Below are 41675 nucleotides of genomic sequence, written 5' to 3'. Positions count from 1 at the left end.
ATGTTCTCGCCCAGCACCTGCGGCTGCTTGCCCTCGTGGATCACTTCCAGCAGCAGCCACAGGTCGTTCCATTCGCTGCGCGGGTGTTCGGCCAGGGTCAGGAAGTGGCCGCTGACCAGGCTCGGCTCGTCGCCTTTGCCTTCGGCCAACTGGTAGTCGCTGCGGTGGCGTTCCAGGGCGCGGGTCGCCAGTTGCTTGCCGCGGGCCTGCTGGGTGAACAGGCCGGGGTAGTCGTAGTCTTCCAGGTCCGGCATGGCCCCGGACTTGGCCGCGCCCTCGGGCAGCAGCCGTGGTTTCTCGAAGTCGTAATCGCGGCGGCTGACGCGGCTGGTGCGGGTTTCCAGGCGCAGGTTGAAGCGCTTGATCACCGGCTGTTCGGCGGCCATGCCCGAGTCCTGCTGGTAGTTCACCGCCGTCAGCTTGCGGAACACCGTCTGGTCGTCGCCGAACACCAGCTTGTGGCCGCCGGCACTGTGCTGGAAGTGGAAGTGAATGCCTTCTTCTTCACACAGGCGCTGGATGAAGTGCAGGTCGGACTCGTCGTACTGGGTGCAGTAGACCCGCTCCGGGTAGGTGGCGCCGAGCTGGAAACTGTAGGCGTCGGCCAGGATGCCGCGGGCCTCGAGGACCTGGGCGATGATCTTCGGCACGCTCAGATGCTGGTAGATCTTCTGGTTGAAGTTGTGGCGCAGGTAGTTGAGCTGCGGGGTCAGGCTGATGCTGTAGCGGGTCAGCTTGCGCCCGGAATCACCCTGGGCGATGCGGTACACCAGGCCATGGATCAGGCCTTTGCCTGTGCTGCCGAACGTCAGGCAGGCCGGCTTGTGCAGCAACTCCTCGAGCTTGAGGTCGGGACGCGCGCTGACCAGTTCGATATCGAAGCAGAAGGGTTGATTGAGGGCTTCGCGGCCAACGAAACTGAGGACCTGAAGGTCGACCGAGGCGCCTTCGATCGTCAGGGAAATATGGGTAGCGTTAGCATCCAGCATGCCGTGAAATCCATCCATTGAATAAGCAGGGGGCGGATGGTGCAGGAATAAGCCAGTCGATTCAAGCAGGGTCGGCCGCCGCCATCCGCCCCCCTGGAACATTCAGAAATGTCCGCGCCAACTATCCCTTAGGCCTGACAACCGATCCGGCTAACGCCCTACGGGGATCAGCGCAACTGGCTGTAGGCGATATGCCGATGGCCCCTCAGGGTTTCCCGTAGCAACCGGTCCAGGGACTGCCCCTCGGGCAGGTAATCGTCACCGAAATCGCCGTCGGCCAGCAGGGTCGGATGGACCACCACTTCCAGCGCACCGGCTGGCTGGAAGCCTTGCAGCAGGTCCCGCGGGGTGCAGACGAAGGCCACCGTGGCGCCGCTCAAACGGACGATCCGCCGGTTCAGGGCGTTCTTGAACAGACGCTTGGCCAGGCCGATATTGCCCCCGACATTACGCGCCAGGCGCACCGGCACGCCCTGTTGCGCGGCGAAGCGGGCGACGATCGGGGCGATCGGCCACAGGTTGTGCACATGCTGATGGGAGTCGATATGGCTCGGGCGCAGGGCCTGGTCGACGCAGCGTTGCCATTGCGCTTCGAGTTCCTCCCGGACCGCGGCCACAGTGCTGGCGGGCAGGTGCAGCACCGAGCGCGGCAGCCTGAGGTCGAACTCGCCGCTGCTGTTGCAGAACCGCCGCTGGCTGCGGATCGGCACGCTCAGCGGCTCGCCGTAGGTCAGGTTGAAATGCAGGCCGATGCGTCCTTGCAGACTGTTCTCGCGAGCCAGCCGGCAGGCGTCCTCGAAGGCCGGCATATTGGCCATCAGGGTCGCGGAGCTGATCACCCCACGCTCGAAGGCGCGCAGGGTCAGCTGGTTGTACTCGGGGTCGAGGCCGAAGTCGTCGGCATTGACGATCACCGCCGGCAGGTTCGCCGCGGTCGTTGTGCTGTTCAAACGGCTGTTCAAAGTAGCGCTCAAGGTCGGCTCTCTTGCTGGTGGCGGGCGGCACGGCGTTCGCGCCAGTTTTTGACATGGGGTTTGAGGGCTTGCCAGAGGCGATCGGCGAGGCCCAGCAGCAGGCCGCCGGGGCGGCGCGAATAGAAGCTCCAGCGCTGGTGCTCGACCTGGCCGCTCATGCGTTCGTGCAATTGATGGCTGGAACGGCTGAGGCTGACCCGCGAGGCATCGACCCACTGCCAGCCTTCGTCGAGGCCCCAGTGGATCCACTCGTCGAGCAGCAGCCGGCCGCTGCCCAGGCTGGCGTAGTCCGGCAGGAAGGCGATGTTGTAGTCGTACAGCCGCCCGCGCTCCAGCAGCCCCAGGCGATAGCTGATGCAGCGGCCCTGGTGTTCGAGCAGCACCACGCGCACGCAGCCGTCGGCGGCCAGCCCACGCAGGGCGCTGCGCATCCACTGCTGGCGCTGGGTGCCGGAGAAGATCCCCAGGCCATCCGCGCCTTTCCAGCTGGCCTGTTCCACGGCGCCGATAAAGTCCAGCAGCGCGTCGATGCCCTCGCCATCGGGGCTGACGCGGATCACCCGGGCGTCGATTTCGGCGCAGCGTTTTTTCGCCCGGCGCAGCTCGTAGCGCAGGTTCTTGTCCCGGGCTTCCTGGCGGTCGGCTTCGACGATCAGGTGTTCCGGCGCCCGGCAACTGATCGCGCAGGCGCTGTACCAGCTGTGCTCGCGCCAGCTCGCCAGGGTGGGTTCGGCCGCCAGCAGTTCGCTCAATTGCAGCAGGGCATGGGGCAACTCGCGGCGGATTTCCTCCAGTGCCCGGGGCATGGCCGGCAGCGCGTCCTCGGCCACCAGCAGCGCCAGGCGGTCGCTGAGGGGGAAGCCCAGGTGGCGCACCACCTGCAACGGCAGGCCGGCCTTGCGCTCGCGGCCATGCAGCAACGGCAGGCACAGCACCAGCCGTTCCCCGTGCCAGCCCAGCAGCACCCGCAGGCGTTGCCCGGCGTCCAGCGCTTGCTCGGCGCCGCGCAGCCAGGCCAGGCGATTGAAGGGCGTGGCCAGTTCGACCGCGTTGCGCAGTTGCTCGAAGGCGGCGGCGGGAAAGTCATCGTCCAGCAGGCTGGAGCGCCAGGCGAAGCGGATCGTCACAGCGGCTCCCTACCGGCGTCGGTCGAGGTGCCTGCTTGTGCTGTCGGCCGCGACTTGCGCAGGTGCAGCAGGCGGGGCTGGTGATAGGGCACGCGCCGATGGAAATGCAGGCAACGCAACAGGCAATAGACGTGGATCGATTCGCCGACCTCAGTGAAACCCATGCGCATGTGCATCTTCAGCGCCGCCTCGTTGCGCACGTTGACCACCGCCCGGGTGGCCTTGAAGCCGCGTTCGCGGTAGTGCTCCCAGATCAGTTTCTGCGCCAGCACCACCACCCCGGTACCGCGGTAAGGCAGGGCGCACTCGCCGGCGAACTGATAGATGCAGCCCGGCGGGATGCGGATCCAGCAGCGGTACAGCTGATCGTCGTAGTAGTCGCGCTCGTTGATCCAGATCATCAGCATCACGTTGCCGTCGGCGTCGAGGTGGGCGTAGCCGCGACAGCCCTTGTCCAGCAGGCCGCGGATCGCCGGCAACTGTGCGGAAAAGTATTTCTCGAAGGCCGGCAGCAGCGCGCGGTCGATTGGCACCTGGGGCCAGCGCCGCGTGGTGACCGGGCAGGGCACCGGCAGCGCCAGGGAGCGTTCGACGCTGAGCAGTTCCCAGTGGTAATAGAAGTAGCGCTCGCGCAGGACCCGCAGGCTGTCGCGCAGGCCCTTGCGGCGGATTTTTTCCAGCAATGCGCTCAATCGGCTCATAAGGCTTTCCAGGTCAGGGCAAACAGGGTTTCGCCGGGCAGCTCGAAGTGCACCCGGCCATCGCGGCATTCAACGGCCGCGTCGCGAGGCTGGTCGTCGGGGCCGAGCAGGCTCAGCTTGAGCGGCGCGGCCTGGCACAGGTCGCCGGGGCCGTCGAGGCTCACCGCCTGCACCCGCGACGCCTTGTTCACCCCCAGCAGGCTGTGGCGGCCGGCCTCGCTCATGGCCAGGGCATCGACCTCGAAGGCCGGGTTGTCCAGGGCTTGCACATGGGCCAGCCAGTGCCGGGCAATGAACTGCTGGGCCACGGCCACCGGCTTGAGGCTGAACTGGTTGGCGCTGCGTTGCGCGAGCATGCCCTTGGGGTAGTCCGGCTCGTCGGCGGCCTGGAACCAGTTGAGCATGTCCAGCAGGCCGTCCGCCGAGGCGTTGATCACCACCGAGGCCCACCACAGGCCGGCGTAATGGGTGTCCTGCTGATAGGGGCTCAGATCGCGGCCGCTGGAGATATTGGTCTGGCTCAGCAGCAGGGCCTTGCGCGGCCGGCCCGCGGCATCCAGGCCCACCAGCTCGGCGGCGGCGCGCACGCTGTCGCGGTAGCGGCGGGTGGCGAGCAGGTCGCGGACCATCCATTCGTGCCAGGCCAGGGCGTCGATGTCCTGACCGTGCCGCTCCAGCAGCTTGCGCGCCCAGTCGATGCCGCGGCGTTGCCCGGCGCCGACCCGGAACGGCCCGTCGAGCAGCCGCGAACTGGCCGGCATGGCGATCCGCACCCCGGCCGCGCGGGCCTCGGGGTTGGCCTTGGTCCGGGCCAGCATCTGCTCGAAGTACAGGGCGTAGCTGCTGTAGTCCGGGTAGTTGAGGTTGGGCTCGTCGGCGAAAGCCAGGTAATGCAGGCCGTTGCCGGCCAGGCGCACGCTGTCGGCCAGCCAGGCGTCGAGGCCGGCGAAACTCTGGGCGTCCGCCGCGAGCACGGCGCGGCGCCCGGTGCCGGCCAGCAGGGTGATGTCGCGGTCGATCCCGAAGCGCTCGCGGTACAGCCGGCGAAAGCCGATTTCCCGCTCGGGCTCCTGCTCGATCACATCGACGAAGCTGTAGAAGTTGGCCGCGCGGGCGCCAATCGCCTGCAACAGGCCGAAGGTGGACTGCGGCGGCTGGGCATAGGGCAGGGCGATGCCCAGGCGCGGCGTGGTCCCCAGGATCTGGGCTTTCAACTGCAGGTGGGCCTCGCCCCGGGGCTGGTCCAGCGGGTGCAGTTGCTGGACCTCCTGGGCAAACAGATTGGCCGTGCCGTCCAGCCAGAACGCCGCCTTGCCGGAGCCGCCCAGGGCCAGGCGCCAGACTTCGTCCTGTTCGGCCGGCGGCAGCGCCACCTGGTCGAATTGCCCGTAGGCCGGATGTTCTTTCAGTTCCAGGCGAACCTTGGCGCCATCGCTCAGGCGGCTGGCCTGCAAGACGCTGACGCCGCCGTAATATTTGCCGGCCAGTATCGCCTGCTCGCCGGCCGCCACCCGGAAGTACAGCTCGGCGCCGCTGTGCACTTCGGCGCTGAAATGCACCTTGGTCGGCTCGAATTGCGCCGCCGTGCTACCGCGGTGGCTGACGGTGAATCCGCGAAAGCTGTAGCCGGGAATCTGCAGGCGATAGTCGCCCGCGGCCGCTGGCAGCTCGATGTCCTGCTCGCCATAGGCCTGGTCGGCGCGGATCTCCAGTTGCTTGAACAGCTGGCCGCCGGGCTGCAGCAGGTACAGCTGCTCGCGATTGGCGTCGCTCTGCCAGGCCGGGCTCCAGCCGATCTTCAGCCGGTCCGGCTGGGCGGCGCGCAGGTACAGGCTGCCGTCGCGGATGCTCGACCACTGCATGGATTCGGCCTGGGCGCCCGGGGCCAGACTGAGCAGGGCCAGGAATGTGTAGAAAGCGGTCTTCAGCATGCCGCCTCCCGAGGGCGCAACAGCGCGCGCAGTTGCATCAGATCTTCGGGCAGCAGGAGCAGGGTGCGGTACCAGGCCACGCCGCTCAGGCGGCAGTACATCACCAGCATTGCCAGGCTCACCGCCAGATAGGCCAGGGACGAGGCCAGGCCGGCGCCGACTATGCCCAGGGTCGGGATCAGCACGGCGTTGAGCAGCAGGTTGAGCAGCGCGCCGCCGCCCAGCAGCCACGACAGCGCGCCGGGGCGCTGCTTGCCCAGCAGGTCCAGGCGCAGGATGCTCGCGTAGCACAGGCCGAACAGCCCCGGCAGCAACGCCAGCAGGGCCGGATAGGCCGGGCCGTAGGCCTCGCCGAACAGGCTGATGATCAGCCAGTGGCCGACCAGCGCCATGCCCAGGCAGGCGCCAAGCATCACCGTGGCAGTGATGCGCAGGGCCAGCGGGGTCAGGCGTTCGATGCCTTCGCCCTGTTGCAGCAGGCGCTTCATCAGCGGCGTGGTCACCGCCTCGGGAATGATCAGCAGCAGTTCCGCGGCGGCGCTGGCCATGGCGTACAGGCCCAGGGCGACCGGGTCGAGCAGGGCGCCGATAAACAGGTAGTCGCAGCGCAGCATCAATTGCTGCGAGAGCACGCCGGGGTGGCTCTGGGCGCTGTAGCGCAGCAGCTTGCCTTGCTCGCCCGGCTGCCAGCGCAGCCGCAACCGGTGATAACGCCCCAGCCAGTACCAGCCCGCCAGTACCACCAGCAGGGTGCCACCGAGCCAGCCGGCCAGCGCCGCCGACAGGGCCTGGTCGCGCCACAGCCACCAGAGCACGACAAACAGCAGCAAGGGCACCAGGGATTCCAGCAGACGCAGGCCATTGAACGCGCCGACCCGACCGTCAGCGTTGTGCAGGGTCAGCAGGCCGCTCTTGAGCACGGTCAGCGGCACCGCTAGCAGCAACAGCCAGGCGAAGGGGCCGAGCTGGGTGGTGATCGACCAGTCCTGGCCCAGGCTGTTCATCAGCAGCAGGCCGATCACGGTCAGGGTCCCGGCCAGCAGGCAGCCGTAGACCAGGATCTGCGTCAGCAGCAGGCCCATCGGTCGCTGGCGCGCCGCTTCATAACCCACCGCGGTGTTCAGGCCGCCGCTGGTGAGGGCGGCGATCAGGTCGGGCAGGGCGCTGAGCAGGGCGAACAGGCCGCGATCCGCCGGGCCCAGCAGGCGCGCCAGCAGCACGTTGCGCAGCAGGCGAATGGCGATCATCGCCAGCCGCGTGCCCATGCTCAGCAGCAGGTGCCAGACATAGCCGTTGCGCTTCATGCCCGCGCCCCTTTCAGCAGGCGCCAGGCCAGCAGCGACGGGCAGCGGGCGCTGGCCTGGCTGACGTCGATGCGCGGCAGGGCCAGGGGTTCGTTGCGCGAGGGTTCGATCAGCCCCGGGGCGGTGCCCAGGGCATAGCGGTAGCCGAGGTCGGCGACGGCCTGGCGCACGCTCGGGTCATGGTCGCCATTGGGGTAGCAATAGATCGGCAGCGGCGCGGCGCAATGGTGCTGCACGCAAGCATGGGAGCGTGCCAGGTCGTCCTTCAGGGCCGCGTTGTCGAATTGGGTGAGGATGCCGTGGCTGGCGCCATGGGGTCCGAAGCGCACCAGCCCGGAACGTTCCAGGCGCTTGACCTGGCTCCAGTCCAGGCTGTGGGGCGCGGTGTCTCGCGGGCAGCTGTCGGCCAGCAATTGCAGGCTGTCCGGGGCCAGGGTTTTCAGGCGTTGCAGCAACAGCCCGAGGTCACGGCTGCGGGCCTCGTCGGCGCCGGGTTGTCTGAGGCTGGCCGGCAGCACCACGCCCAGTACCCGCAGTTGCTCCTGCAATTGCCGGCCGGCGATGCTCTCGGGTTGGCGCCACAGGGTCTCGCCGATGGCTTCCCACCAGAACGCCTTGCCAGTGCCGATAAAGTCGGTGGAGAGAAAGATGCTCGCCGGTACTTCATGACGTTCCAGCAGTGGATAGGCCTGCTCGGCGTTGTCGCGCCAGCCGTCGTCGAAGGTCAGGGCCAGCCGTGGGCGATCGCCGCCGGGGTACAGCAGCAGGTGCTCCAGCGGCACGCAGTCGAAATGCCGGCGCAGCCAGCGCAGCAGGTGCTCGAAACTGTTGCGGCCGACACACAGCGGCCCGCGATGGGGCAGGTTCGCTGCGTGTTCGTCCGCCAGCACCCGGTGCAGCATCAGTACCACGCCGGCTTCGCTCAGGCGCGTGCGCCCGAAGCTATTGAGGTAGGCGCTGCCGGCCAGGCGCTTGAAGTGTTGTCTGAGTGTCATGTCAGCGGTTCTGCTGCGGGTTCCACAGGCTGTAGCGCTGCCCGCGGAGAAATTGCCAGAGGCCCATGCTCATGCCGGCCAGGGTCACCAGGACGAAACCGGCCAGGCGAAAGGGTTTGGGCAAGCGCCCGCGCTGATCGAGCAGGCCAAGCATACCGGCGCCATAACCGCACAGCTGGGCGATCAGGCACAGGCTGTAGAAGGCCCCGGCGTTCCACAGCCACAGGTTGCTGAGCAGCAGCGGGATCAACAGCACCGGCGCCAGGCGGCGGATCAGTTTGTGGCTGATCAGCGCGATCGCGTAGAAGCCGTGGCGCCAGGGATTCATCAGGCCACGGCGCTGGGCCAGGCTTTGCAGGCCGCCGACCGTGACCCGCAGGCGTCGGCGGTATTGCTTGCCGACTTCATCCACGCCCTGGTCCAGCACCTGGGCCTCCTCGACGTAGACGATGCGTTTGCCCGCGACTGGGGCGCAGGTGCTGATAAAGAAGTCGTCGTTGACCTCGGCCGGCACCCGCTCGAACAGTTCGCGGCGCAGGGCCAGCAGCGCGCCGTCCGCCGAGACCATGCAGCCGGTGCGGTTTTCCGCCTCGCGCAGCCAGGCTTCGTAGTGGCGGTAAAGGCTGTCACCCAGGCTCAGGGCGTGGCCGGGGGTGGGGATGATCATATGCCCGCCGCAGGCCCCGACTTCCGGATCGGCGAAGGGGGCGAGCAGCTTGCCGAGGGTGTCGCCGGACCATTGGTTGTCGGCGTCGGTGAACACCAGGATCTCGTTGCGCGCCAGTTCCACCGCGGCATTCAGCGCTCCGGCCTTGCCTACTCGCGGCAGGTCGAGCACCAGCACCCGCTGGTCGTGGATCGCCAGCGCGGTGGCCACGGTGGCGTCGGTCGAGCCGTCGCTGGCGAGGATGATCTGCAGGTCGGTGGTCGGGTAGTCCTGGGCCAGCAGGGTGCGCAGCTTGTGCTCGATGTGCCGGCTTTCGTTGTGCGCGGCGATGATCACGCTGACCGACAAGGGCGGCCCCGGCTCGACCCGGGGCTTGCGGATAAACAGGCTGATCAGCGCCAGGATCAGCGGGTAACCGATCCAGGCGTAGACCGGCAACAGCAGGCATAACCAGAAGAGTGTCTTAGCCACGATCGGGCCTCACGGCAGTACGGTTGAAAAGGCCCTGCAGCAGGGCAGCGGCGCCCAGGTGCAGGCGCAGCCAGTGCAGCAGCCAGAGTTGCAGGAAAAACAGTGGGTCGCGGTGCCGGTAGCTCTGGCGTAGGGCCAGGCCCAGGGGCGCCAGGGCGCTGCCGAGCAGGGCCAGCAGCGCCGCCGGCCATTGCCCGCCGAGCAGGCAGAGCACGGCCAGCAGGCTGAGCAGGGCGGTGGCCAGGCACAGCAGGGGGAAACGCAACAGCCGCGGGCTCAGCCCGCCATTGCGCAACAGCTGCACATGGCTGCTCTGGCGCCAGAACTCCTTGCCGCTCCATTCGCGCCAGCTGCCCTCGAAGCCCCAGTGCTGCACCACGGGTGTGGCCAGGCTCAGCTGGCGGGCGCCGGCACGGTTCAGGCGCAGGCCGAAATCCTTGTCCTCGCCGGTGCGCAGACCCTCGTCGAAACCGCCGATGCGGTTGAACCAGACCCGGGCCATGCACAGGTTGGGGGTGGGCAGCCATTGCAGCAGGCGTTCCTGCTGGTTGCCGGACAGGCTGCGGCGCTGCCAGGCGCGGGCGAACCAGGGCGCGCTGCGCGGTGCATCGCAGTCCAGGGCGAAGACATCGGCGCGCTGGCTGGCCTCGGCGGATTTCCACAGCAGCAGCCAGTTCAGCGGCACCTCGATGTCGGCATCGAGGAAGGCCAGCCAGTCGCCGGTCGCACAGGCCGCGCCGCGATTGCGCAGGGCGCCGATGGACAGCCCGGGGTAATGCAGCACCCGCGCGCCCTGGTCCATGGCCAGTCGCGGACCGTTGTCGCGCGAGCCGTTGTCGACCACGATCAGCTCGCATTCGAGCCCCGCCACCGCGGCGGCGCTGCTGACGCTGTCCAGGGTGCGCACGATATGCCGCGCCTCGTTGTACATCGGCACGATCACGCTGATCCGTTTCATGCTCGGCTTTCCTTGTTCCTGACCGGTAGCTGCTGCCGCAGCGCATGGCCTGTGTAGCCGCTGCCGAGCCCGCGAGGCTGCGATCGGCTGCGCAGCAATCGCAAAACCTGAGCCCTCGATTTGCCTGGAGAAACGCATCGGTCGCCCTTGCGGCTGCTGCGCAGCCGATCGCAGCCTTCGCCAGCGGCTGCAGGGTTTGCGGTGGCCGTGTAGCCGCTGCCGGGCCTGCGAGGCTGCGATCGGTTGCGCAGCGACCGCAAAGCCTGAGTCCGCGGTCTGCCTGGATAAACGCGTTGGCAGGCCTTACGGCTACTGCGTAGCCGATCGCAGCCTTCGGCAGCGGCTACAGGGTTCGCGGTGGCCGTGTAGCCGCTGCCGAGCCTGCGAGGCTGCGATCGAGTGCGCAGCAATCGCAAAACCTGAGCCCTCGATTTGCCTGGAGAAACGCATCGGTCGCCCTTGCGGCTGCTGCGCAGCCGATCGCAGCCTTCGGCAGCGGCTACAGGGTTCGCGGTGGCCGTGTAGCCGCTGCCGAGCCCGCGAGGCTGCGATCGGTTGCGCAGCGACCGCAAAGCCTGAGTCCGCGGTCTGCCTGGATAAACGCGTTGGCAGGCCTTACGGCTACTGCGTAGCCGATCGCAGCCTTCGGCAGCGGCTACAGGGTTTGCGGTGGCCGTGTAGCCGCTGCCGAGCCTGCGAGGCTGCGATCGATTGCGGAGCAATCGCAAAGCCTGAGCCCTCGATTTGCCTGGAGAAACGCATCGGCCGCCCTTGCGGCTGCTGCGCAGCCGATCGCAGCCTTCGGCAGCGGCTACAGGATTCGCGGTGGCCGTGTAGCCGCTGCCGAGCCTGCGAGGCTGCGATCGGTTGCAACGCAACCGCAAAACCTGAGTCCGCGAACTGCCTGGAAAAACGCATCGGCAGGCCTTGCGGCTGCTGCGCAGCCGATCGCAGCCTTCGGCAGCGGCTACAGGGTTCGCGGTGGCCGTGTAGCCGCTGCCGAGCTCGCGAGGCTGCGATCGATTGCGGAGCAAGCGCAAATCCTGAGTCCGCGACCTGCCTGGAGAAACGCATCGGCAGGCCTTGCGGCTGCTGCGCAGCCGATCGCAGCCTTCGGCAGCGGCCACAGGGTTCGCGGTGGCCGTGTAGCCGCTGCCGAGCCCGCGAGGCTGCGATCGGTTGCGCAGCGACCGCAAAGCCTGAGTCCGCGAACTGTCTGGAGAAACGCGTTGGCAGGCCTTGCGGCTGCTGCGCAGCCGATCGCAGGCTGCGCCAGCGGCTACAGGGGGTGAGTACATCGTCATGGGCGGCTCTCCGGGGCTTCGGCCTGGCGGCGCAGGACGCTGGACAGGGCCAGGAAGATCCACAGGTATTTGTGGTTCGGTGCGCTGAGGAACAGCAGGAACACCGCCAGGGCCAGCAGGCTTAGGCCCAGGTGGGTGGCGATGTCGGCCTGGTCCTGCCGGCCCTTGCTCAGCCATGCGACCCGCGCCCGCTCGAAGTTGCGCAGGCCCATCAGCAATAGGGCGACAAAGCTCAGGCCGCCGGGAATCCCCAGTTCGCTGAACAGTTCCAGGTAAGTGTTGTGGGCGCGCCGGTAGAGGTCCGGCTCGTTCATGTTCTCCGAGAAGCCGCTGGCAAAACCGGTCTGCGCGTAATGGATCGGGAAGGTGCCCAGGCCCGAGCCGAGCAGCGGGTTCTCGCGGATCATCTGCCCGCCGACCACCAGGTACGAGGTACGTCGGCCCAGGGAGGTGTCGGCGGAGTGGGCGCCGGACTTGAGCAGGCTCAGGGACTGGATCCGCGCCACGTAGTCCGCCGGCAGCGCGGCGATGCCCAGGGGCACGACGATTGCCACGGCGAACATGACGAACCCCAGGTGCTTGGGCCGCAGCCGTTGCAGCCGATGGCGGTAGTGCCAGGCGCCGATGGCGATGGTGAACAGCACGACCAGCAGCCCGGAGCGCGAGTCGGTCTTGGTCATGCCGGCCATCAGCGTCAGGGTCACCCCGGCCCAGAACAGCCGCAGTGGCCAGTGTGGGTCGCGCAGGGCCAGGAGGATCGCCGGCGGCACCGCCATGGCGATCAGCAGGGCGAAGTAGTTGGCGTCCTGCAGCAGGCCGATGGCCCGGCCGCCGACCTGGTACTTGGCCGAGAACAGGGCGATCACGCAGGTGGCGGCCACACTCAGCGCCAACAGGCGGCAGAGCATCAGCAGGTTGACCTCGCGGCCGATCAGCAGGGTCACGAAAAACAGCACCAGGCCCACCGCCAGTTCCCGCAGGCTGCCCAGGGATACGTCGAGGTTCTCGCTGTACATCAGGCTCAGCAGCAGGCACAGCAGGAACGGCAGCAGCGCCCGCCACAGGTTGCTGCGCAGCCGCGTCTCGCCGATCTGGCGCATCAGCAGCTTGAACAGCAGGATCAGGATCAGCGAGGCCCCCAGCAGCTTGGCCGCGGAAAAAGAGCTGTCCTTGAACAGGCCTTCGAACGGCACCAGCGCGCAGATGCCCAGCAGGCCCCAGCCGGTGCGGCGGTACAGCAGCGCCAGGCCGAACATCCCGACCACCACCAGCGGCGCCAGGTAGGGCCAGGGGCTGGCGAGCAGCAGCAGGCAGGCCAGCCCCAGCAGGGCGCCCAGGGAAAGGGAGGCGATCATCGGTTCCAGGCCTCGCTGGTCGCGCGGTACAGGGCCTGCCAGCGCAGGGCCAGGCGCGGCAGGTGATAGTCGCGGCGTTGCCGCTGGCGCGCCGCCAGGCTCAGGCGTTCACCCAGGTCGGGGTCGTCCAGCAATTCGGCGATATGCCCGGCCAGCTCAATGCTGTCCAGCGGCCGGGCGAGCAGGCCGCTGACGCTGTGTTCGATCACATCGGGAATGCCGCCGACAGCAAAGGCGGCGATCGGCGTGCCGGCCTGCATGGCTTCGAGCAGGATCATCGGCGTGCCTTCGGTGCGCGAGCTGAGCACCAGCACGCTGAGGCGGTGCATCCATTTGCTCATGTTGTTCTGGTAGCCCGGCATCAGGATCTGCAACGCCAGGCCGGCGTCCTGGATGCGCTGGCGCAGCATCTCGCTCAAGGGCCCGTCGCCGAGCAGCACCACCTTCAGCGCCGGGCGTTGCTGGCACAGCGGGATCAGCGCGTCGAGAAACAGGTCCGGGCCTTTTTCCTGGCTCAGGCGGCCGACGAAGCCCACCAGCGGCGCATTGCGGTCGCGCAGGTTCTGGTCGGGGATGCACTGCTCGGGCAGACCATTGGGGATCACCTGCAGTTTCTCCGCCTCGACCCCGGCCTGGCGATGCAAGCGGGCGATGCTCTGCGCCACGCAGGCCACCCGGCGCACCGTGCGCCGGCGGCACAGGCGCAGGCTGAGCCAGGTGTAGAACTTCTGTTTGGCGCTGCGCGGAGTGAACCCGTGCTGGGTCCATACCAGCGGCAGGCCCAGGCGCCAGGCGCACAGCAGGGCAAACAGCTGGGCCTTGAAGTTGTGGGCATTGAGCAGCACCGGCTGTTGGCCCAGGTGGCTGAGCATGGCCCGCAGTCCGCTGCAACTGTGGCACTCGACGCCGCCCGCGCGAAAACGCTCGAGCAGGGCCGGCGGCGCGTCGATGAACAGCACCCGATGCTGCCCGGGCATGCCCCGGCAATGATCCAGCAGCATGCGTTCGGCGCCATAGAAGCCGCCGCTGTGGATCACATGGACAATCGGCAGGTCGGCCATGAGCCTCTCGCGTTCCGTGCGGTTCACTGCTTGGCCCAGTGCCAGAGCCACTGCCAGGTCCAACGCGGGTAGGGATTGACCACCGGCGCCTGCACCGCGTCGAGCACCATCAGCACCGGCAGGTTCAGGTGGTCGCCGACCTGGGCCGGATGCTTGAAGCGGTGATCGAAGAACTCGTAGACGTAGCCCAGGGCAATCGCCAGCAGCAGGCCGGTAAGCAGGCCCAGGGGGATGATCAGCATCGGTTTGGGGAACGCTGCCTCGCTGGGTTCATAAGGCTGGCTGAGCACCCGGGCGTTGGACAGCTCGCCATTGATCAGGCGCTCGCCGCGGCTTTCTTCGTAGCGCTGGGTGTAGGTGAAGAAGGCCTTGTGCAGGGCGTCGATCTCGGTGTCGAGCTGGCGCAGCTTGCTCAGTACTTCCTGCAGGTCGCGCACGCGGGTCTTGTATTCGTTGATCCGCGCGGTCTTCTGGGCGATCACCGAGTTGGTGATCTGCAGGTCGCTGGTGCGCTCGCGCACGCGGTTTTCCACTACCTTGAGGAACTGCGCGCGGGCGCGGACGATCTGCTCGCGCTGTTGCTGCATCGGCACGCTGTCGGCGCGGTAGGTGTCGGAGGTGGTGCCGTATTGGCTCACCAGGTTGGTCAACTGCTCGCCCAGCTGTTTGATCTCGCGGTCCTCGTAGGCCACGTTGTCCACGGTGTTGGCGAAGGCGAAGGGGAAGGTGTAGTCGGTCAGGCTGCCCTTGCGCGCGGCCTTCAGGTTGTTTTGCAGGTAGTCCAGGCGGCGCTGGTTCTCCAGGGCCTGGTCGCGGTAGCCGTTGAGCGACTGCTCCTCGGTGTTGATCGCGTTCAGGCGGAAGGTGATCTCTTCCTTGGGATCGGAGGCATGGGCCGCCTCCAGCAGGGCCTGGCGCAAGCCTTCGAGGTCGTCCAGGCGCTCCTGGTACTGGACTTTCTTCTGCTCGAAGAAGGCCTGCGGCAGCTCGTTGGATTGCAGGTCCTGGCGGTTCTTCAGGTAGTTGGCCAGCAGGCGCTCGACGAAACGCGTGCCCTGGGTCGGGTCGGCGCTGGCGTAGACCACCGAGATCACGTTGGAGCCGGGCAGGGTGGCGATCTTCAGGTCCTTGACCGCCTGGTTGGTCATGGAGTCGAGGGCGGTGTCGCGCACCGGTTCGATCTTCAGGCCCAGGGCTGAGCGCAGCGGGGTGGTCACATGATCGCGCAGCGGATTGAAGAGCAGCCGGGCGAGCAGGCCCTCGCCGTCGCCGAACTCGCCGGCCTCGCGCAACTGGCCGATGGTTTCGCGGATCAGCGTCGGCGAGCGCAGGATATTGCTCTCGGTTTCCATGTCCGCCAGGGACGGCGGGATGAACTTGTCGCTGTCCGGGGTGAGCACGGTATTGGCGTCGCTCTGCGACAGCTTCTTCGACTGCACTATGACTTCGGCGGTGATCTCGTAGCTCTGGCGCAGCACCAGCGGCAACAGCAGGGCGATCACGGCGAAGCCGAGGAACACACGTTTGATCAGCCGGCGATTGACGAAGAACACGAGGAGGAACTCGTGCAGGTAGTTTTCGATTCTGTTCATCGCGGGAAGGCTCAATTGTTGTCCGATTCTTTGTTGTCGACGCGGTAGCCGAAGCTGAAGCCGACGCCCTGGAACATGATGATGTCCGCCAGTTGCTTGCTGAACGCGCCGGCCTTGGCCAGGCGGGTCTTGGGCACATAGAGCAGGTCGTCCGGCTGCAGGTAGGCGAACTGCGCGGCGTTGCGGTCCAGGGCGGCGGCGACGTCGTAGGTGCGGGCCTGCACCTGGTTGCCGGTGCGGCGCATGATCACCACCGAGTCCAGGCGCGCGGTGGGGCCGGCGCCCTTGGCCAGGGTCAGGGCCTCGAGCACCGACACCGGGCGGCGGATCGGGTAGGCACCGGGCTGGCCGACTTCACCGAGCACGAACACTTCGTTGGCCGCCGTCGACTTGAGCAGCACGTCGGCGCTGACCTGGCCGACTTCCTTGGCGTAGCGCTGGTTGATGGTCTTCTGCAGCTGGCTGAGGGTCATGCCCTGCAAGGACATGGCGCCGAGCAACGGGAAGCTGGCGCGCCCGTCCGAGCCGACGGTGATCTCGCGGCTCAGGCCCGTGGCCGGGTTGGTCAGGCTGGTGCGCAGGTTGTCCAGCTGAGCCATGGCGTGGGAAATCGAAAAGGTCACCTGGGGTTTCTTCAGCACCCGCGCATAGGCGCTTTCCAGGGTCCGGCGCGCCTCTTCGGCGGTCAGCCCGGCGACCTGCACGTTGCCGACGTAGGGCATCTCGATGCTGCCGTCGGGCAATACCAGCTTGTTGCCGCCCAGCTCGGCGGCGCTGAGGAACGAGACGTCGACCTGGTCGCCCGGCTGCACCCGATAGCGGGTCTGGCTGGTGCTGCCGATGTGGAAGATCACGTCGAGCACGTCCTGGGGACGCAGGACCTGCTCCACCGGCAACACTTCGGTCATCTGGCCCTGGCCGGCGTCGGCGCTGAGGACCTGCACCGGCATTTGCTCGACGTCGGGGCTGGAACAGCCGGCGAGGGCGGCCAGCAACAGGCAAAGGGGGAGCGCTTGAGGTTTCATGTGCAGACTTTCCTTGTGCCGGTCAGAGACGGTCGTAGACCCATTTGGGCATGTAGTACTTGCGCGCGTTGAACACGCTGCCGATCAGTTTCGCCTCGGCCTGGACCAGCCGTTGCGCCGCGGCCTGGGCCACTTCCCAGCGGGTTTCCTCGCTGCGCACCACCAGCACCACGCCATCGACCTGGGTACTCAGGGTGAGGAGGTCGCCGTTGCTGTACACCGGGTCGCCGTCGACGATCACGAAGCGGTACACCTCGTTGAGCGCGGCGAACAGTTCCCGCAGCGGCTGGCTGGTCAGGCGTTCGCCGTACTGCTGGCGACGCCCCAGGGGCAGGAAGTCGAAGCCCGGGGCGCCGGGATGCTCGATGCAGGACGCCAGGCTCGGCGGCTGTTCGGCCAGCACCAGGTCGAGGAAGCCCGGGTTCTGTTCCAGGCCCAGGCGCTGGGTCAGGCTGTCGTCGGCGAGGCTGGTGTCCAGCAGCAGCACCCGTCCGCGGCTGGTGCGCGCCAGCTCGTTGGCCAGGGCCAGGCTGCTGGTGGTCACGCCGCTGTTGCGATTCGGCGCGGTAAGCAGGATCACCCGCAGTTGCTGGTCGAGTACGGTCACGGCCAGGTTGCTTTCGGTGGGGGTCTGGATGTCCAGACTGGCAAAGGTTGCAGCCGCCATTTCAACTTGCTCCGTGGCCGTTGAGGACTTTGAGAGGGGTTTTGAGCAGGATCTTCAGGTCCAGCCAGGGGCTTTGCTGAAAGATGTAGGTCATGTCCAGGGTCACCCGGCCGTCGAAATCCACATCGCTGCGCCCGGACACCTGCCACAGGCCGGTGATGCCGGGGTAGATGCTCAGGCGGCCGAGGTGATGTTCCTTGTAGGTCTGGGCGTGGAACGAGGTCGGCCGCGGGCCGACGATGCGCATCTGGCCGAGCAGCACATTGATCAGGTTCGGCAGTTCGTCGAGGCTGGTGCGCCGCAGGAAGCCGCCGATTCCGGTGATCCGCGGGTCGCGGTCGATCTTGAAGTCCACCGAGTCCGGGCCGTGCTTGTTCAGGTGGCGCACCGAGTCCTTCAGGGATTCGGCGTTGACCACCATGGTGCGGAACTTGTACATGCCGAAACGCCGGCCACGAAAGCCGGTACGCAGCTGCACGAAAAACACCGGGCCGGGGCTGGTCAGCTTGATCAGCAGGGCGATCGCCAGCAGCAGCGGCGCGATCAGCAGCAGGATCAGCGCGGCCAGCAGGGTCGAGGTCAGGCGCTTGCTCAGGGACAGGGTCCAGGGGCAGCCGCCGCGGCGACCGGTCAGCCAGCCACGGCGTTGCAGCTCGACGGCGGCCTCGACCTTGCGCCGGAACGGGTCGTTGCGCCGGTCGATATGGACGGGGCCGGCAGCCGGCGTCGGCTTATCGGGAACAGAAGGCGCGGGCGATGAGAATGGTCTCTCCATGTCCATCGGGGTATTTCCATAGGCAGTGGGTAGAAGCGGCGAGCGGGTTCGCCGGTGCAGCTCGGTGTGATTCGTCAGTCCCGTGGCGGCCGGTAGTAGCTCTGGAACCAGTCGACGAAGCGTCCCAGGCCTTCGGCCAGGGGCACCTGCGGGCCGAAACCGGTGACGTTCTCCAGGGCGCTGGCATCGGCGCAGGTGTTCAGCACATCGCCGGGTTGCAGCGGCAGGTACTCGACCAGCGCCTTGCGCCCGAGCAGTTGCTCCAGGGTGGCGACGTAGTCCTTGAGTTCCACCGGGCGCTGCCCGCCGATATTGAACAGGCGCCAGGGCGCCATGCTGGTGGCCGGGTCGGGCTGGTCGCGGTTCCACAGCGGGTCGCGCACCGGCGGTTTGGCCAGCAGGCGCACCAGGGATTCGACTATGTCGTCGATGTAGGTGAAGTCGCGCTGGTGCATGCCGTAGTTGAACAGCTTCAGCGGCCGGCCTTCGCTGATGGCCTGGGCGAACAGGATCGGCGACATGTCCGGGCGGCCCCAGGGGCCGTACACGGTAAAGAAGCGCAGGCCGGTGGCCGGCACGTCGAACAGGTGGCTGTAGCTGTGGGCCATCAGCTCGTTGGCCTTCTTGCTCGCGGCGTACAGCGACAGCGGATGGTCGACGTTGTCGCTGACCTTGTACGGCGTGTGATGGTTGGCGCCGTACACCGAGCTGGACGAGGCGTAGATCAGGTGCTCGACCGGGTAGCGCCGGCACATTTCCAGCAGGTTGAGAAAGCCGCCGAGGTTGCTGTCCAGGTAGGCCTTGGGGTTTTCCAGGGAATAACGCACCCCGGCCTGGGCCGCCAGGTTGATCACCACCTGCGGGCGGACCTGGGCGAACAGCCGGTCGAGGGCGTCGGCATCGCTCAGGTCCAGGCAGTACAGCGGGAAGGCGCCCACCTGTTGCTCGACCCAGCGCACCCGGTCGCGCTTGAGTTGCGGGTCGTAGTAGTCGTTGAAATTATCCAGCCCGGTGACCTGATGCCCATCCTTGAGCAAACGCAGTGCGGTATGGGCGCCGATGAAACCGGCGGCCCCGGTGATCAGGATATTCATGCGTAGAGCGCCCCCGGTAGACGATAGGGTAGTCCGATGCTCAGGTAATGCAGGCCGGCATCCGCCGCCTGTTGCGGGTTGTAGAGGTTGCGCCCGTCGACGATCAGCCGTGCCTTGAGACGCTCGCGCAGCTGGTTGAAATCCACCACGCGAAAGGCCTTCCACTCGGTGCAGATCACCAGCGCATCGGCGCATTGCAGGGTGTCGTCGCGGGTCGCGCACAGCTGCAGGTCGGGGCGGTAGCCGTACAGGCGCCGGCATTCGGTCATGGCTTCCGGGTCGTAGGCATGCACCGTGGCGCCGGCCTCCCACAGCGCTTCCATCAGGTAGCGGCTGGTGGCTTCGCGCATGTCGTCGGTGTTGGGCTTGAAGGCCAGCCCCCAGAGGGCGATGACCTTGCCGCGCAGGTCGTCGCCCAGATGCGCCTTGAGCTTGCGGAACAGCACGTGGCGCTGCTGCTCATTGACGTCGCGCACGGTCTTGAGCATGTGCGGCTCCAGGCCATGGCTCTCGGCGGTGTGGATCAGCGCCTTGAGGTCCTTGGGGAAACACGAGCCGCCAAAGCCGGCGCCCGGGTAGATGAAGTGGTAGCCGATCCGCGGGTCGGCGCCGATGCCCTTGCGCACGGCGCTGATGTCGACGTCCAGGCGCTCGGCCAGGTTGGCCATTTCGTTCATGAAGCTGATGCGCGTGGCGAGCATCGCGTTGGCGGCGTACTTCACCAGCTCGGCGCTGCGGTTATCCATGAACATCAGGCGGTCGCGGTTGTGATTGAACGGCGCGTACAGCTCGCTCAACTGCTGGCGCGGCTTGTCATGGGCGCAGCCGACGATGATCCGGTCCGGACGCATGCAGTCGGCCACCGCGCTGCCTTCCTTGAGGAACTCGGGGTTGGACACCACATGCACCTTGAGCTCGGACTTGCCCAGGTCGGTGAGCTGCTCGATGACGGTTTCCAGCACCAGGTCGGCGGTGCCCACCGGCACCGTGGATTTGATCACCAGGGTCTTGTCGCTGTGCATCAGGCGGGCGATGTCGCGGGCGACGGCAATCACATGGTCGAGATCGGCGGAGCCGTCTTCGTTGGACGGGGTGCCGACCGCGATGAACATCAGCTCGCCATGGTTCACCGCGTCCTGGGCCTGGGTGGTGAAGGACAGGCGGCCGGCTTTCAGATTGTCTTCGATCAGCGTCGTCAGCCCCGGCTCGTGAATGGGCGCGATGGCGCGCTGCAATTGGGCGACTTTCTGGCCGTCGATGTCGACACAGACCACGTTGTGGCCGACGTCGGCCAGGGCGACTGCTTGTACCAGGCCGACGTAGCCGGTACCAAAAACGCTGACATCCAAGGGAGGAACCTCATCCGTGATGGGTAATGAGTGAGTTTTTTCTGCCCACTTCTTAAAGAACTGAATAGGTGCAAGTCCTTTTCGCGTTCTTTTTTTGACACTACCACAGCATGGAGACGGTTAATTGGCGTTTTGCCGTGTTGTATAAATGACGATGGCGTTTTGGATCCTTTTATAAATTAATTAATTGTTTTTAAAATCAAATAGATAGTTAGTCTGAAAGGGTGGTGAAAGCATTGTGTCAATTCCTTGATACAAAACTCGTAAGGGCAAATAAAGCCGACGAACGGTAGTTTTTTGAGTGAAAAAAACAGCGTTTTTATCGTCGGCGGACGCTTGCTTGGATCCAAAACTTCTGGAATCGCCCAATGAATGGCGCCTCGGTCAAGGGCCTCCACGACGGAAAAAAGTGTTGGAAATGATCGCTTTATCGCAGGCGGGGCAGTGCGCTGGAAGAGCGCGGGAAGTGCCAAAGGCTGTAGCAGCTTCAGACTAAAGTCGAGTGTAGCCCGTCAAAGCCATCTGCCATCATTGCGGGTCAACATTGATTTGATCAATTCACCTGGCCAGAAATGATTCGCCAGATGGATTGCTATTGCCTTTCTTTCATCCGCGTTACCGATGCACTGCTGGAGCTTTTCATGCGTCCCCCTTTCCCTTTGCTGCACTCATTCCGACCGCTGCGTTATCCAACGGTGGGCCTCGGCGCCCTTTGCCTGTGCGCGGGTTTTACCGCCCAGGCCGAGGCCGCGGGCTTCTTCGAAGACAGCAGCGCCAAGCTCGAGTCGCGCACCCTCTACTTCAACCGTGACTTCCGCGACGGTCATACCAGCAACGATCAGGGCGCTTCCAAGCGCGAAGAGGCGGCCCAGGGCTTCATTCTCAACCTGCAATCGGGCTACACCGAAGGCACCGTCGGTTTTGGTATCGACGCGCTGGGCATGCTCGGCTTCAAGCTCGATTCCAGCCCCGACCGCAGCAACAGCGGCCTGCTGCCGTCCAGCGGCCAGGACCCGCGGGGCTCCAAGGACCAGTACGCCAAGCTCGGCCTGACGGCCAAGGTGCGCGTGTCGCAGAGCGTGCTCAAGTACGGCGCGCTGCTGCCGGACCTGCCGCTGCTCAAGTACAACGACGGGCGCCTGCTGCCGACCATGTTCAATGGCGCCATGCTCACCTCCAAGGAGATCAAGGACCTGACGTTCATGGCCGCGCGCCTGGACCGCTACACCGCCCGGGATTCCACGGACGCCCAGGACATCCGCGTGCACTGCAAGAACAAGCGGTACGCCTGCAACGTCACCGCCGACCATTTCGACATGTACGGCATCGACTACAAGTTCAACGACCGTCTGACCGGCCAGTACCACTACGGGGAGCTTGCAGACATCTACCGCCAGCACTTCATCGGCCTGCTGGCCAACCAGCCGCTGGGCCCGGGCGTATTGAAGGCCGACCTGCGCCTGCTCAAGAGTGCCGACAGCGGCGCCGAGCGCGCCGGTTCCATCGACAACCGCGCCCTGAGCGGCATGCTCGGCTATGCCATCGACGGCCACACCTTCAGCGCCGGCTGGCAGCGCATGAACGGCGACAACTCGATGCCGTACCTCGATGGCAGCAACCCGTACCTGGTCAACTACGTGCAGGTCAACGACTTCGCCGCCGCCCAGGAGCGTTCCTGGCAGCTGCGCTATGACTACGACTTCAAGGCCATCGGCATCAACGGCCTGAGCTTCCTGACCCGCTATGTCAGCGGCGACCATATCAAGGTCCCGGGCAGCGACCAGGAAGGTCGCGAATGGGAACGCGACAGCGAACTCAAGTACGTGGTGCAGAGCGGCACCTTCAAGGACGTCAGCCTGCGCCTGCGTAACGCCACCTACCGCAGCAACTACGAGAAATACGCCCGGGACGTGGACGAGACGCGGCTGATCGTCAGCTACAACTTCTCGATCCTCTGACGGCGCTGCCGGAAGCTGAATCCGCGAGCTGCCTGGATAAACGCGTCGGCAGGCCTTGCGGCTGCTGCGCAGCCGATCGCAGCCTTCGGCAGCGGCTACAGGGGATCGCGGTGTCTTGTAGCCGCTGCCGAGCCTGCGAGGCTGCGATCGGCGGCGCAGCCGTCGCAAAACCGGTAACCGCGTTGCATCAGGTCCACCGCGTGCGCTGGTTGGGCGGCTGCTTCGCAGCCGATCGCAGCCTTCGGCAGCGGCTACAGGGTTTGTGGTGGCTGTGTAGCCGCTGCCGAGCCTGCGAGGCTGCGATCGGCGGCGCAGCCGTCGCAAACCCGGTAACCGCGTTGCATCAGGTACACCGCGTGCGCTGGTTGGGCGGCTGCGTTGCAGCCGGTCGCAGCCTTCGCCAGCGGCTACAGGGGATCGCGGTGTCTTGTAGCCGCTGCCGAGCCTGCGAGGCTGCGATCGGCGGCGCAGCCGTCGCAAACCCGGTAACCGCGTTGCATCAGGTACACCGTGTGCACTGGTTTAGCGGCTGCGTTGCAGCCGGTCGCAGCCTTCGGCAGCGGCTACAGGGGCCGTGGTGGCTGTGTAGCCGCTGCCGAGCCTGCGAGGCTGCGATCGGCGGCGCAGCCGTCGCAAACCCGGTAACCGCGTTGCATCAGGTGCAGCGCGTGCGATGGTTTAGCGGCTGCGTTGCAGCCGGTCGCAGGCTGCGCCAGCGGCTACAGGGGATCGCGGTGTCTTGTAGCCGCTGCCGAGCCTGCGAGGCTGCGATCGGCGGCGCAGCCGTCGCAAAACCGGTAACCGCGTTGCATCAGGTACACCGCGTGCACTGGTTTAGCGGCTGCGTTGCAGCCGGTCGCAGCCTCGCGGTGCTCGGCAGCGGCTACGGAGCGCGAAGGAGGCGGGGAGATCCGCGTCAGGCGCTTACAACCAATTCCAGAAGCGGCTCCAGAAGCCGCGGTTCAGCTCTTCCCGGCAACCGGCGTACTGCTGGCCGTACAGGCTGGAACGGCTTTGCACCTTCATCGCCACGGTCTGCAGCCAGGGCTTGGCCGCATAGGTCTGCCGGCGGTAGCCGCCCCAGCCTTCGTGGTAGTTCAGGTACTGGCGGTAGGCGTCCTGCTTGGTCACGCCGTTGACCCGCGTGGTCTGGTCCATGTACCAGCCGATAAAGTCGGTGGCGTCGGCGAAGTTGGTGCGGCTGGCCCAGTAGTTGTCGCCCTTGCGCTGGTAGTCGCCCCAGACTTCGTCCTTGGCCTGCGGGTAGCCGGCCGCCGAGGTCACCCGGCCCCAGGGAATCACCCACAACAGGTATTTGCGGGGCGGCAAGGCGTCCTGCTTGAAGCTCGATTCCTGGTAGATGATCGACAGCGGCACCTGGATCGGCACCCCCCATTTCTCTTCGGTGGCCTTGGCCGCCTTGTACCAGTCGCTTTTCTCGCGAAAGATCTCGCAGATGTCGTTGGGGTTGGCCGGCGGCGAGGTCGCGCAACCGGTCAGGATGAAGGGGAGGACTACGGCGGCATAGGCGAAGCGGGTCAAAGGCAAGGCTCTATTCGGGTCGATGGGAGCGCCGCGTGGCGCTCCTGCGATCAGTTCAGTTGGTGGCGATAGGGCAGGTCCGGTCCGGTCTTGCCACAGGTCAGCGCCGCGGCGCGGATGGCGAACCTGAGCATCTGGTCGATCTGGTCCCGGCTCAAGCCCGCCACACCCTCCAACGAATCCAGCTGTCGTTCGGTCAGCCAGGCAATCAGAGCGGCCTGGAAGGTGTCGCCGGCGCCCACGGTGTCGGCCATCTTAATCGGCATGGCCGGCGCCGACCAGCGGCCATGTGCCCGACTGAACACCGTCGCGCCCTCTGCGCCGCGGGTCAGGAACACCAGCTGGCAGTGATGCTGCAGCCAGCCTTCGATCACGTGCTGCGGGTCCTGGTCGGGGTAGAGCAGGTGCAAATCCTCGTCGCTGACCTTGATCAGGTCGGCCAGCCGGACCAGGGTGTCGATGCGCTGGCGCCACAGCTGGATGTCCGGGGCCGGGTTGAGGCGCACGTTGGGGTCGAGGCTGATCAGGCGCTGGCCACGCTCGCGGCGCACCAGTGCCAGCAGGGTGTCGGCGATCGGTTGCACCACCAGGGAAAACGAACCGATGTGCAGGCCGCGCACCCGACTGTCGAGCGGCGGCAAATCGGCCAGTTGCAACTGGCGGTCGGCGCAGCCTTCGCCACGGAAGCTGTATTGCGGCGAGCCATCGGCGCCCACCGCGACCATCGCCAGGGTGGTCGGTGCCTGGACGTGCAGCAAGTAGTCTTCGCCCACGCCTTCGTCGCGCAGCACCTGTAACAGGCGCCGGCCGAGGTAGTCGGTGGACAGCCCGGCGAACAGCGCCGCGTCCACCCCCAGGCGGCGCAAACCCACCGCGACATTGAAGGGCGAACCGCCGGCGATTGCCTGGAAGTTGACCCGCGATGCCCGACCGCTGGCATCGTCTTGGCTGAAAAAATCGAACAGTGCTTCACCACAGACCAGGTACATAGTCATTCGCTCTTCAAAAGGGTTGCCACATGCTGTTGGTAGCCTTCATAGGCTTGCTGGTAGGCCGCGACATTGGCCGCTATCGGCAAGGTTTCGCTGCTTGCATCGAGCCTCACGCAGCGCTGGCACAGCTGCGCCAGGCTCTGCGCCTGGCCACTGTGGTGCGACTGGCACCAGGCCGCCTGGATCGCCGCGCCCAGGGCCGCCGCTTCGCTCTGCTCGGTGCAGACCACCGGGGTGTGCATGATATCGGCGACCATCTGCCGCCACAGCGGGCTTTTCGAACCGCCGCCGATCAGGCGGATGCTCTGGCTTTGCAGGCCGTTGTGGCGCAGCAGGTCCAGGCCGTAGCGCAGGCCGAAGGTGGTGCCTTCGACCGCCGCGCGGCACAGGTTGGCCCGGGTCAGGTTGTTGGCGGTCAGGCCCAGCAGGCTGCCGCTGGCATGGGGCAGGGCGGGGACCCGCTCGCCGTTGAGGAACGGCAGCATGCACACGCCCTCGGCGCCGATCGGCGCCTGCGCCACCCGTTGGTTGAAGGCGTCGATATCCAGCTCGAACAACTCGCGCACCGCGCTTGTGGCATTGGTCAGGTTCATGGTGCAGATCAGCGGCAGCCAGCCGCCGCTGGAGGAACAGAAGGTCGCCACCGCGGCGTCCGCGCTGACCCGCGGTTGCTCGGCGTAGGCATACAGGGTGCCCGAGGACCCCAGGCTCATGGTGATCGCCCCGGGCTGGATATTGCCGGTGCCGATGGCCCCCAGCATGTTGTCGCCGCCACCGCTGGACACCAGCGCCCGCGGGTTGAGGCCCAGTTGCCGGGCGATCTCCGGCAGCAGGGTGCCCACTGGCTGGTGGGCTTCGAGCAGTTCCGGCAAGGCAGCTTCCAGGCGGCCGTCGGGGTCGATGTGCCGGAGCAGCGCCAGGTCCCATTGCCGGGTGCGCACATTGAAATAGCCGGTGCCCGAGGCATCGCCGTATTCGCTGCAGCAGCGACCGGTCAGCCAGAAGTTCAGGTAGTCGTGGGGCAGCAGCACATGGGCGATGCGCTGGAAGATCTGCGGGTGTTGCTCCCGGGTCCACAGCAGTTTCGACACCGTGTAGCCGGGGGCAATCGCCACGCCGAGGCGCTCCAGGGAGCCTTGTTCGCCGCCCAGGTAATCCAGCAGGCGCTGGTTCTGCAGGGTGGATTCAGTGTCGCACCAGAGCTTGGCCGGGCGCAGTACCTGGCCCTGTTGGTCGAGCAGGACCAGGCCGTGCTGCTGGCCGGACACGCCGATGCCGAGGATGTCCAGGCCGCTGACACCCGCCGCCAATAACGCCCGGCGGGTGGCCAGGGCAAACGCCTCGCGCCATTGCCCGACGTCCTGTTCGCGGCGGCCATTGGCGCCGCTGATCAGGCTGTGGGGCGCCGCGCCCAGGCCCAGCACTTCGCCGCTGGCGGCGTCGAGAACGATGGCTTTGGTGCCCTGGGTGCCGCAGTCGATGCCGAGGAAAAGCTGTTGCGTCGTCATGGATGAACCTGCACAAAATTCAAATCAAACCCACTGTAGCCGCTGCCGAGCCTGAGAGGCTGCGATCGATTGCGTAGCAATCGCAAAGCCTGGGTCCGCGATCTGCCTGGAGAAACGCGTTGGCAGGATTTGCGTCGGCTACGCCGCCGATCGCAGCCTTCGGCAGCGGCTACAGGATTCGCGGTGGCCGTGTAGCCGCTGCCGAGCCTGCGAGGCTGCGATCGATTGCGTAGCAATCGCAAAACCTGAGTCCGCGATCTGTCTGGAGAAACGCGTCGGCAGGATTTGCGTCGGCTACGCAGCCGATCGCAGCCTTCGGCAGCGGCTACAGGGTTTGCGGTGGCTATGTAGCCGCTGCCGAGCTCGCGAGGCTGCGATCGATTGCAACGCAATCGCAAAACCTGGGTCCGCGATCTGCCTGGAGAAACGCATCGGCGACAGGCAAGCATCAGCGGCCCCTGGCCAATACCCGCTCCAGGGTGTGGGTCACGCCGTTGTCGCGCAGGCTGCTGTAGCAGCGCTCGAAGGCCGCGGTGAATGCGGCGCTGGCGGGGATCGCCGGGCCGAAGATTTCCTCGACCGCCAACAGCCGCTGGCCGATCAGCGCGTCATCCGCCACCAGCGCCTGGCAGAACGCGGCACGCGGATCGGGAATGGCGTAGGTGTCGCCGTTTTCGTCCACGCCCTTGAGGTACAAGGCCCAGGCGGCGACCACCAGGGCGGCGTGCTCGGTGTCGCGGCCGTCGGCGATCAGGCGGTTGAGGGTCGGCACGGTGAACTTGGGCAGCTTCGACGAGCCGTCGGAGCAGACCCGCTCCAGCTGGTCGGCAATCGCCCGGTTGGAGAAACGCGCCACCAGGGTGTCCTTGTAGTCGTCCAGGTCGATGCCCGGCACCGGCGCCAGTTGCGGGGTCACGTCCAGATCCATGTAGGCGCGCATATAGGCGACGAACAGCGGGTCGGCCATGGTCTCGTGGACAAACCGATAACCCTTGAGGAAGCCCAGGTAGGTCAGGGCCAGGTGGCTGCCATTGAGCAGCTTGATCTTCATCTCCTCATAGGGCGTGACGTCGTCGGTGAATTGCACGCCGACCTTTTCCCAGGCCGGCCGGCCGCTGACGAACTGGTCTTCCAGCACCCATTGCGCAAAGGGCTCGCAGACCACCGGCCAGGCGTCGTCGATGCCGTGCTGGTCGTGCAGTTGCAGGCGGTGGGCGGTGCTGGTCATGGGCGTGATGCGGTCGACCATGGCGTTGGGGAAACTGACGTTGGCGGCGATCCAGTCGTGCAGGTCGGCGTCGCGCTGGCGGGCGAAGGCCAGCAGCGCCTTGCGGGTCACCGCGCCGTTGTGCGGCAGGTTATCGCAGGACATCAGGGTAAAGGCCGGGACCCCGGCCGCCCGGCGCTGGGCCAGGGCCGCGCAGAGAAAACCGAACACGGTCTTCGGCTGCTGCGGGTGGGCCAGGTCGTGCTGGATCTGCGGCAGATGGGCCATGAACTCGCCGCTGCTGTCATCGATGCAGTAGCCACCTTCGGTGATGGTCAGCGAGACGATGCGGATCTGCGGGTCGGCCAGTTTGTCGATCAGCGCCTGGGCGCCGTCCTCGGCCAGCAGCATGTCGCTAATGGCGCCGATTACCCGCACTTCGGCGGCGTCGCTGTCACCCAGCTCGAATAGGGTGAACAGATAGTCCTGGCCGGCCAGGTCGTCGCGGGCGCGGCGGTCCTCGGCGCGCAGGCCGACCCCGCAGATGCTCCAGTCCAGGCCTTCGCCGGTGTTCATCAGGGCATCGGTGTAATAGGCCTGGTGCGCCCGGTGGAAACCACCGACGCCGATATGCACCATGCCTTGCCGGGTCTCGGCCAGGTCGTAGGCGGGCAGCCGGACTTCAGGGGCCAGGCGGTGGAGGTTGTGTCGGTTCAGTTTCATCGTTCGGTTCTCGTTCAGGCGGCGGCGCGCAGCGGCCTGGCCACGGCCACGCCGTCGGCATCGAAGAGGTGGCAGTGTTCGGCATCCAGGTGCAGGTTCAGTTGCTGGCCATAGGCGCTGGCCAGGTCGCCGCGGATACGCAGGGTCAGCGCTTCGCCGGACGCGGTGCGGACATGGCAGAAGGTGTCGCTGCCCAGGCGCTCGCTGACGTCGGCGGTGACCTGCAGGGTGCAGTCGCCGGGGCGGGCCAGTTCCAGGTGCTCGGGACGGATGCCCAGGGTCACCGGGCTGCCGACGCTCAGGTGGGCGCCGCGCTGTGGCAGCTGGATGCGGGTGCCGGCCTCCAGCAGCACCTCGCAGCCCTGGCCATCGACCCGGCTCAGCCGGCCCTTGAGGAAGCCCATCTTCGGCGTGCCGAGGAAGCCGGCGACAAACAGGTTGGCCGGGCTGTGGTACAGCTCCAGCGGCGAGCCCACCTGTTCCACGCGGCCGCCGTTGAGCACCACCACCTTGTCGGCCAGGGTCATGGCTTCGACCTGGTCGTGGGTCACGTAGATCATGGTCGCCTGCAGCTCTTTATGCAGGCGCGCCAGCTCCAGGCGCATCTGCACCCGCAGCGCGGCGTCGAGGTTGGACAGCGGCTCGTCGAACAGGAAGATCTTCGGGTTGCGCACGATGGCCCGGCCGATGGCCACGCGCTGGCGCTGGCCGCCGGACAGCTGCTTGGGCTTGCGCTCCAGCATCGGCCCCAGTTCGAGGATGCGCGCCGCTTCGTTGACCTTCTGTTGCACCTCGGCTTTCGGCACGCCGGCCAGGTCCAGGGCGAAGGACATGTTCTTGCGCACGCTCATGTGCGGGTACAGGGCGTAGGTCTGGAACACCATGGCCAGGTCGCGCTTGGCCGGGCTGACCTCGGTGATGTCGCGACCATCCAGTTCGATGCTGCCGCCGCTGACTTCCTCCAGGCCGGCGATCAACCGCAGCAGGGTGGACTTGCCACAGCCCGAGGGGCCGACGAAGACCACGAACTCCTTGTCGCGCACCTCCAGGTCGATGCCCTTGATGATGGAAAAACCTTCGAAGCCTTTTTGCAGATTCTTGATTTTCAGGTTGGCCATGGAATCTCTCCGGATTTCAGAATTTCGGTGTAGCCGCTGCCGCAGGCTGCGATAGGCACCGCAGGGGCCTGGGCGCCTGTGCGGTCGCTGGCGAGCCTGCGGCTCGATCGCAGCCTTCGGCAGCGGCTACAGGTAGTGGGTCGTCTGGTTATTTCACGGCGCCGAAGGACAGGCCGCGCACCAGCTGTTTCTGGCTGATCCAGCCGAAGATCAGGATCGGCGCGCAGGCCAGGGTCGAGACCGCCGAGAGCTTGGCCCAGAACAGCCCTTCGGGGCTGGAGTAGGAGGCGATCAGCGCGGTCAGCGGCGCGGCGTTGGACGAGGTCAGGTTCAGCGACCAGAACGCCTCGTTCCAGCACAGGATCAGCGACAGCAGCACGGTGGAGGCCAGCCCGCCCTTGGCGATCGGCAGCAGCACCCGGAGCATTTCCTGGCCCAGCGTGGCGCCGTCCAGCCGCGCGGCCTCGAGGATGTCCCGGGGGATGTCCTTGAAGTAGGTGTAAATCATCCAGACCACGATCGGCAGGTTGATCAGGGTGTAGATCACGATCAGCGCGATGCGCGTGTCCAACAGGCCAAAGCTCTTGGCCAGCAGGTAGATCGGCATCAGCACGCCCACCGGCGGCAGCATCTTGGTCGACAGCATCCACAGCAGGGTGCGCTTGGTGTTACGGGTCTCGTAGAAGGCCATGGAATAGGCCGCCGGCACCGCGATCAGCAGGCACAGGGCGGTGGCGCTGAAGGAGATCACCACCGAGTTCCAGGCGAAGGCCAGGTAGTTGCTGCGCTCGTTGATGTGCAGGTAATTCTCCAGCGTCGGTGTGAAAATGAACTGCGGCGGCGTGGCGAAGGCATCGATTTCGGTCTTGAAGCTGGTCAGCAGCATCCAGAAGATCGGGAAGAAGATCAGGATGGCGATGGCCCAGGCCAGGGTGCCGAGCAGCAGGCTTTGCAGGCGGCGGGATTGTTGCAGGGTCATGGCGCGCACCTCAGGGCTTGTCAGTCAGGTTTTTGCCGAGCATCCGCACCAGGATGATCGCGGCGATATTGGCGATGACCACGGCGATCAGGCCGCCGGCCGAGGCCATGCCCACGTCGAACTGCACCAGCGCCTGGTTGTAGATCAGGTAGGCGAGGTTGGTCGAGGCATAGCCCGGGCCACCGTTGGTGGTGGTGAAGATTTCGGCGAACACCGAGAGCAGGAAGATGGTCTCGATCATCACCACCACCGCGATGGGCCGCGCCAGGTGCGGCAGGGTCAGGTGCCAGAAGATCGCGATGGCCCCGGCGCCATCCAGGCGTGCGGCTTCCTTCTGCTCCTGGTCCAGCGACTGCATGGCGGTCATCAGGATCAGGATGGCGAACGGCAGCCACTGCCAGGAGACAATGATGATGATCGACAGCAGCGGGTAGTGGGCCAGCCAGTCCACCGGCTGGGCGCCGAACAGCTTCCACACGGCGGCGAGAATCCCCGACACCGGGTGGAAGATCAGGTTCTTCCAGATCAGCGCGCCCACCGTGGGCATGATGAAGAACGGCGAGATCAGCAGCACCCGGACAATGCCGCGGCCGAGGAACTCGCTGGCTTCCAGCAGGGCGCTGATCAGTACCCCGAACACCACGCTGATCAGCAGCACGCTGCCCACCAGCAGCAGGGTGTTGCCGGCCCCGGGCAAAAAGCCCGAATCGCTGAGGAAGTAGCTGAAATTTTCCAGCCCGACGAACTGGTTTTCCCCGGGGTACAGCAGGTTGTAGCGGATCAGCGAGAAGTACAGGGTCATGCCCAGCGGCACGATCATCCACAGCAGCAACAGCGCCACCGAGGGGCTGACCAGGAACCAGCCGGGGTTGAGCAGGCGGTGCTTGCGCGCGACCTGGGGCATTGGCAAATGAGCTTTGGCAGTCGAGGTATTCATGGCGATCACAACCGTTCAGGTACGCGTAACGCGGTTCCCTGTAGGAGCGAGCTTGCTCGCGATGGTCGTCAACGATAACGCGCCCAACCTGGGTGAATGCGCTGTCTTGACGTTTTTCGCGAGCAAGCTCGCTCCTACAGGTTTTGGGGGATTACTTGGGATAGCCGGCGCGTTTCATTTCGCGTTCGGTGGTCTGCTGCGCGGCGGCCAGGGCCTGGTCGACCGTGGTCTGGCCGATCAGCGCGGCGGAGAACAGCTTGCCGACCTGGGTGCCGATGGCCTGGAACTCGGGAATGGTCACCAGCTGGATGCCGATGTAGGGCACCGGCTTGAGGGTCGGCTTAGTCGGGTCGGCGACTTTCAGCGATTCCAGGGTCACCCTGGCGAATGGCGCGGCCTGCATATAGGCCTCGCTGTAGGTCGAGGCGCGGGTGCCCGGCGGCACGTTGGCGATGCCGTCTTTCTCGGCGACCAGGGCCCCGTACTCCTTGGAGGTGGCCCAGGTGGCGAAGGTCTGCGCGGCATCCTTGGCCTTGGAGCTGGTGGGGATCGCCAGTGCCCAGGAGTACATCCAGGCGCTGCCCTTGTCGGTCACCTGTTGCGGGGCGTAGGTAAAGCCGACGTGTTCGCTGACCTTGCTCTGCGACTTGTCGGTGACGAAGGAGCCGGCGACGCTGGCGTCGACCCAGATCGCGCACTTGCCGCTGTTGAACAGCGCCAGGTTCTCGTTGAAACCGTTGCTGGAGGCGCCGGGCGGGCCGGCCTTTTTCATGGTGTCGACGTAGAAGGTCAGGGCGTTCTTCCATTCGGTCCCGGTGAATTCCGGCTGCCACTGCTCATTGAACCAGCGCGCGCCGAAACCGTTGGCCAGGGTGGTGATCAGGGCCATGTTCTCGCCCCAGCCGGCCTTGCCGCGCAGGCAGAGGCCGTACTGTTCCTGCTCGGGCTTGTTGAGCTTGCCGGCGAACTCGCCGATCTGCTCCCAGGTCGGGTGCTCGGGCATGACCAGGCCGGCGTCCTTGAACAGGTCGGTGCGGTAGTAGGTCATCGAGCTTTCGGCGTAGAACGGCAGGGCGTACAGCGTGCCCTTGGCCGATAGGCCTTCGCGCACCGCGGGGAAGATGTCCTGCAGGTCATAGGCGGCGGGCAGGTCCTGCATCGGTTGCAGCCAGCCCTTGGCGCCCCACAAAGCGGCTTCGTACATGCCGATGGTCAGCACGTCGAACTGCCCGCCCTGGGTGGCGATGTCGGTGGTCAGGCGCTGGCGCAGCACGTTCTCTTCGAGCACCACCCAGTTCAGCTTGATCTCCGGGTGTTCGCTCTCGAAGGTTTTCGAGAGCTTCTGCATGCGGATCATGTCGCTGTTGTTGACGGTGGCGATGGTCAGGGTCTGGGCGCCGAGGCTGACGCCGCTCAGGGTCATGCAGGTGGTGACGAGCAGGGCGGTAATGCAGGGTTTCATCGTGCACTCCTCTTCCGGGCCCGGTGGGCGGCAGAAGGACGGTTATTGTTGTTGTGTCTTCCGGATGCAGGGAAGAATGTGCGGCTGATTACAGCCCTCAACGCCCGCGCTGACAAATCATCCCTGACACTCGAATCGATACTTTTTTGCACTGCGATGAAATCCTTCGCCCGGCGCAAGCCGCCATGGGCCAGGGATTCGCCCGTTCGCGCCGGGTAAAACCGGGGAGATAACGTATTGGTTTTTTTTGCCGTGGCGGCCTGGGCCGGAGAACGGCGAGAAGGTGCCGATGACAGCGGCGAAACCCAGGTCGACCGGGGCTTCGCGCTGAGGGGAGGGGTCAGAAGCTATAGGTGGCCGACATGATCGCCGCGCGCGCGTCGCCGTATTCGATGGCCGAGGAGCGCGCGGTCGAGCCGTTCTGCTGGCGCACCCGTTCCACGTAGTCCTTGTCGAACAGGTTGTTGACGTTCAGCTGCAGGTCGAGGTTGTGGTTGACCTTGTAGCCGAGCATGGCGTTGTGCACCCAGTAGGCGTCCAGCTTGGCGCGGGTGCTGGAGCTGACGTTGCGCTCGCTGACATAACGCGTGCCATAACCCAGGGTCCAGCCGGCCGGCAGTTCGTAGGTGGTCCACAGATTGAGCGAACGCGGCGGCGTGTTGCCCAGGGCCTGGCCCTTGCGCGCGATACCCGAGGCGGTGTTCGCCGCTTTCAGGGTTTCGCTGTCGAGGAAGGTGTAGTTGGCGAACACATCCCACTGCTCGGTGACATGCCCGGTGACGCCGATCTCCACACCCTGCACCCGCTGCTTGCCGGCCAGTTGGGTCGAACCGTCGGCCATGGTTTCCCGGGCGTTGCTCTTCTCTACGCGAAACAGCGCTGCGTCCAGTTCCAGGCGCTTGTCCAGCAGCTCCCACTTGGTCCCCAGTTCCCAGGTTTCGTTCTTCTCCGGCGCCAGGTCCTGGTTGCCCTTGCTCAAGCCACCGCCGGTCGAGGCCAGGTTCTCGGCGGACGGGTTGAAGGAGTTGCCCCAGGCGGCATAGATGCGCCCGTTTTCGGTCGGTTTGAACACCAGGCCGGTGCGGGCGCTGGCCTTGTTCGTGTCCGAGACCAGGCTCTCGCTTTTCACATGGCTGCCCGAGTATTTGTCGACGTCGCCCTTGATCTTGTCGTAGCGCAGGCCGAGGTTGAGGTCCCAGCGCTCGCTCAGGGCGATGGTATCGAACAGGTAGTAGGCCTGGCCCTTGAGGGTGGTCTCGGTATAGCCGCTGGTGGCCTTGTTGACCGGGCCGTTCCAGCGCCCGGGCGGGCTGCCCAGGGCATAGCCGTCGCGCGGATACAGCGCGCTGCCCAGGCCATGGTTGTAGGTCTTCAGGTCGAGGGTTTCCCGGGACAGTTCCACGCCCGCCACCAGGTCGTGGCGCATGCCGGCGAACTCGAAGTCGCCGATCAGGTTGCTCTGGTTGATCCACATCTCGGTGGTGGCGTCGCGCCCGTAGGCCTGGGGCCCGGCCGGACGGTAGCGGCCCGCCGGCACGCCGCTGGTGTTGACATGGGACGCCGAGACGATGGTGTCGCGCGCGGTGCGGCTGTAGCGCGTAAGGTTCTGCAGGCGCAGGTGGTCGCTGAAGTCGTGCTCGAAATCGGCGGTGAAGGCGTTCTGTTCGATCTGCTCCTTGTCCAGGTTCTTCCAGCCGAAATAGGCATCGCGCTTGACCCCGGCCAGCTTCTTGCCGTCCAGCGCCGGTACGCCGTAGTCCGGCAGGTTGTCGTCGGTCTGGTGGAAGGCGCTGAGGGTCAGCCGGGTGGCGTCGCTGAACCCCAGGCGCAACGACGGCGCGATGCCCCAGCGCTCGCGGTCGATCTTGTCGCGGCCGGGCACATCGTTCTGATGGCCCATCAGGTTGATCCGCACCGCGCTGTCCTGGCCGACGCTTTCCAGGGGCTGGTTGCTGTCCAGCGTCAGGCGGTAGTAGTTATCGGTGCCGAGGCTACCGCCGAGGCGGGTGAACGCCTGGTTCTTCGGTTGCTTGCTGACCACGTTGATGCTGCCACCGGTGGTGCCGGCGCCGCCGAACACCGAGTTGGGGCCCTTGATCACCTCCACCTGCTCGACGTTGAAGGTGTCGGAACGGTTGGTCTGCGCGCTGTCGCGCAGGCCGTCGATCTGCAGGTTGCTGTTGGCCGAGAAGCCGCGGATGTTGATGCTGTCCCCCGAGCCGCCACCGCCTTCGCCGGCGTTGAAGGTGATGCCGGACACGTTCGACAGCACCTGGCGCAGGCTCAGCACCTGCTGTTCCTGGATCAGCTTGGGCGGCACCACGGTGATGGTCTGCGGGGTGTCCAGCAGCGGCGCCACGTACTTGGCGGAAGACGAACGTTCGGTCTTGTAGCCTTTGCCTTCCTCCGCCTCGACCTTGATGTTGTCCAGTTGCAAGACGTTCTGCCGTTCGCCAGCAGCGGTGAGACCGGAGGCAGAGACGATGGCGAGGCCTATTGTGGGGGCCAGCAGACGGTGCTGTGGCAAGGAGGAGGGGGCTTTGCTATCCATGAGAATCACTCTTTGGGTTTGATGAGATTAAATCCTATTTAAGATTGATTATTAAAAACGGAATGTACAAGAACGCTTACAATTTTTTGGCGTTAATGAGATTTATCTTTTTGTGGCGAAGGCAAGATCAGGACTTGTAAGGGATTTTTCTTTCGGTGTGCTGAGGCTTATCTGCCTGGGGCGACGGCGAATGGGCGGCAGCCTGTCGCTGCGCAGAGCACTGCAGGCAGCGGCGCACAAAGGTCAGGAGCCGGGACGGAACGAGATGGGCCGCTTAGCCAAAAGCCCACTGGCTTTTTCCTCGTCACTGCCTAAGATGACCGACAAATCTCCTTATGCAGGAAGCAGTTACGCGCGATGTCGGAAAAAGACACGATCTCCATGCAACTGGTGCGCGAAGCGCTGCTGCAAAGCTGCGCCCCGGGTGCCGCCAGCGAAGAAGTGCTGCTCAAGGTCGGCATCGACCCGGCCCGGCTGGACGTCAGCGCCGCCCGCGTGCCGGCGGTGGCCTATGCCCGGCTGTGGCGCCTGCTGGCGCGGCGCACGGACGACGAGTTCTTCGGCATGGACCCGCGCAAGCTCAAGTCCGGCAGCCTGGAGTTTCTCTGTCGCACCGCGATGGCCCGGCAGAACCTGGCGGCGGGCCTGGAATCCGGGCTGGCTTTTTTGTCGCTGATGCTCGAACACCTGCCGGCCCAGCTGGTGCGCCAGCAGAGCCTGGCGGAGATCGTCCTGCTGGAGGACGAGCAGGCGCCGCGCCGGGCCTTCACCTATTTCACCTACTGGATGATCGTCCACGGCGTGGCCTGCTGGCTGGCCGGGCGACGCATCCCGATCCTGGCCATCGAGCTGCGCTGCCCGGAACCGGATTTCTGCGACGACTACCAGGTGATGTTCTCGCAGAACCTGCGGTTCGACCGGCCGCGCACGCGGATGATCTTTGCCGCCGACTGCCTGGACTTGCCGATCAAGCGCACTGGCGAGGAGCTCAAGCGTTTCCTGGCCCAGGCGCCGGCCAATATCCTGGTCAAATACCGCGACCCAGAGAGCCTGGCCAGCCGCATCAAGCACGATCTGCGCCAGCTGCCCGCCGCGCAGTGGCCGGAAACCGAGAGCCTGGCCCACAGCCTGTGCATGTCGGCCTCGACCCTGCGTCGCCGCCTGGCGGAAGAGGGGCAGACCTACCAGGGAATCAAGGACGGGGTGCGCAAGGAACTGGCGATCGCCTGGCTGGCCGAGCCGCAGATCAGCTTCACGGAAATCGCCAGCCGCCTGGGCTTCGCCGACGCCAGTTCGTTCTACAAAGCCTTTCGCAAATGGTCCGGCTCCAACCCCGGGCATTACCGCAGCCTGATCCTCAACGACCCGACCTGAGCGCATCCCTGTAGCCGCTGTCGCAGGCTGCGATCGACCGGAACCGTCGCAAAGGCGTGCGGCGCGGTGTTTCTGATGCACCGCGTCAAGGCTGATAGCGAGTCCTGCGGCCTCGATCGCAGCCTGCGGCAGCGGCTACGGGGAGCTTGGGTAGCCGCTGTCGCTCGGCAGCGGCTACAGGGCGCCTAGTCGTTTTGGCTAGCACGGGGTTCTTGGCCAAACCAGTCACGCAACTTGAAAGCTTTGACCATTGTCCCGTTGGGGCCGTGGCGCCAGTATTTGCCCGATGTTTTTGTAGTTCCCATCCTAATAAGAACAGCGAGGGATTCTGGCAATGCGCGATTACCTGTCTGCCACGGCACACTTCAATTACCAGCACACCGTCGATGCGGCCCTGCAGGGCTCCTTGTCGGCACTCAATGCCTGCGTCGAATGCTGTGACCGGCACGCCTTGCCGGGGCGCATCGCATTGTTCTGGGAGGGCCGCGACGGCAGCAGTGCGACCTACACCTTCAGCGAATTGCAGGACCAGGCCGCGCGTTTCGCCAACTTCCTCCTGGCCCAGGGCGTGGGCAAGGGCGACAAGGTCGCCGGCCTGCTGCCGCGCAACGTCGAACTGCTGATCGCGGTGCTCGCCACCTGGCGCATCGGCGCGGTCTACCAGCCGCTGTTCACCGCCTTCGGCCCCAAGGCCATCGAACACCGCCTGAACAGCTCCGGGGCCAAAGTGGTGGTGACCGACGCGGTCAACCGGCCAAAGCTCAATGAGGTGGCCGACTGCCCGACCATCGTCACGGTCGCGGGCACCAAGGGCCAGGGCATCGTCCGTGGCGACTTCAGTTTCTGGGCCGAGCTGGGCAATTACCCGGCGCAGTGTGAACCCGTGCTGCTGACGGGCGAAGACCCGTTCCTGCTGATGTTCACCTCCGGCACCACCGGCCCGTCCAAGGCCCTGTACGTGCCGCTCAAGGCCATCGTCGCGTTCCAGAGCTACACCCGCGACGCCGTCGACCTGCGTCCCGAGGACGCGTTCTGGAACGTCGCCGACCCGGGCTGGGCCTACGGCATCTATTTTGGCGTCACCGGCCCGTTGGGCCTGGGCCACCCGATCACCTTCTACGATGGGCCCTTCACCCTGGAAAGCACCTGCCGGGTGATCAACAAATACGGGATCAGCAACCTCACCGGTTCGCCGACCGCCTACCGCCTGCTGATTGCCGGCGGCGACGAGTTCGCCCGCTCGATCAAGGGCAAGCTGCGCATCGTCAGCAGCGCCGGCGAGCCGCTGAACCCGGAGGTGATCCGCTGGTTCGCCGACAACCTCGGCGTGGTGATCCATGACCATTACGGCCAGACCGAGCTGGGCATGGTCCTGTGCAACCACCATGGCCTGGAGCATCCGGTGCATGTCGGCGCGGCCGGTTTCGCCTCGCCGGGCCACCGCATCGTGGTGCTCGACGAGCAGCACCAGGAACTCTCGGTGGGCCAGCCGGGGATCCTCGCCATCGACCGCAGCCAGTCGCCGATGTGCTGGTTCAACGGCTACGACGGCGTGGTGACCAAGGCCTTCGTCGGCCACTACTACCTCAGCGGCGACACCGTGGAGCTGAACCCGGACGGCAGCATCAGCTTCGTCGGCCGCAGCGACGATGTGATCACCACCTCGGGTTACCGGGTCGGCCCGTTCGACGTGGAAAGCGCGCTGATCGAGCACCCGGCGGTGGTCGAGGCGGCGGTGATCGGCAAGCCCGATCCGGAGCGCACCGAGCTGGTCAAGGCCTTCGTCGTGCTCAGCCCGCAATACCGCGCCGCGCCGGAGCTGGCCGAAGAGCTGCGCCAGCATGTGCGCAAGCGCCTGGCCGCGCACTCGTACCCCCGTGAAATCGAATTTGTCAGCGAATTGCCGAAAACCCCAAGCGGCAAGTTGCAGCGCTTCATCCTGCGCAACCAGGAAATCGCCAAGGCTCAAGAGGCCGCGGCGCACAAGGCTTCGGCCTGAATTACCCAGGAACTCATGATGCACATCGAAAACAAGGTTTTTCTCGTCAGCGGCGGCGCTTCCGGTCTCGGTGCGGCCACCGCGCAGATGCTGGTCAAGGCCGGCGCCCAGGTGATGCTGGTGGACCTCAATGCCGAGGCCGTCGCGGCCCAGGCGCAGCAGCTCGGCTGCCGGAGCACGGTCGCCGATATCACTGACGAAGCGGCCGCCGAAGCGGCGGTGCAGGCCACGCTCAAGGCGTTCGGCAGCCTGCATGGGCTGGTCAACTGCGCCGGGATCGTGCGCGGCGAGAAGATCCTCGGCAAGCACGGTCCGCATGCCCTGGCCAGCTTCAGCCAGGTGATCAACGTCAACCTGATCGGCAGTTTCAACCTGATGCGCCTGGCCGCCGCGGCCATCGCCAATAGCGAACCGAACGCCGACGGCGAGCGCGGGGTAATCATCAACACCGCTTCGGCGGCAGCCTTCGACGGGCAGATCGGCCAGGCCGCCTATGCCGCGTCCAAGGGCGCGATCGCCAGCCTGACCCTGCCGGCCGCCCGCGAACTGGCGCGCTTCGGCATCCGGGTGATGACCATCGCCCCGGGCATTTTCGAAACCCCGATGATGGCCGGCATGAGCGACGAAGTCCGCGCTTCCCTGGCCGCCGGCGTGCCGTTCCCGCCACGCCTGGGCAAGCCGGACGAGTACGCCGCGCTGGTCGGGCATATCATTAGCAACAGCATGCTCAATGGCGAGGTGATCCGTCTCGACGGCGCCTTGCGCATGGCAGCCAAGTAAGGAGGACTCTTCATGAACCAAGATCCGATCGTTATCGTCAGCGCCGTCCGCACCCCGATGGGCGGTTTCCAGGGCGAGCTGAAAAGCCTGACCGCGCCGCAACTCGGCGCCGCCGCGATCAAGGCCGCGGTGGAGCGCGCTGGAGTGGCCAGCGACAGCGTCGATGAAGTGCTGTTCGGCTGCGTGCTGCCGGCCGGTCTCGGCCAGGCGCCGGCCCGTCAGGCGGCGCTGGGCGCCGGGCTGGACAAGGCCACCCGCTGCACCACCCTGAACAAGATGTGCGGCTCCGGCATGGCCGCGACCATCGCCGCCCACGACATGCTGCTGGCCGGCAGCGCCGAGGTGGTGATCGCCGGCGGCATGGAAAGCATGTCTAACGCGCCGTACCTGCTGGATCGCGCCCGCAGCGGCTACCGCATGGGCCACGGGCGGGTGCTCGACCATATGTTCCTCGACGGCCTCGAGGATGCCTACGACAAGGGCCGGCTGATGGGCACCTTCGCCGAAGACTGCGCCGAGACCAACGGCTTCAGCCGCGAAGCCCAGGACGCCTTCGCGGTGGCCTCGCTGACCCGCGCCCAGCAGGCGATCAAGGACGGCAGCTTCAAGGCGGAAATCGTGCCGCTGCAGGTCACTGTCGGCAAGGAACAGCAGACCATCAGCGACGACGAACAACCGCCCAAGGCCAAGCTGGACAAGATCGCCACGCTGAAACCGGCGTTCCGCGACGGCGGCACGGTTACCGCAGCCAACTCCAGTTCGATCTCCGACGGCGCCGCGGCCCTGGTGCTGATGCGCCGTTCCGAGGCCGAGAAACGTGGCCTCAAGCCTCTGGCGGTGATCCACGGTCACGCGGCGTTCGCCGATACCCCGGGGCTGTTCCCGGTGGCGCCGGTCGGGGCGATCAAGAAACTGCTGAAGAAGACCGGCTGGTCGCTGGACCAGGTCGAGCTGTTCGAAATCAATGAAGCCTTTGCCGTGGTCAGCCTGGTCACCATGCAAAAGCTGGAAATCCCCCACGACAAGGTCAACGTCCACGGTGGCGCCTGCGCCCTGGGCCACCCGATCGGCGCGTCCGGCGCGCGGATCCTCGTGACCCTGCTCTCGGCCCTGCGCCAGAAAGGCCTGAAGCGCGGCGTCGCGGCGATCTGCATCGGCGGCGGCGAAGCCACGGCCATGGCCGTCGAATGCCTGTATTAAGGAATCACCATGCTGCCTAATGACGAACAACAGCAGATCAGCGACGCGGCCCGGCAGTTCGCCCAGGAACGCCTGAAGCCGTTCGCCGCCGAGTGGGACCGCGAGCATCGCTTCCCCCGCGAGGCCATCGGCGAGATGGCCGGGCTGGGCTTCTTCGGCATGCTGGTGCCGGAGCAGTGGGGCGGTTGCGACACCGGTTACCTGGCCTATGCCATGGCCCTGGAAGAGATCGCCGCCGGCGACGGCGCCTGCTCGACCATCATGAGCGTGCACAACTCGGTGGGTTGCGTGCCGATCCTCAAGTTCGGCAACGACGAGCAGAAGGAGCGTTTCCTCAAGCCCCTGGCCAGCGGCGCGATGCTCGGCGCCTTCGCCCTGACCGAACCCCAGGCCGGCTCCGACGCCAGCAGCCTGAAAACCCGGGCGCGGCTGGAGGGCGAGCATTACGTGCTCAACGGCTGCAAGCAGTTCATTACCTCCGGGCAGAACGCCGGGGTGGTGATAGTGTTCGCGGTGACCGACCCGGCGGCCGGCAAGCGCGGCATCAGCGCCTTTATCGTGCCCACCGACGCGCCGGGCTACAGCGTCGCGCGAGTGGAAGACAAGCTCGGCCAGCACGCCTCCGACACCTGCCAGATCCTTTTCGAGGATGTGAAGGTGCCGGTGGCCAACCGCCTGGGCGAGGAGGGCGAGGGCTACAAGATCGCCCTGGCCAACCTCGAAGGCGGTCGCGTGGGCATCGCCTCGCAATCGGTGGGCATGGCCCGCGCGGCTTTCGAGGCTGCCCGTGACTATGCCCGCGAACGGCAGAGCTTCGGCAAGCCGATCATCGAGCATCAGGCGGTGGCTTTCCGCCTGGCGGACATGGCCACCCAGATCGCCGTGGCGCGGCAGATGGTGCACTACGCCGCGGCCCTGCGCGACAGCGGCAAGCCGGCGCTGGTGGAGGCGTCGATGGCCAAGCTGTTCGCTTCGGAAATGGCCGAGAAGGTCTGTTCCGCCGCCT

Annotated in this window: 32 protein-coding genes (1 of these 32 running past the window's edge); 6 read left to right on the top strand and 26 right to left on the bottom strand. The window is 66.0% G+C overall.

All coding sequences use genetic code 11. The features are described 5' to 3' along the window. The 17 genes from tssI to DK261_RS29045 form a co-directional block, all read right to left on the bottom strand. The coding region (gene tssI, locus DK261_RS29125) for a type VI secretion system tip protein TssI/VgrG (protein ID WP_146218564.1) at nucleotides 1–989 on the bottom strand (989 nt) is incomplete at its 3' end. 167 nt (nucleotides 990–1156) lie between these two features. After that, entirely contained in the window at nucleotides 1157–1939 is a 783-nt protein-coding gene (locus DK261_RS29120) for a ChbG/HpnK family deacetylase (protein ID WP_110177508.1), read from the bottom strand. Nucleotides 1940–1959: 20 nt separating this feature from the next. Continuing rightward, a complete protein-coding gene (locus tag DK261_RS29115) occupies nucleotides 1960–3090 on the bottom strand; it encodes a GNAT family N-acetyltransferase (RefSeq protein WP_110177222.1) in 1131 nt (376 codons plus the stop codon). Continuing rightward, nucleotides 3087–3791, bottom strand: coding sequence for a GNAT family N-acetyltransferase (locus DK261_RS29110; RefSeq protein ID WP_028683898.1), 705 nt, complete (start codon nucleotides 3789–3791; stop codon nucleotides 3087–3089). The genes DK261_RS29115 and DK261_RS29110 overlap by 4 nt, the downstream gene beginning before the upstream one ends. Next, nucleotides 3788–5722 (bottom strand): hypothetical protein, encoded by a 1935-nt coding sequence (locus tag DK261_RS29105; RefSeq protein ID WP_110177221.1) that lies wholly within the window; start codon nucleotides 5720–5722, stop codon nucleotides 3788–3790. The genes DK261_RS29110 and DK261_RS29105 overlap by 4 nt, the downstream gene beginning before the upstream one ends. After that, entirely contained in the window at nucleotides 5716–7026 is a 1311-nt protein-coding gene (locus tag DK261_RS29100; RefSeq protein ID WP_028683900.1) for a lipopolysaccharide biosynthesis protein, read from the bottom strand. The genes DK261_RS29105 and DK261_RS29100 overlap by 7 nt, the downstream gene beginning before the upstream one ends. Continuing rightward, nucleotides 7023–8021 carry a polysaccharide deacetylase family protein gene (locus DK261_RS29095; protein WP_028683901.1) on the bottom strand — a complete coding sequence of 333 codons (999 nt, stop codon included), beginning with the start codon at nucleotides 8019–8021 and terminating at the stop codon, nucleotides 7023–7025. Before DK261_RS29095 ends, DK261_RS29100 begins: the two co-directional genes overlap by 4 nt. A gap of 1 nt (nucleotide 8022) precedes the next feature. Further along, nucleotides 8023–9159: a glycosyltransferase gene (locus tag DK261_RS29090; RefSeq protein WP_028683902.1), complete on the bottom strand. Its 1137-nt coding sequence runs from the start codon at nucleotides 9157–9159 to the stop codon at nucleotides 8023–8025. Next, nucleotides 9152–10117 (bottom strand): glycosyltransferase, encoded by a 966-nt coding sequence (locus tag DK261_RS29085; RefSeq protein WP_110177219.1) that lies wholly within the window; start codon nucleotides 10115–10117, stop codon nucleotides 9152–9154. The genes DK261_RS29090 and DK261_RS29085 overlap by 8 nt, the downstream gene beginning before the upstream one ends. 1300 nt (nucleotides 10118–11417) lie before the next feature. Next, the gene (locus tag DK261_RS29080) at nucleotides 11418–12776 is read right to left on the bottom strand and encodes an O-antigen ligase (protein WP_028683904.1); all 1359 of its coding nucleotides are present in this window, start codon (nucleotides 12774–12776) and stop codon (nucleotides 11418–11420) included. Next, nucleotides 12773–13837, bottom strand: a complete 1065-nt coding sequence (locus tag DK261_RS29075) for a glycosyltransferase family 4 protein (protein WP_016702143.1) — start codon at nucleotides 13835–13837, stop codon at nucleotides 12773–12775. Before DK261_RS29075 ends, DK261_RS29080 begins: the two co-directional genes overlap by 4 nt. A 23-nt stretch (nucleotides 13838–13860) precedes the next feature. Continuing rightward, a complete protein-coding gene (locus DK261_RS29070) occupies nucleotides 13861–15429 on the bottom strand; it encodes an LPS biosynthesis protein (protein ID WP_028683906.1) in 1569 nt (522 codons plus the stop codon). An 11-nt stretch (nucleotides 15430–15440) separates the two neighbouring features. Next, nucleotides 15441–16454, bottom strand: a complete 1014-nt coding sequence (locus tag DK261_RS29065; protein WP_009048934.1) for a polysaccharide biosynthesis/export family protein — start codon at nucleotides 16452–16454, stop codon at nucleotides 15441–15443. A gap of 22 nt (nucleotides 16455–16476) precedes the next feature. After that, nucleotides 16477–17121 carry a CpsD/CapB family tyrosine-protein kinase gene (locus tag DK261_RS29060; protein ID WP_028683907.1) on the bottom strand — a complete coding sequence of 215 codons (645 nt, stop codon included), beginning with the start codon at nucleotides 17119–17121 and terminating at the stop codon, nucleotides 16477–16479. Nucleotide 17122: 1 nt separating this feature from the next. After that, on the bottom strand, nucleotides 17123–17896 hold the full coding sequence (locus DK261_RS29055) for a sugar transferase (protein WP_009048936.1): 774 nt from the start codon (nucleotides 17894–17896) through the stop codon (nucleotides 17123–17125). A 74-nt stretch (nucleotides 17897–17970) separates the two neighbouring features. Next, nucleotides 17971–18990, bottom strand: a complete 1020-nt coding sequence (locus tag DK261_RS29050) for an NAD-dependent epimerase (protein WP_028683908.1) — start codon at nucleotides 18988–18990, stop codon at nucleotides 17971–17973. Beyond that, nucleotides 18987–20339: a UDP-glucose/GDP-mannose dehydrogenase family protein gene (locus DK261_RS29045; RefSeq protein WP_028683909.1), complete on the bottom strand. Its 1353-nt coding sequence runs from the start codon at nucleotides 20337–20339 to the stop codon at nucleotides 18987–18989. Before DK261_RS29045 ends, DK261_RS29050 begins: the two co-directional genes overlap by 4 nt. Nucleotides 20340–20980: 641 nt before the next feature. Here DK261_RS29045 and DK261_RS29040 point away from each other — a divergent pair. Beyond that, entirely contained in the window at nucleotides 20981–22297 is a 1317-nt protein-coding gene (locus tag DK261_RS29040; RefSeq protein WP_028683910.1) for an OprD family porin, read from the top strand. 924 nt (nucleotides 22298–23221) lie between these two features. Here the strand turns inward: DK261_RS29040 and DK261_RS29035 are convergent. From DK261_RS29035 to DK261_RS28995, 9 genes are all read right to left on the bottom strand, one after another. Beyond that, nucleotides 23222–23839 carry a hypothetical protein gene (locus DK261_RS29035; RefSeq protein ID WP_110177218.1) on the bottom strand — a complete coding sequence of 206 codons (618 nt, stop codon included), beginning with the start codon at nucleotides 23837–23839 and terminating at the stop codon, nucleotides 23222–23224. Between the two features lie 50 nt (nucleotides 23840–23889). After that, nucleotides 23890–24828 (bottom strand): carbohydrate kinase, encoded by a 939-nt coding sequence (locus DK261_RS29030; RefSeq protein WP_028683912.1) that lies wholly within the window; start codon nucleotides 24826–24828, stop codon nucleotides 23890–23892. Nucleotides 24829–24830: 2 nt separating this feature from the next. Then, a complete protein-coding gene (gene xylB, locus DK261_RS29025) occupies nucleotides 24831–26339 on the bottom strand; it encodes a xylulokinase (RefSeq protein WP_110177216.1) in 1509 nt (502 codons plus the stop codon). Between the two features lie 448 nt (nucleotides 26340–26787). After that, nucleotides 26788–28269 (bottom strand): mannitol dehydrogenase family protein, encoded by a 1482-nt coding sequence (locus tag DK261_RS29020; protein ID WP_110177214.1) that lies wholly within the window; start codon nucleotides 28267–28269, stop codon nucleotides 26788–26790. A gap of 14 nt (nucleotides 28270–28283) precedes the next feature. After that, a complete protein-coding gene (locus DK261_RS29015; protein WP_110177212.1) occupies nucleotides 28284–29387 on the bottom strand; it encodes an ABC transporter ATP-binding protein in 1104 nt (367 codons plus the stop codon). Between the two features lie 148 nt (nucleotides 29388–29535). Next, nucleotides 29536–30366: a carbohydrate ABC transporter permease gene (locus tag DK261_RS29010; protein ID WP_028683916.1), complete on the bottom strand. Its 831-nt coding sequence runs from the start codon at nucleotides 30364–30366 to the stop codon at nucleotides 29536–29538. Between the two features lie 10 nt (nucleotides 30367–30376). Beyond that, nucleotides 30377–31303 (bottom strand): carbohydrate ABC transporter permease, encoded by a 927-nt coding sequence (locus DK261_RS29005; protein ID WP_110177210.1) that lies wholly within the window; start codon nucleotides 31301–31303, stop codon nucleotides 30377–30379. A gap of 151 nt (nucleotides 31304–31454) precedes the next feature. After that, nucleotides 31455–32726 (bottom strand): sugar ABC transporter substrate-binding protein, encoded by a 1272-nt coding sequence (locus DK261_RS29000; RefSeq protein ID WP_371923123.1) that lies wholly within the window; start codon nucleotides 32724–32726, stop codon nucleotides 31455–31457. A gap of 379 nt (nucleotides 32727–33105) precedes the next feature. Next, nucleotides 33106–35316, bottom strand: coding sequence for a TonB-dependent siderophore receptor (locus DK261_RS28995; protein WP_110177206.1), 2211 nt, complete (start codon nucleotides 35314–35316; stop codon nucleotides 33106–33108). A 357-nt stretch (nucleotides 35317–35673) separates the two neighbouring features. Between DK261_RS28995 and DK261_RS28990 the strand changes: the two genes are divergently transcribed. The 5 genes from DK261_RS28990 to DK261_RS28970 all read left to right on the top strand — a co-directional run. After that, on the top strand, nucleotides 35674–36690 hold the full coding sequence (locus DK261_RS28990) for an AraC family transcriptional regulator (protein ID WP_110177203.1): 1017 nt from the start codon (nucleotides 35674–35676) through the stop codon (nucleotides 36688–36690). 334 nt (nucleotides 36691–37024) lie between these two features. Further along, nucleotides 37025–38689, top strand: a complete 1665-nt coding sequence (locus tag DK261_RS28985) for an AMP-binding protein (protein ID WP_009048950.1) — start codon at nucleotides 37025–37027, stop codon at nucleotides 38687–38689. Nucleotides 38690–38707: 18 nt separating this feature from the next. Continuing rightward, nucleotides 38708–39469 (top strand): SDR family NAD(P)-dependent oxidoreductase, encoded by a 762-nt coding sequence (locus DK261_RS28980; RefSeq protein WP_009048951.1) that lies wholly within the window; start codon nucleotides 38708–38710, stop codon nucleotides 39467–39469. Nucleotides 39470–39481: 12 nt separating this feature from the next. After that, nucleotides 39482–40669 (top strand): acetyl-CoA C-acyltransferase, encoded by a 1188-nt coding sequence (locus DK261_RS28975; RefSeq protein ID WP_009048952.1) that lies wholly within the window; start codon nucleotides 39482–39484, stop codon nucleotides 40667–40669. A gap of 9 nt (nucleotides 40670–40678) precedes the next feature. Beyond that, on the top strand, nucleotides 40679–41675 hold the 5' portion of the coding sequence (locus tag DK261_RS28970) for an acyl-CoA dehydrogenase (RefSeq protein ID WP_110177201.1). 131 nt of this gene lie beyond the right edge of the window; only the first 997 of its 1128 coding nucleotides appear in the window; it begins with the start codon at nucleotides 40679–40681; its stop codon lies off the right edge, out of view.

Origin of the sequence: Pseudomonas sp. RW409 (assembly GCF_003184125.1) — a bacterium.
Lineage (GTDB): Bacteria > Pseudomonadota > Gammaproteobacteria > Pseudomonadales > Pseudomonadaceae > Aquipseudomonas > Aquipseudomonas chlororaphis_I.
The sequence above is the reverse complement of the archived record's forward strand: the minus strand, read 5'-3'. Positions and strand labels throughout refer to the sequence as shown.

Excerpts from the sequence above, each read along its gene's own strand:
- DK261_RS29065 (WP_009048934.1), bottom strand. The coding sequence starts at position 16,454 with ATGAAACCTCAAGCGCTCCCCCTTTGCCTGTTGCTGGCCGCCCTCGCC.
- DK261_RS28980 (WP_009048951.1), top strand. The coding sequence starts at position 38,708 with ATGCACATCGAAAACAAGGTTTTTCTCGTCAGCGGCGGCGCTTCCGGT.
- DK261_RS29105 (WP_110177221.1), bottom strand. The coding sequence starts at position 5,722 with ATGCTGAAGACCGCTTTCTACACATTCCTGGCCCTGCTCAGTCTGGCC.
- DK261_RS28975 (WP_009048952.1), top strand. The coding sequence starts at position 39,482 with ATGAACCAAGATCCGATCGTTATCGTCAGCGCCGTCCGCACCCCGATG.
- DK261_RS29020 (WP_110177214.1), bottom strand. The coding sequence starts at position 28,269 with ATGAAACTGAACCGACACAACCTCCACCGCCTGGCCCCTGAAGTCCGG.
- DK261_RS29050 (WP_028683908.1), bottom strand. The coding sequence starts at position 18,990 with ATGAATATCCTGATCACCGGGGCCGCCGGTTTCATCGGCGCCCATACC.
- DK261_RS29000 (WP_371923123.1), bottom strand. The coding sequence starts at position 32,726 with ATGACCCTGAGCGGCGTCAGCCTCGGCGCCCAGACCCTGACCATCGCC.
- DK261_RS29100 (WP_028683900.1), bottom strand. The coding sequence starts at position 7,026 with ATGAAGCGCAACGGCTATGTCTGGCACCTGCTGCTGAGCATGGGCACG.
- DK261_RS29070 (WP_028683906.1), bottom strand. The coding sequence starts at position 15,429 with ATGAACAGAATCGAAAACTACCTGCACGAGTTCCTCCTCGTGTTCTTC.
- DK261_RS28990 (WP_110177203.1), top strand. The coding sequence starts at position 35,674 with ATGTCGGAAAAAGACACGATCTCCATGCAACTGGTGCGCGAAGCGCTG.
- DK261_RS29085 (WP_110177219.1), bottom strand. The coding sequence starts at position 10,117 with ATGAAACGGATCAGCGTGATCGTGCCGATGTACAACGAGGCGCGGCAT.
- DK261_RS29110 (WP_028683898.1), bottom strand. The coding sequence starts at position 3,791 with ATGAGCCGATTGAGCGCATTGCTGGAAAAAATCCGCCGCAAGGGCCTG.
- DK261_RS28995 (WP_110177206.1), bottom strand. The coding sequence starts at position 35,316 with ATGGATAGCAAAGCCCCCTCCTCCTTGCCACAGCACCGTCTGCTGGCC.
- DK261_RS29075 (WP_016702143.1), bottom strand. The coding sequence starts at position 13,837 with ATGGCCGACCTGCCGATTGTCCATGTGATCCACAGCGGCGGCTTCTAT.
- xylB (WP_110177216.1), bottom strand. The coding sequence starts at position 26,339 with ATGACGACGCAACAGCTTTTCCTCGGCATCGACTGCGGCACCCAGGGC.
- DK261_RS29055 (WP_009048936.1), bottom strand. The coding sequence starts at position 17,896 with ATGGAGAGACCATTCTCATCGCCCGCGCCTTCTGTTCCCGATAAGCCG.
- DK261_RS29010 (WP_028683916.1), bottom strand. The coding sequence starts at position 30,366 with ATGACCCTGCAACAATCCCGCCGCCTGCAAAGCCTGCTGCTCGGCACC.
- DK261_RS29030 (WP_028683912.1), bottom strand. The coding sequence starts at position 24,828 with ATGTACCTGGTCTGTGGTGAAGCACTGTTCGATTTTTTCAGCCAAGAC.
- DK261_RS29080 (WP_028683904.1), bottom strand. The coding sequence starts at position 12,776 with ATGATCGCCTCCCTTTCCCTGGGCGCCCTGCTGGGGCTGGCCTGCCTG.
- DK261_RS29095 (WP_028683901.1), bottom strand. The coding sequence starts at position 8,021 with ATGACACTCAGACAACACTTCAAGCGCCTGGCCGGCAGCGCCTACCTC.
- DK261_RS29040 (WP_028683910.1), top strand. The coding sequence starts at position 20,981 with ATGCGTCCCCCTTTCCCTTTGCTGCACTCATTCCGACCGCTGCGTTAT.
- DK261_RS29060 (WP_028683907.1), bottom strand. The coding sequence starts at position 17,121 with ATGGCGGCTGCAACCTTTGCCAGTCTGGACATCCAGACCCCCACCGAA.
- DK261_RS29005 (WP_110177210.1), bottom strand. The coding sequence starts at position 31,303 with ATGAATACCTCGACTGCCAAAGCTCATTTGCCAATGCCCCAGGTCGCG.
- DK261_RS28985 (WP_009048950.1), top strand. The coding sequence starts at position 37,025 with ATGCGCGATTACCTGTCTGCCACGGCACACTTCAATTACCAGCACACC.
- DK261_RS29015 (WP_110177212.1), bottom strand. The coding sequence starts at position 29,387 with ATGGCCAACCTGAAAATCAAGAATCTGCAAAAAGGCTTCGAAGGTTTT.